Below are 56431 nucleotides of genomic sequence, written 5' to 3'. Positions count from 1 at the left end.
CCATCACTTGATTCTCGAGGGTTAAGGCCAGTCATGGGATTTACCTGTGCTAAATATGAGGTTGAATGGGGGGTGGTTACCAATCTGCCATGAGCCAGATGGGTAGTAGTTGTTTAACGAATCAATCGTAAGTTTAGACTTTGGCGTGATATGGAGGGGTGGCGATTGTGATTTCCATAGATGATTTTTAAATCCTATAAGGGTATCTTGTTTTTTAATTTCGGCCGTGAACAATTTAGCCTTTGATCTGGCTGCTTTTTTACGAATGCCTGAAGAGTCATGATCGCGTACGGTGAAGTAGCTTGCACCAAGTGATAATTTATTTGTTTGTTGGTTAGTCTTTGGAAAAGTGATGTCAGGACTTGGGATTCCCTTGTTGTCATAGAAGTTGTTATCTCTTGCTGTTTCAGTTCGGAGGCTGTTCAATTAAAGTATCAACGTACTGCCTGGGGTGGTGGCTGCACCATATCCCCTTGGTTGATAGATAAGCACGCTGCCAAAGCGGTTTTCGTTTTTCGCGTTAGTAACTTCGGAACGAAATAAAGCCGAGTTTTCGGACATTGATTTAGAGTCTTCAGGAAGTTTGGTGGTGCTTTACCTCGCCAGTAGCGTGGAGTGCGACCGAAAGACTATCAATGAAACTTATTACTCACCAGTTCATCGACGCCACCAAAACCTGCGGGAAATATCCTAGGAGGATGTCCCGAAACATCGTCCTGTATTACAGAATCGTCGAGCGCAAGCCGTGTTCCTACAGGTCCATTACTCTTTTGTGTAGGATTTCTCCTCGGCCCACTCGCCCGCTTATTCCCATAAGCCATAAGCACCGCACTTTGCGTGATATGGCCTGCGCACGTTTGCCGGTATGATAGGCGCCCCCGCAGTCTGGATTGCGAATACGCCATGACCTTGCAGTACCCAACCATCGCCGATTGCGTCGGCAACACTCCGCTGGTCCGTTTGCAGCGCCTGCCTGGCGCCACCAGCAACACCCTTTTGCTCAAGCTCGAAGGGAATAACCCGGCGGGTTCGGTCAAGGACCGTCCGGCGCTGTCGATGATCACCCGCGCTGAACTGCGCGGGCAGATTCATGTCGGCGATACGCTGATCGAAGCGACCTCGGGCAACACCGGGATCGCCCTGGCGATGGCCGCGGCGATCAAGGGTTACAAGATGATCCTGATCATGCCGGACAACTCCAGCGCCGAGCGCAAGGCCGCGATGACGGCGTATGGCGCCGAGCTGATCCTGGTCACCCAGGAAGAAGGCATGGAAGGCGCTCGCGATCTTGCCCAGCGCATGGAGGCCGAAGGCCGGGGCAAGGTGCTGGACCAGTTCGCCAACGGCGATAACCCCGAGGCGCATTACACCACCACCGGCCCGGAAATCTGGCGTCAGACCGAGGGCACCATCACGCATTTCGTCAGCTCGATGGGCACCACTGGCACCATCATGGGCGTCTCGCGCTACTTGAAAGAGCAGAACGAGAACGTACAGATCATCGGCCTGCAACCGATGGAAGGCTCGGCGATTCCGGGCATCCGTCGCTGGCCGCAAGAATACCTGCCGAAGATTTACCAGGCTGATCGCGTTGACCGGATCGTCGACATGGCGCAAAGCGAGGCCGAAGACGTAACCCGTCGTCTGGCCCGCGAAGAAGGCATCTTCTGCGGCGTTTCTTCGGGCGGCGCGGTGGCCGCGATGCTGCGTCTTTCCAAAGAAGTTGAAAACGCGGTGATCGTCGCGATCATCTGCGACCGAGGCGACCGTTACTTGTCGACCGGCATTTTCGACGCGCCCAACTGATGGCCAAGCAAGAGAGAGGCCTGCGCTTCCAGCCCACCGGCGGTAGCAAGGCCCCGCAAATCCCGACCGGCAAAAAGCAGCGCTTGAGCATCGAGCGCCTCGCCAATGACGGTCGTGGCATCGCGTTTTTCGAAGGTCGCACCTGGTTCGTCATCGGCGCATTGGCGGGTGAAGAGGTTGAGGTGCGCGTGTTGGGTGCCCGCGGCAAAGTCGTCGAGGCACGCACCGAGCGTGTATTCCAGGCCAGCGAATTGCGTCGTCCGGCGCCGTGTCCGCATGCCGGTCGCTGTGGCGGTTGCAGCGTGCAACACCTGCCGCACAACGAACAACTCGCCCTCAAGCAGAGCATGCTCGCCGAGCAACTGTCGAAGGTCGCCGGCGTTGAACCCCAAGAGTGGGCGGCACCGTTGAGCGGACCGGAATTCGGTTACCGTCGTCGCGCCCGCGTGGCGGTGCGCTGGGACATGAAAGCGAAAAAACTCGAAGTCGGTTTCCGTGCGGCGGGCAGTCAGGACATCGTTGCAATCAATGAATGCCCGGTGCTGGTTCAGCCCTTGCAGCCCATCATGACCGGCTTGCCGGAAATGTTGCGGCGCTTGAGCAAACCGCAAGCGCTGGGCCATGTGGAGTTGTTCAGCGGCTCGTCATTGGCGGTGTTGCTGCGGCACATGGCGCCGTTGTCCGATGCCGACCTGACCATTCTCAAGGAATTCTGCGCCGCCCATGAAGCCCAGCTGTGGTTGCACGGGGAAGGTGAACCGCAACCGGTCGAGGCGGGGCAATCCCTGGGTTATCGCCTTGAGCAGTGGGACTTGAACCTGGCGTACCGGCCCGGAGATTTCATTCAGGTCAACGCCGGTGTCAACGAAGCGATGATTGCCCAGGCACTGGACTGGTTGAAGCCGACAGCGCAGGAACGGGTTCTCGATCTATTCTGTGGGTTAGGCAACTTCGCCTTGCCGCTGGCCAAAGCCGTTCGCGAAGTGGTGGCGGTCGAAGGCGTGCAAGCGATGGTCGAGCGGGCGGCCGAAAATGCGGCTAGCAATAATCTTCATAATGCGCATTTTTTTCAGGCCGATTTATCCCAGCCTTTGACCGATGCCGAGTGGGCGCGCGAAGGCTTTTGTGCGGTACTCTTGGACCCACCGCGTGACGGTGCTTTCGAGGTCGTGCGCACGCTGGCATCGCTGGGTGCCAAGCGGTTGGTGTATGTGTCGTGCAACCCGGCAACGCTGGCGCGCGACACGGTTGAATTGATCAAGCAGGGCTACCGGTTAAAACGTGCCGGGATTCTCGATATGTTTCCTCAGACGGCACATGTCGAGGCCATGGCGTTATTTGAAGCGAGCTAGGACGGCTCGTCTGGTCCGACTGGCCGCCCGTGCAGCTCTCGCATTAGCCCCGTGAGGGCAATCGGGCAATGAAGGTCAGCGAATTGACGCATTGAATCTGCGTCGTAGGGAAGGTAAGCAAGATGGTACAGGTGAGAGCACACCAGCCGATCAACACCGACGGCAGTATCAATCTCGAGGCTTGGCTCGATCATGCGGTCAGTGTCGATCTGGCACTGGATCGCGAAGCCTTGAAGGAAGCGTGCGAGTTCGCTCGTACGTCTGAACAACAAGCCAATGCGGCGAAAAACCTGTGGTCCGAAGGGACCTCCAGTTTCCGCACGGGCCTTGAGATCGCCGAGATTCTCGCCGACCTCAAACTTGATCAGGATTCGTTGGTCGCGGCGGTCTTGTACCGCGGCGTGCGCGAAGGCCAGATCGAACTGCCGGCCGTGAGCCAGCGCTTCGGTCCGGTGGTCGCCAAACTTATCGACGGCGTGTTGCGCATGGCGGCGATCAGCGCCAGCCTGAGCCCCCGTCAATCGCTGGTGCTGGGCACTCAGGGCCAGGTCGAAAACCTGCGCAAGATGCTCGTGGCGATGGTCGACGACGTTCGCGTCGCGCTGATCAAGCTGGCCGAACGCACCTGTGCGATCCGTGCGGTGAAAACCGCCGACGATGAAAAGCGCAATCGCGTGGCCCGTGAAGTCTTCGACATCTACGCACCGCTGGCTCACCGTCTCGGTATCGGTCATATCAAGTGGGAGCTGGAGGACTTGTCCTTCCGTTACCTCGAGCCCGATCAGTACAAGCAGATCGCCAAGTTGCTCCACGAGCGGCGGCTGGATCGCGAGCGCTTCATCGCCGATGTGATGAGTCAGCTGAAGAATGAGCTGACCGCTACCGGCGTCGACGCCGACATCAGTGGCCGGGCCAAACACATCTATTCGATCTGGCGCAAAATGCAGCGCAAGGGTCTGGAGTTCAGCCAGATCTACGACGTGCGTGCCGTGCGCGTGCTGGTGCCGGAAATGCGCGATTGCTACACCGCGCTCGGCATCGTCCACACCTTGTGGCGGCACATCCCGAAAGAATTCGACGACTACATCGCCAACCCGAAAGAGAACGGCTACCGCTCGCTGCACACCGCAGTGATTGGCCCCGAAGGCAAAGTGCTGGAGGTGCAGATCCGCACCCACGCCATGCACGAGGAAGCCGAGCTGGGCGTTTGCGCGCACTGGCGCTACAAGGGCACCGACGTCAAATCCGGCTCCAATCACTACGAAGAGAAAATCTCCTGGCTACGTCAGGTGCTCGAGTGGCATGAAGAGCTGGGCGATATCGGTGGTCTGGCCGAGCAGCTGCGTGTCGATATCGAACCGGACCGGGTCTACATCTTCACCCCGGACGGCCACGCCATCGACTTGCCCAAGGGCGCGACGCCGCTGGACTTCGCCTACCGTGTGCACACCGAAATCGGTCACAACTGCCGTGGCGCGAAGATCAACGGGCGCATCGTTCCGCTCAACTACAGCCTGCAAACCGGTGAACAGGTCGAGATCATCACCAGCAAGCACGGCACGCCGAGCCGAGACTGGCTGAACCCGAACCTGGGTTACATCACCACGTCGCGGGCGCGGGCGAAGATCGTTCACTGGTTCAAGTTGCAGGCTCGCGATCAGAACGTCGCAGCCGGCAAAACCTTGCTCGAGCGTGAGCTGAGTCGCCTCGGTCTGCCAGCGGTGGACTTCGACAAGCTGGCCGACAAGGCCAACATGAAAACCGCCGAGGACATGTACGCGGCGTTGGGCGCCGGCGATTTGCGCCTGGCGCAACTGGTGAACCTGGCGCAGCAACTGGTCGAGCCGGAACGCGGCAACGAACAGCTGGAACTGATCCCGCGCAAAGCCACCGGCTACAAACCGGGCAAGCGTGGCGACATTCAGATCCAGGGCGTCGGCAATCTGATGACGCAAATGGCCGGCTGCTGCCAGCCGTTGCCGGGCGATGCGATCGTCGGTTACATCACCCAGGGACGCGGCGTGAGCATTCACCGTCAGGACTGCGCCTCGGTGCTGCAACTGGGCGGGCGCGAGCCGGAGCGGATCATTCAGGTCAGCTGGGGCCCGGTGCCGGTGCTCACCTACCCGGTGGACATCATCATCCGCGCTTACGACCGTTCCGGTTTGCTGCGTGACGTGTCGCAGGTGCTGCTTAACGAGCGGATCAACGTGCTGGCGGTCAACACCCGCTCGAATAAAGAGGACAACACCGCGTTGATGTCCCTGACCATCGAGATTCCCGGACTGGATGCACTGGGGCGGTTGCTGGGACGGATTTCCCAGTTGCCGAACATCATCGAAACCCGGCGTAACCGGACACCTTGAAGATGTACCCGTGTGGGAGCTGGCCTGCCAGCGATGCAGGCACCTCGGTCTTTCAGTAGCGTCGAGGTGATGCCATCGCTGGCAGGCCAGCTCCCACAGGTTTTTTGTAGAGACTGATTGATGTATTCACTCGAAGACTTATTGCACTTGATGAACCGTCTGCGCGACCCGCAATTCGGTTGCCCGTGGGACATCAAGCAAACCTACGCCACCATCGTCCCGCATACCCTTGAGGAGGCCTACGAGGTCGCCGATGCCATCGAGCGCGGTGACTTCGATCACTTGCAGGGTGAGCTTGGTGATTTGCTGTTCCAGGTGGTTTATTACAGCCAGCTGGCCCGGGAAGAAGGGCGCTTCGAATTCGCCGGGGTGATCGACAGCATTACGCGCAAGCTGATCCGTCGTCATCCGCACGTGTTTCCGACCGGCGATCTGTACGCGCCACTGGATGTCCCGCGCCTGAGTGAAGAACAGGTCAAGCAGCGCTGGGAAGAGATCAAGGCTGAGGAGCGCGCCGAGAAATCTGTCACGCCGCAGCAGCTGTCATTGCTCGACGACGTACCCGCCGCGTTGCCGGCGTTGTCTCGTTCGGCCAAATTGCAAAAGCGCGCAGGGCAGGTCGGTTTCGACTGGCCGCACGCCTTGCCGGTGCTGGACAAGGTGCGCGAAGAGCTCGATGAAATACTCGAAGCCATGGCCGATAACGATCCGGTAGCGATTGCCGATGAAGTCGGCGACTTGTTGTTTTCCGTGGTCAATTTGGCGCGTCATCTGAAGGTCGATCCGGAAACTGCATTGCGTGGCGCCAACAGCAAGTTCGAAAGACGCTTCCGTTTTATCGAACAGGCATTGCGCGACACCCATCGTCCCATGGAAGATTGCACCCTCGAAGAGTTGGACGCCTTGTGGGGCGAAGCCAAACGTCAGGAAAAGAATGTGTCCAGCTGCGGTTGAGCAGTGGCCTAAGTGAGAAATAAGCACCATGAGCATTTCCCTTCGCGACCAGTTGCTCAAAGCAGGGCTGGTCAACCAGAAGCAGGCGAAACAGGTCGGCAAAGAGAAGCAGAAGCAGCAGCGCCTGGCCCATAAAGGTCAGATCGAACTCGATGACTCGCAGCAGCGTGCGGCCCAGGAAGCGATGGCCGAGAAGGTCAAGCGTGACCAGGAGCTGAACCGTCAGCAACAGGAGAAAGCCGAGGCGAAGGCCCGTGCGGCCCAGGTCAAGCAATTGATCGAAGTCTCGCGCCTGCCGAAGCTGACCACCGAGGACTACTACAACTTCGTCGATGACAAGAAGGTCAAGCGCATCTGCGTCAACACCCTGATGCGCAACAAGCTCAGCAACGGTTCGCTGGCGATCGTGCACCATGCCGGCGGCTATGAAGTGATCCCGCGTGAAGCCGCTCTGAAGATTCAGGAGCGCGATCCGCAGCGTATCGTGCAGATGAACGTGAAGACCGAAGACGTCATCGCCGAGGACGATCCGTACGCGGCCTATCAGATTCCTGATGATCTGATGTGGTAAGGCTGTAGAGACCGCAATCGCAATAAAGACAAACCCCGCTCATGGCGGGGTTTGTCGTTTTCAATGCTGTCATTGCTTATGCGGATCGGAGCTCTCGTTGTTGCTCCAGTTTTTCCAGTTCGGCCTTGTAGCTGTGGGCATCGGTCTCGGAGTGGAACATCCCCACCAGCATGTCTTGTTGATGTACGTCCCAGATGCGGATACCGGCGGCTACGCCTTCATGGGATTTATGTGAATCGTCGCGTTCAGTTACTTTTACAGTCATCTGCTAGCTCCAATCTCTGTTATCTGCAGCAAGGCATGTGCAGGACTCCGTTATAAGTTTTGTTAGCCTGCTAAGTAAATAACCGGATTTTGTAATGGACAATTGCCAATTCTGCAAAAGTCCTGCAGCCCTTCAAGCCCGCGGCATTCGGTCGCAGGGCGTTGAGTTTCCTGACAAAAGCTTCATGTTTTCATTGAAGAAAACCCGGCTCGAAGGCGACCAAAATCCCCTGTGGGAGCGAGCTTGCTCGCGATGGCGGTGTATCAGGCAACAATGATGTCGACTGACACTCCCTCATCGCGAGCAAGCTCGCTCCCACAGGTTTTTGTGTTTTCCTTGCGAAAAAAAAACGCCCCGAACCAGTCGGGGCGTTTTTTGTGCTGCGAGACGGCGGAGTATTACTTGCCGGTCCAGCGCTTCAGTACCAGCGTGGCATTGGTGCCACCGAAGCCGAAGCTGTTGCTCATCACGGTGTTGATAGTGGCGTCTTCGCGCGTCTTGGTCAGGATCGGCATGTCTGCCACTTCCGGGTCCAGTTCGTCGATGTTGGCGGAACCCGCCATGAAGTTGCCTTCCATCATCAGCATGCAGTAGATCGCTTCGTGAACGCCGGCGGCGCCCAGGGAGTGACCCGACAGGCTCTTGGTGGAGCTGATGGCCGGAGCCTTGTCGCCGAACACTTCACGCACACCTTTCATTTCCATGACGTCGCCGACCGGAGTCGAGGTGCCGTGGGTGTTCAGGTAGTCGATCGGAGCATCGACGGTGGACATGGCCATCTGCATGCAGCGGATGGCGCCTTCGCCGCTTGGAGCGACCATGTCGTAGCCGTCGGAGGTCGCGCCGTAGCCAACGATTTCCGCGTAGATCTTCGCGCCGCGAGCCAGAGCGTGTTCCAGCTCCTCGACCACGACCATGCCGCCACCGCCGGCGATGACGAAACCGTCACGCTTGGCGTCGTAGGCACGGGAAGCTTTTTCCGGGGTTTCGTTGTACTGGCTGGACAGTGCGCCCATGGCGTCGAACAGGAACGACTGGCTCCAATGTTCTTCTTCACCGCCGCCAGCGAACACGATGTCCTGCTTGCCCATCTGGATCTGTTCCATGGCGGTACCGATGCAGTGAGCACTGGTGGCGCAGGCAGAAGCGATGGAGTAGTTCAGGCCCTTGATCTTGAACGGGGTGGCCAGGCAAGCGGAAACAGTGCTGCTCATGGTCCGCGTGACGCGGTATGGGCCAACGCGCTTCACGCCTTTCTCGCGCAGGATGTCCAGCGCTTCCATCTGGTTCAGCGTGGAGGCACCACCGGAACCGGCGATCAGGCCGGTACGCGGGTTGGAGACTTGCTCTTCGGTCAGACCGGAGTCGGCGATAGCGTCTTTCATGGCCAGGTAGGCGTAAGCCGCCGCGTGGCCGACGAAGCGATAGATCTTGCGATCGATCAGCTCTTCGAGTGGAAGGTCGATGGAGCCGGAAACCTGGCTACGCAGACCCATTTCAGCATATTCCGGGTTGAACCGGATGCCAGGGCGGCTTGCACGCAGGTTAGCGGAGACGGTCTCTTTGTCATTGCCCAGGCACGAAACGATGCCCAGACCAGTGATAACGACGCGGCGCATGCGGATAACCCTTAGAAGTTGTCAGTGGAGGTGAAAACGCCGACCCGAAGGCCTTCGGCGGTGTAGATCTCGCGGCCGTCGACACTGACCGAACCATCGGCGATGGCCAGGTTCAGCTTGCCCTTGAGCACGCGCTTGATCTGAATGTTATAGGTGACTTTCTTGGCGGTCGGCAGGACCTGGCCGAAGAATTTCACTTCGCCCGAACCCAGCGCACGACCACGGCCCGGCAGACCCTGCCAGCCGAGGAAGAAGCCGACCAGTTGCCACATGGCGTCGAGGCCCAGGCAGCCTGGCATTACCGGATCACCTTCGAAGTGGCAGGCGAAAAACCACAGGTCCGGAGTGATATCCAGCTCGGCGACCAATTCACCTTTGCCGTACTTGCCACCCTCGGCACTGATATGGGTGATGCGATCCACCATCAGCATGTTCGGGGCGGGCAGTTGTGCGTTACCTGGGCCGAACAGCTCACCGCGACTGCAGCGCAGCAGGTCTTCCCGAGTAAAGGCGTTTTGTTGGGTCATGCGAGCTCCTCAATAGTCCCATGCGGCAGGGTGGGGCAAATCTTCCCGGCCGATCGAGGCGTTCATGCCTCGAGTCAGCAGCCTACTCATAGACTATTGCGTTGTGGTGAAAGTCACAGCACCAAGGACATGAATGTACACTTGTGCACTGAAATTATTATTCAAGCCCCTTTTCGGGCTTGTTCGGGTGCCTAAGACTGCCGCACTTTCGACTTTCACGCCAGTCGCAGATGGTCGAAAGGCCTGCACTACTGCACCCAGCGCTGCAGAATTTGCTGCAGATCCGTGCGTTTGAACGGCTTGGCCAGGTAATCGTTCATTCCTGCCGATAAACATGCTTCCCGGTCGCCCTGCAAGGCGTTGGCGGTCAGGGCGATGATCGGCAGGTCCACGCAGCCCGGCAACTGGCGAATCTGGCGAGTGGCTTCATAGCCATCAATGATCGGCAGCCGGCAGTCCATCAGAATCGCTTCGAAAATCAGGCTTTCGGCACTGAGCACCGCTTGCGCGCCATCGGTGGCGACGCTGACAGTAAAGCCCAGGCTGCGCAACATTGCTTCAATGACGGTCTGGTTGACCGGGTTGTCTTCCACCAGCAGCACATTGCGCCCTTCGCCATGGCTGTCTCCGGTCAGGGCGCGCGGCAACCGCTCCGGCAACGACTGCTTATAAAGCGCCAGCGGAATTTCCAGGGTAAACACCGACCCCACGCCTTCCTGGCTCTGCGCACGCAAGGTGCCGCCCATGCGTTCGGCCAGGGTGCGGGCAATCGGCAGGCCCAGCCCGGTGCCGCCGTAACGCCTTGAAATAGAGCTGTCGGCCTGCTGGAACGCGTTGAACATCAATTCCAGGCTTTCGGCCGAGATGCCGATCCCGCTGTCGCGCACGGTGCAGGTAAACCACAGCAATTCATGGTCCAGCGACTGCCACTGCGGCTCGATGCTGACTCGGCCGTGCTCGGTGAATTTCAGCGCATTGCCCACCAGGTTGACCAGAATCTGCCTGATTCGTGTGGGATCGCCCTGGACCTGCAACGCGCGCATGTCCTCGGGAATCGTCAACGCCAGGTCGAGCCCGCGTTGCGCCGCGCCATGCGAAAAGGACTGAGCGCAGCTGCTGATCAGGTCCGCGAGGTTGAACGGGATGTGTTCCAGCTCCAGTTCCGAGCGCTCGATGCGCGAGAAGTCGAGAATGTCATTGATCACTTTGAGCAAGTGTTCGGTGGACTCCGAAGCCAGCGCCGCATATTCCACCTGCTCCTCGGTCATGTCGGTGGTTTCCAGCAGTTGCAGCATTCCGAGCACGCCGTTCATCGGAGTGCGCAGTTCGTGGCTCATCATCGCCAGGAAGTCAGACTTGGCGTTGTTGGCTTTTTCCGCTTCTTCACGCGTCTTGATCAACTGTGCCATGGCCTGATGCTGTTCGCGGCTGGCTTGTTCGAGGCCGTGGGCAAGATTATTGATGTGTTGCGACAGCGCGCCCAGTTCGGTGTCGTCGACTATCGGTAGGGGCTTCTTGTAGTCGCCCTGCTGAATCGCTTTCACGGCGTGGCCAATGTCGCGAATCGGCTGCGACAAGCTGCCGGCCAGGCGTCGGGCCACCAGAAAGGTAAACAGCAGGGCGAACAAGGCGAGGATCCCGGCCTTGAACAGGATTTCCTGCTGGCGCTGGCTGAACGCATCATTGGACAAGCCGACAATCACCCGGCCCAGATAGTCCTCGGGCGGCGCGGTGTTGGCCGCTTTGTTGCCCTGGAAAAAATCAGTGTTCAGGGCGATCCGTTGCAACCGTACCGGTGCCTGGAACACTTCGACCTGGTGTGAACGCGTGTGGGTTTCCGACGGTTGCTCGACATACACCAGAATCCGGTTGGCGCTGTCCTGGACTTCCAGAAAGCGCACGTTGGGCGTGGCCAGCGTCGCCTTGAGCAAGCTTTCGAGGACGTCGTTGTTGCCTGAAATCACCCCGTATTCCGTGGCCGGTGCCAGCTGGTTGGCGATCATCTGACCGGTGTGATTGAGTTCCTGACGCAGGTCCTGAAGGCGCACGAAGGTGAAGAAGCTGATCAGCAGCAGCGTCAGCAACAGGGCAGGGCCGAGGCTGATCATCTGCGTGCGGGTGTTGATGTCCCAACGGCGTCGGAAGGTCATGGACGGTTTTCTCCTTCAGCCAACTGGGTGGCGACAGACGCTTCATTCATCGGCTCAATACCTAATGAACGAGCCACCTGCGGGTTGCTTAAAACTTTGAAGTGTTGCGGATAGAGCATGCGTGGCCAACTGCTGGGTGAACGGTCGAGCAATTCGTTGAGCACCGCCAGCCAGTCATGTTGATCGCTGTAGGTGCTGGCCAGGCTGCCGGCCTTGACGAATGCGGCGTTGGGGCCGATCAGCGCCAGTTGCCGCGTATAGCTGCTCAGCAGTAGGTTTTTCGCGGTTTTGGGGTTGTACACATTGGGATCGTCGAGCCCCAGCAGCACGTCGCTGCTTTTCAACAGGGCCTGCAAGGGGCGACTGTCGCTGGTGTTATCCCAGCGCTCGGTGACCAGTTCAAGTCCCAAAGTCTGAGCGGCCAGATGCAGTTCTTGCAAAAGGAATTCACTGTGACTGTCGTACAGCACGCCGACCCGATGGGCCTGGGGCAGGATGAGCCGGATCAGGCGCAATTGACGATCCAGTGGCGGATCACTCCAGAGCAGACTCAAGTGCGGCGGCAGGTGAGTGCCGAAGCGTTGGTGGGCCTGCAAGCGGCTGATGCGCAGGACCAGCGTCGCCGGGCCTTGGGCGTCTTGCAGGCGCCAGTCGAGACTCGGCAGATCGAGCAGGATCAGCCGGGTGCTGACTGGCAGCTTGCCGGGGACCGGAAGACTCGCCAAGGTCTGGAAACGCACGGTGTCGGCAGGGCGCAGTTCACTCAGTGCGTGGGCGAAAGATTGCACGCCGGGGCTGTCTTCGGCGCCGGTTAGCAGAATGTCGGCAGCCTGTGTTGGCAGGCAGCCAAGCAGGCCAGCCAGGAGCAGGCACAACCCTGCCAGCAGACGGCCAAGGCTTGGCGACTTCCGTGACAGGCGACGCGGCATTTAAAACGTCAGCTCCGCGCTGAAGTAGAGCACCCGGCGCTTGTCATAGTTGTTCTCGAACATGTCCGGCGAGCGGACGGCTTGCGAATACACGGCGCCCAAGCCGTGGTGCGGGGTGATCAGATAATAGTTGACGGCGACCCGTGGGGTCAGCGAGCTGCCAGTCAATTGCGTGTCTTCGAACATTGCTCCGCCCTGCAGCAACCAGTGTTCGGTGGCCCGCCACTCGAGTTGGCCAAATGTCCGCCAGGTGGTGTCGTCGAGCGTGCCGTTAAAGCAGGTCTCGGATTCTGCCCGGTCGTAACGATAGTTCATGCCGCTGACCAGTCGCAGGCTGTCGGACAGGCTGAGAGTGTCCTGCAATTCGAGGTCGTAGCGCGACTCCCGGGTGCTCTGGTCTTGTCGAGGAACAAGTCACCGGGCAGCGCTGGCGAGCTGAAAATCAGTGCCAGGACCAGCGGCGAGCGAGGTGAAGGAGTGCCTAACGACACGAAACATCCCTGATAGCGATTAGTTGGCGCGCATGTTAACCGAGCGCTACTACTTTTCCAGTCACGATGAAGGCATTTTCCTCGTGTTTGTTGGTCTTCTTCCTACAAATACCGGTAATTGATGCGGGGACTGGCCGCCACTGGGCCGCTCCGTATAATGCCGACATCGCCACTGGTATGGATTAACGGATTACATATGACTGAACAGCGCCCAATTGCGGTCCTGGGAGGCGGAAGTTTTGGTACCGCCGTGGCCAATCTACTGGCCGAGAACGGGCATCAGGTCCGGCAGTGGATGCGTGACCCTGAACAGGCCGAGTCCATTCGGGTCAATCGCGAGAACCCGCGTTACCTCAAAGGCATCAAGATTCTGCCGGCCGTGGAGCCGGTGACCGACTTGCAGGCAACCCTGCAAGCCTGCGACTTGTGTTTTGTCGCACTGCCGTCCAGCGCGCTGCGCTCGGTGCTGGCCCCGCATGCCGAGCTGTTGAGCGGCAAATTGCTGGTGAGCCTGACCAAAGGCATCGAAGCCCACACGTTCAAGCTCATGAGCCAGATCCTCGAAGAAATCGCACCGCAAGCGCGCATCGGCGTGTTGTCCGGGCCGAACCTGGCCCGTGAAATCGCCGAACACGCGCTGACCGCCACGGTGGTGGCCAGCGAAGACGAAGAACTGTGCCAACGGGTCCAGGAAGCGCTGCACGGCCGCACCTTTCGTGTCTACGCCAGTGCGGACCGCTTTGGCGTGGAGTTGGGCGGGGCGTTGAAGAATGTGTACGCGATCATCGCCGGCATGGCGGTGGCGCTGGGCATGGGTGAAAACACCAAGAGCATGCTGATCACCCGCGCACTGGCGGAAATGACCCGATTTGCGGTCAATCAGGGCGCCAACCCGATGACGTTCCTGGGGCTCGCCGGTGTCGGCGACCTGATTGTGACTTGCTCCTCACCCAAAAGCCGTAACTATCAGGTCGGTTTTGCCCTCGGTCAGGGCTTGAGCCTTGAGGAGGCGGTGACCCGCCTGGGCGAAGTGGCCGAAGGCGTGAATACACTGAAAGTGCTCAAGGCCAAGGCTCAGGAGGTCGGCGTCTATATGCCGCTGGTCGCCGGATTGCACGCGATCCTGTTCGAAGGGCGCACGCTTGATCAAGTGATTGGGCTGTTGATGCGCGGCGAACCGAAAACCGACGTCGACTTTATTTCGACCAGCGGTTTCAACTGAGTACGCATTCCAAAAGGAGCAGGAGATAGCTATGAACGATCCGAAAACAGAATCCGGTTACGAATCCATCTTGCTGCGCGTGCTGTGGATGATTGTCTTCTTGCTGGTCTGGCAAGTGGCGCAGTTCATCCTTGGCGCGGTGGTGCTGGTGCAACTGATCTATCGTTTGATTTATGGCGCCCCGAGCGCCAGCCTGATGAACTTCGGCGACAGCCTGAGCCAGTTCCTGGCGCAGATCGGTCGTTTCGGCAGCTTTCACAGCGACCAGAAGCCCTGGCCGTTCGCCGACTGGCCGACGCCGCGTACTCCGGAAGGTGAAGCGCCGCACGTCGTGGCGCCTGCGCCACATCCGGCCCGAGATGAGGAGCCCAAGCTATGAAACTCTGGGTATTGCGTCATGGTGAAGCCGAGCCACACGGTTCCAAGAACCACGATTCGGAACGGGCATTGACGGACAATGGTCGTGAAGAAGTGCTGCGCAGCGCTGCCGAGCTAATTGGCAAACCGCTTACCGCGATCTATGCCAGCCCGTATCGCAGAGCGCAGGAAACCGCTCAACTGGTGCGAGAAGCACTGGGTTTCGAACCGGAGATCCGCACTGTCGAGTGGCTCACCCCGGAAATCGACCCGGACAAGGTGGCCGAGCAGTTGGTGTCAGTGAGTAACGTTCTTTTGGTCAGCCACAATCCGCTGGTGGGTCACTTGCTCAGCTATCTGCAACATGGCGCTGGATATCCTCCGGAGAAGGTCGGTACTGCCGGACTGGCCGAGCTTGAGGGCAATGAACTGTTGATTGGATCGATGAAGCTCAACGGCATCAAGCACCCTTAAAGGCAAAAAGATCGCAGCCTCGTTGCACTCGACAGCTCCTACAAGGAACACAAAACCGTGTAGGAGCTGTCGAGTGCAACGAGGCTGCGATCTTTCAATCTTGTTTTTGCAATAAATAGTCAACCAAGCAACCGCTTGGTTGACTACGCTTGCTCCAGACCAAAAAAAGGAGCGAGTCGCATGCCTGCTGCTGTTCGTTTGCCGCTGGACGTCTTCTACGAGCGCGAAGCCCGTCATCCCCGCCAGCGTTTTCTGGTCCAGCCCACGGGCGGCGGACACGTCGAGACCCTGACCTGGGCCGACGTCGGCCATCAGGCCCGCTGCGCTGCGCACTGGCTGCGAGCCCGCGAACTGCCCCAAGGCAGCCACATCGCCCTGATCTCGAAAAACTGCGCCCACTGGATCATCGCTGACCTGGCGATCTGGATGGCTGGCCACGTGTCGGTGCCGCTGTACCCCAACCTCACAGCCGAGTCCGTGGCGCAAGTGCTCGACCACTCCGAAGCGGCGCTGGCGTTCATCGGCAAGCTCGATGACTGGCCGAGTATGTCCCGCGGTGTCAGCCCTGATCTGCCGACCATCAGCCTGCCGTTGCACCCGCCCGGGCGCTTCGATTTCAGCTGGGACGATCTGCAAAAAAGCTCGCCGATCCAGGACGACCCCAAACCGGCGGCCGATCAGTTGGCAACCATCATCTACACCTCCGGCACCACCGGCCTGCCCAAGGGAGTGATGCACAGTTTCGGCAACCTGGGATTCGCCACCACGCATGGCACCCAGTTGTTTGGCCTCAATGAATCGGACCGTTTGTTGTCCTATCTGCCGCTGTGCCATGTTGCGGAGCGCATGTTCGTCGAACTGGCGTCGATCTACACCGGCCAAACCGTGTTCTTTGCCGAGAGCCTCGACACCTTCCTGGCAGACTTGCAGCGCGCGCGCCCGACCGCGCTGTTCGGTGTGCCGCGCATCTGGACCAAGTTCCAGATGGGCGTGTACAGCAAGATCCCGGCGAAACGCCTCGACTTCCTGCTCGGCCTGCCCTTCATTGGCAAGCGGGTCGGGCACAAAGTGCTCGCGGGGTTGGGGCTGGATGCGTTGCGCATCGCCTTGTCCGGCGCCGCGCCCGTACCGCAGACCTTGTTGCTGTGGTACCGCAAGCTGGGGCTGGATGTGCTGGAGGTCTACGGCATGACCGAGAGCTGCGGGTATTCCCATATCTGCCACCCTGGCGAGAACAAACCCGGCTGGATCGGCAAACCCTGCCCGGAGGTCGAAGTGCGGATCGCCGAATCAGGCGAGGTCATGGTGCGCAGTGGCGCGACCATGCTTGGCTATTTCAAGGAACCCGGGAAAACCGCTGAAACCATCACCGAGGATGGCTTCCTGCGCACCGGCGACAAAGGCGAGCAAGATGCCGAGGGCAACCTGCGCCTGACCGGGCGACTGAAGGAAATCTTCAAGACCAGCAAAGGCAAATACGTTGCCCCGGCGCCGATCGAAAACCGTCTGGCGGTGCATTCGCGGATCGAACAGGTGTGCGTGGTGGGCGATGGCTTGAGTGCGCCTCTGGGGTTGTGTGTGCTGTCGGCGGTCGGCCAGCAGGACGCCAGCGGAACGGCGCGGGCCGGGCTGCATTCGAGCCTGGAAAAACTGCTGGAGGAGGTCAACGCTGCGCTCGACAAGCACGAACGCCTGCGCCGGTTGGTGGTGGTCAAGGACAGCTGGGCGGTGGAAAACGGCTTTCTGACGCCGACGCTGAAGATCAAGCGCAACGTGATCGAGGCGGCTTATGGCGCGCGCTTCGAAGAATGGAGCGAGCGCAGCGAGGCGGTGCTGTGGCAGGATTGAGCCACGAACAAAATCCAATAAAGGAAAGCAACGATGAGTCTGTGGCGTACTACTCCCAACATCGAGCAGTTGAACGCAATCCAGAAAAACACCATCGGCGAAGTGCTGGATATTCGCTTCGAAGCCTTCGACGAAGAGTCCCTGACCGCCAGCATGGTCATCGACCACCGCACTCACCAGCCTTACGGGTTGTTGCACGGCGGCGCGTCGGTGGTGCTGGCAGAATCGGTCGGTTCAATGGCCAGCTACCTGTGCATCGATGCGAGCAAGTTCTATTGCGTGGGCCTGGAAATCAACGCCAACCATTTGCGCGGACTGCGCAGCGGGCGGGTGACCGCTGTGGCCAAGGCGATTCACATCGGGCGCACGACGCATGTCTGGGATATTCGCCTGACCAGCGATGAGGGCAAGGCCAGTTGCGTGTCCCGGCTGACGATGGCGGTGGTGCCGCTGGGTGAGAATCCGCCGGCGCGTTGATGTTTATTAATTAAAAGATCTGCGCGATATCTCCTACCACCATTCCTGGCAGTTATGGTCATTGCCGTAGGGCGTGGTCTTACGGACAATCAGCCTTTGTTTTCGTTGATGGATCGACCGGTATGTCGCAACAGATCTTTTTCGCCCACGCCAATGGCTTTCCTTCGGGGACCTACGGCAAGTTGTTCGCGGCGCTGGCGCCCGAGTACCAGGTGACGCATCTGGAACAGCACGCCCACGACCCGCGTTTCCCGGCGGACGATAACTGGCACAACCTGGTGGACGAACTGATCCATCACCTCAAGCAACAACCGGAACCGGTGTGGGGCGTCGGCCATTCCTTCGGTGGCGTGTTGCACCTGCACGCAGCGCTGCGTTGCCCAGAGTTGTACCGCGGTGTGGTGATGCTCGATTCGCCAGTGCTGACCCGCGCCGATCAATGGGTGATTCGCGCCGCCAAGCGCTTCGGGTTTATTGATCGCCTGACGCCCGCTGGCCGTACGCTGGGGCGGCGGGAAGAGTTCGCTGACCTGGAAGCGGCGCGACTCTATTTCGCCGGCAAAACCCTGTTCCGTGGCTTTGATCCCGAGTGCTTTGACGCCTACCTGCAACACGGTTTGCAAAAGGTCGGCGACAAGCTGCGTCTGCGCTTCGACCCGGCCACGGAAATCAGCATCTATCGCGGCGTGCCGCACACCAGTCCCGGCCGTGCCCGGCAGTTGAAAGTGCCGCTGGCGGTGGTTCGCGGGCACAAGAGCCGCGTGGTCATGCGTCATCATGCAAGCTCGGTTGGGCGCATGCCGCTGGGTGAGTCCCTGACGATGCCCGGTGGTCACATGTTTCCCCTCGAACGTCCACAGGACACCGCCACGCTGCTGAAAAACCTGTTCAGCCGCTGGGAAGGTCGTCGTCAACAGGATTGCGCATGAATCACGTCGTCGAAGAAGTTCGCCTGAGCCTGCCGCACATCGAACTGGCGGCGCACTTGTTCGGCCCCGAAGACGGTTTGCCGGTGATTGCCTTGCACGGCTGGCTGGACAACGCCAACAGCTTCGCCCGGTTGGCGCCGAAGCTCAAAGGCCTGCGCATCATTGCGCTGGACATGGCCGGCCACGGTCATTCCGGGCATCGACCGCCTGGTGCCAGTTACGCGATGTGGGACTACGCCCATGACGTGCTGCAAGTCGCCGAACAGCTTGGACTGAAGCGATTTGCCCTGATGGGGCATTCCATGGGGGCGATCGCTTCGTTGATCATCGCCGGCTCAATGCCCGAGCGCGTCACGCACCTGGCGTTGATCGACGGAGTCATTCCTCCTACAGACAAAGGCGAAAATGCCGCCGAACGCATGGGCATGGCCCTACAGGCGCAACTGGATCTCCAGGAGAAGCGCAAACCGGTCTACACCACGCTGGACCGTGCCATCGAGGCACGCATGAAAGGCCTGGTGGCGGTCAGTCGCGAGGCTGCCGAACTGTTGGCCCAACGTGGACTGATGCCCGTGCCGGGCGGTTACACCTGGCGCACCGACAACCGCCTTACGCTGCCATCGCCGCTGCGTCTGACAACCGAACAGGCAATGGCCTTCGTCCAGCGGGTCAGTTGTCCTGCGCTGTTGGTGGTTGCAGCCGACGGCATGCTCGCCAAACATCCCGAATTGCTGGAGCGTCTACCCTTTAGCCGTGAACAGCTGCCTGGCGGCCATCATTTGCACCTCAATGATGAACCCGGCGCCGACCTTGTCGCAGACTGTTTCAATCGGTTCTTCGCCGTTCCTTGACTTGCGCCGGGCAACTGTCGAGGCTGGGCGGGTTGAAATGGGAGACAACCATGATAGATCTCTACACCGCTGCGACCCCGAATGGCCACAAGGTCTCTATCGTGCTCGAGGAACTCGGCCTGCCCTACACGGTGCATGCCTTGAGTTTCGACAAAAAGGAACAGAAGTCCGAGGACTTCCTCAAGATCAATCCCAATGGCCGGATTCCGGCGATTGTCGACCGCGCCAACGGTGATTTCGCCGTATTTGAATCTGGCGCGATCCTGATTTACCTCGCAGAACTCAGCGGCAAGCTGATGCCCCAGGACCCTAAAGGGCGCTCGGTGGTGTTTCAGTGGCTGATGTTCCAGATGGGCGGAATCGGTCCGATGCAGGGCCAGGCCAATGTGTTTTTCCGCTATTTCCCGGAAAAGCTTCAGGGCGCCATCGATCGTTATCAACATGAAACCCGTCGCCTCTATGAAGTGCTCGACACGCGCTTGCAAGCCGTGGAGTTTCTGGCCGGCGAGTACAGCATTGCCGACATCGCCACCTTCCCGTGGGTCCGCGGCCATGAGTGGTCCGGTGTCTCGGTGGAGGGCCTGACGGCCTTGCAGCGCTGGATGGCGACCCTGGAGGCGCGTCCGGCGGTGCAGCGTGGTTTGCTGGTGCCGGAGCGTACGGATGAAGCCAGTATCATCAAGGGTGCCCAGGCCATGCTGATCCGATGAGTCTATTCATGCGTTCATTCAGTGTGCTGGCGCTGTGTTGTTTCAGTCCCTTGTTGTTTGCCGCCGATGTCCCGGGCAGTCAGGACTTGCCGATCGTGCCGCGTCTGGCCGATGCACAGATCGTTGACTATCGCCCGGCGGTGGAACTCGAGCGGATCTATCCGCTGGGCTCGATCCGCAAGATCAGCGGCCAGCTACGTTTCGACGGCCAGGTCAGCGCCCGCGGCCAAACCACATCGGTGACCTACGAACTGCCGGCGGAACACACCTCCACGGAAGCCTTTACGGCCGCCCGCGAAGCCTTGCAAAAGCAGGGCGCCGAGCTGCTGTTCTGGTGCCAGGCGCGCGATTGCGGCGAAAGCAGCCTGTGGGCCAATGAAGTGTTCACCAACGCCAAACTCTACGGGGCCGACGACCAGCAGGCGTACTTGCTGCTGCGACTGGCCGCGCCACGGGACAACACGCTCGTCGCGCTTTACGGGATCACGCGCGGCAATCGCAAAGCGTATCTGCATGTCGAACAATTCGACGCCGCAGCCCCGCTGGGCGATTTGCAGCCGACGTCGGCGACCCTGCTGCGACAACTCAAAAGCACGGGTGAACTCGATTTTCCCAAACTGAGCGCCGATCCTGATGAGACCTGGTTGCGTTTGATTTCCCGTGGGTTGAATCTGGACACCACGTTGCGCATCAGTGTTTCAGGGGCCAAGGCCGAAGCCTGGCGTCAGGCGCTGATCGGGCAGGGCGTGCGTGCGGCGCGGATGGAAACCGGCACAGCCGAAGGCTCTGGCCTGCGCATCGAACTGTTGCGATAAGCTTCACAGGCGAACGCGCACCTGGCGTTCGCCTACTTTTGATTGACTGACTTTTCTCGAGACTCTAAATGCCCAATAACGATCGGCTGTTGGTGCAGATTCTGCTCCTGGTGCTGTTTGGCGCGAGCTTCTGGGTGATGGCGCCGTTCTGGTCGGCGCTGTTCTGGGGCGCGGTGCTGGCGTTTGCCAGTTGGCCGTTGATGCGTTTGCTGACCCGCTGGCTCAACGGTCGTGAATCCCTTGCCGCGGCGCTGCTGACCCTCGGCTGGATGTTGCTGGTGGCGGTGCCGCTGGTATGGCTGGGCTTCAACCTGGCAGATCATGTGCGCGATGCCACGGCATTCATCAAGGATGTACAGGTCGACGGTCTGCCTGAAGCACCGGTCTGGCTGGGCAGCGTTCCCCTGGTTGGCGCGCGGCTGGTGGTGATCTGGAACAGTATCGACCAGCAGGGGGCGGCGGCGATGGTGGCCGTCAAACCTTATCTGGGGCAGGTCGGCAACTGGTTGCTGGCGCGCAGTGCCCAGATCGGTGGCGGGATTCTGGAGCTGACGCTGAGCATTGTCTTCGTGTTCTTTTTCTACCGGGACGGGCCGCGATTGGCGGTATTTGTTCATGGCTTGCTGGAGCGGCTGATCGGTGATCGCGCCGGTTATTACATCGAGTTGGTGGCGGGGACGGTGCAGCGGGTGGTGAATGGGGTGATAGGAACCGCGGCGGCGCAGGCAGTGCTCGCGTTGATCGGCTTCCTGATTGCCGGTGTGCCCGGGGCGTTGGTGCTAGGCATCGTGACGTTCCTGCTGAGCCTGATTCCGATGGGGCCACCCTTGGTCTGGATTCCGGCCACCGCGTGGCTGGCCTGGAAGGGCGAATACGGAATGGCGGTGTTCCTCGGGATTTGGGGGACATTCATCATCAGCGGCGTCGACAACGTGCTGAAGCCGTACCTGATCAGCCGCGGCGGAAATTTGCCGCTGGTGATCGTGTTGCTCGGCGTGTTTGGCGGGTTGATTGCTTTCGGCTTTATCGGATTGTTCATCGGGCCGACGTTGCTGGCGGTCGCGTACAGTCTGTTGACTGACTGGAGCAAGAGTCAGGCGCGGGTAGAAGATCGCCGGCCTTAAGGTTTTTCGTTGAGGTTCCGGGCCTCATCGCGGGCAAGCCCGCTCCCACAGTGTTGCGCGGTGTTCACACGTTATGTGTTTTCATCCGGATTCCTGTGGGAGCGGGCTTGCCCGCGATGCTTTTGACTCAGGTCGACACGTTCAGGTACTTGCCCACACTCGCCACGTTATCGAGCGAATACTGCTTGCTCAGGTTGGCGATCATCTTGTTCAGCGCGTCATTGACGTTGAACTGATCGGTGGAACTGTCGCTGGTTTTCTCGCGACCGGCTTGCAACGCAGCCTTGAGTTCATCGCTACTGACGCCACCGCTGCTGTCGCTGTCCAGCGCTTTGAGTAGCGCAGCGCTGGTGTCTGTGCTGGTCGATGACGTGCCGTTGCTTGCCTGCAGCGCGCTGCTCAGTTCAGTGGCGGTCACGCTGCCATCGCTGTCGGTATCGAGCTGGCTGAACAGCGCGTCGCCGGACACCTGTTGGGGCGGTGGTGGAGGCGGCGTCAGGCTGGCGGCCAGTTCATCCTTGCTGACGGTGCCGTCTTCGTTCTTGTCCAGTGCCGAGAAGATCTGTTTGCTGTCGGCACTGCTTCCGGCGTTGCTCAGGCCGCTGCTCAGTTCATCGCTGCTGAGGGTGCCGTCACCGTTGGCGTCCAGGGCGCTGATCAGTGCGTCGGCCAGTTCGGTGCTCGGAGGCTGGTCATGCTGTGATGGCGGCGGCGGAGCCATTGCGGCCATTTCTTCGCTGCTCAGGTTGCCGCTGCTGTCGCTGTCGAGGTTGGCGAAGTTTTTGCTCAGGCTGACCAACAGGCCATCGTCGGCTTTCTGCGACAGCGCGCTTTTCAATTCGTCCTGATCCACCGCCCCGTCGCTGTTGCTGTCGAGCTTGGCGAACAGTTCTTTCTGGAATTGCTGGCTGCGGGCGCTGTTGGTTGTGGCGGTGCTGGCGCTGGTGGCGCTGGTATAGGCGGTGTAGTTGCTGACGCTACCGATCATTGGACTCACTCCCTGGAATGGAAAGCCGGTGGGTACACCGGCTTATGCAGCGTCAGGGGGCAAGTTGTCGTCGGTATGTGGAATTTGTACCGAGTGGTACACAGATCTCAGGTCATTCAGGTGCGGGGCAGGCGGATGACGGCGGTCAGGCCGCCACCGGGGGTTTCTTCCAGACTTAATTGCCCTCCCAGCCGTTCCGCCGCTTCGCGGGCGATGGTCATGCCCAGGCCGACACCACCGGAGTTGCGGTTACGCGATCCCTCAAGGCGAAAGAACGGTTCGAACACCGCCTCACGTTTATCCGCGGCAATACCCGGGCCGTGATCGATGACCCGGATCACCAGAAGGTCGCGATTGTCTTCAAGTGTGATCAGCGCCTGTCCGGCATAGCGCAAGGCGTTGTCCAACAGATTATTGATGCATGAGCGCAAGGCCATCGGCTGCACTTGCAGCGGCGAGCAGTGGCCGCTGGCCTGGACGTCGGCGCCCTGGTCCTGGGCGTTTTCGCTCAAGGATTCCACCAGCGCTTGCACATCCATCCACTGCCGCGCCTCACTGGTGCGCTGCTCGTGCAGATAAGTGAGAGTGGCATCGAGCATGCCGATCATGTCGTCCAGGTCCTGGCGCATCTGGCCCTGCAACTTGACGTCGTCGATTTTCTCCAGCCGCAGCTTGAGGCGAGACAGCGGCGTACGCAGGTCATGGGACACCGCGCCGAGCATCCGCGAGCGCTGCTGCACTTGTTCGATGATGCGTTTTTGCATCAAGTTAAAGGTGTAGGCCGCTTGCCGGGCTTCTCGTGGCCCGGACTCCTCGAGCGGTGCGCTGTCGAGGTTTTCACTCAGGCGCTCGGCGGCGTCGCTTAAACGCTGGATCGGCCGACTGAGCAACTTGGCGCCGTACCAGGCGGCAATGATCAACGAGACACACTGGAAGGTCAGCGGCACCAACGGGCCGCCGAACCACGGTCGCGGTGGCCGGTTTTCGAAGCGCGGGCCCATCGGTGGACGCTGCCCCTCGATGCCTTGGGAAAACCCGGGCGGCGGTGGGGGCGGGGGAGGCCCGTAATGGTGAAACCAGGCAAACGCCAACAAGTGCGCCAGGATGATCGCCAGCAGCAGCACGCCAAACAGACGGCCGAACAGCGTATCGAAGCGCGCCCGCATCAGCCGATGTCTCGTGCGTCGAACAGATAACCTTCACCGCGAACGGTTTTGATCAATTGTGGGGCTTTGGGGTCATCGCCCAGCTTCTGGCGCAAGCGCGAGACCAGCAAGTCGATGCTGCGATCAAAGGCTTCGATCGAGCGACCGCGGGCGGCGTCGAGCAGTTGCTCGCGGCTGAGTACCCGGCGCGGACGTTCGATGAACACCCAGAGCAAACGAAATTCGGCGTTGGACAGCGGCACGACAAGGCCATCGGCCGCGATCAGTTGGCGCAGCACGCTATTGAGGCGCCAGTTGTCGAAGCGAATGTTCGCACGCTGTTCAGTGCGATCGTCACGCACCCGACGCAGAATGGTCTGAATCCGCGCGACCAGTTCACGCGGTTCGAACGGCTTGGCCATGTAGTCGTCGGCGCCCAGCTCCAGGCCGATGATCCGGTCGGTGGGTTCGCAGCGTGCGGTGAGCATCAGGATCGGAATGTCCGATTCGGCGCGCAGCCAGCGGCACAGCGACAATCCGTCTTCGCCAGGCAGCATCAGGTCGAGCACCACCACGTCGAAATGCTCGGCTTGCAGTGCCAGGCGCATCGCGGCACCGTCGGTGACGCCGCTGGCGTGAATGTTGAACCGGGCGAGATAGTCGATCATCAGCTCGCGGATCGGGACGTCATCGTCGACGATCAGGGCGCGAATGCTCCAGCGCTTGTCGTCGCCGGGCGCTTTTTGATCGTCGTTCAAGGGTGCTGGGGTGCTGTGCATGCGTGCGTTCATCTGCCAGGTAGGCTGCCAACCACAAAGATAGGCTGCGAGGTTGTGGCTTCAGCATAGGCGTCCGGCCCGGAGGCGGGAAGTGCTGTAAGGACGTGTTGCGGCTGCCGAAGGTAATGATGAAGGGTGTTGTGGGCGTGTCGGGTGTGTATCAGGCTCGACACAATCGGCGCAGCAGCTAGTCTTGCCTGAGTCTTCGGGACGATTTACCGATCATCGGGTCCCGCAGCCGCGTTGGTTCCGCTACAATGCGCGCCGATTTCGTCCTGCCTGAGAGCCCGCACATGTCCGTCTGCCAGACTCCTATCATCGTCGCCCTGGATTTCCCCACCCGTGACGCCGCACTGAAGCTGGCCGACCAGTTGGACCCGAAACTGTGCCGGGTAAAAGTCGGCAAGGAACTGTTCACCAGCTGCGCCTCGGAAATCGTCGGCACCTTGCGCGACAAGGGCTTCGAAGTGTTCCTGGACCTCAAGTTCCACGACATTCCGAACACCACCGCCATGGCGGTGAAGGCTGCAGCGGAAATGGGCGTGTGGATGGTCAATGTGCACTGCTCCGGCGGCCTGCGCATGATGGCGGCCTGCCGTGAAGTGCTCGACCAGCGCACCGGCCCCAAGCCGCTGTTGATCGGCGTGACCGTGCTGACCAGCATGGAGCGTGAAGACCTGGCGGGTATCGGCCTGGATATCGAACCGCAGGAGCAGGTGCTGCGCCTGGCGGCACTGGCAGAAAAAGCCGGAATGGACGGTCTGGTGTGCTCGGCTCTGGAAGCTCAGGCCTTGAAATCGGCTCACCCTTCGCTGCAACTGGTGACCCCGGGGATTCGCCCGGCGGGCAGTGCGCAGGACGATCAACGCCGTATCCTGACGCCGCGTCAGGCGCTGGCTGCCGGTTCCGATTATCTGGTGATCGGCCGTCCGATCAGCCAGGCGGCCGATCCGGCCAAGGCGTTGGCCGACGTTGTGGCTGAAATCGCCTGATCTAACACCGAAGATCGAGTGTGGGAGCGGGCTTGCTCGCGAAGGCGGCGTGTCAGGCAACATTGATGTCAACTGACACTCCGTCTTCGCGAGCAAGCCCGCTCCCACATTGGTTTTGTGGCTACCTCGAACGCCGGGTTAGACCTTCAGTACGAGCTTCCCGAAATTCTCGCCGCTGAACAATTTCATCAGCGTCTCCGGGAACGTCTCCAGTCCTTCAACGATATCTTCCTTGCTCTTGAGCTGCCCCTTGGCCATCCAGCCGGCCATTTCCTGTCCGGCGGCGGCGAACTGCGCCGCATAGTCCATCACCACAAAACCTTCCATCCGCGCGCGATTGACCAGCAACGCCAGGTAGTTGGCCGGTCCCTTGACCGCTTCCTTGTTGTTGTACTGGCTGATGGCGCCGCAGATCACTACTCGCGCCTTCAAATTGATGCGGCTCAGCACCGCGTCGAGAATATCGCCGCCAACGTTATCGAAGTACACGTCGACGCCTTTCGGGCATTCACGCTTGAGTCCGGCGTGGACGTCTTCGTTTTTGTAGTCGATGGCGCCGTCGAACCCCAGTTCGTCGATCAGGAACTTGCACTTGTCCGCGCCGCCTGCGATGCCGATCACGCGACAGCCTTTGATCTTGGCAATCTGCCCGGCAATGCTGCCCACTGCACCGGCCGCGCCTGACAGCACCACGGTGTCACCTTCTTTGGGGGCGCCGACATCGAGCAGGGCGAAGTACGCGGTCATGCCGGTCATGCCCAGGGCGGACAGGTAACGCGGCAGCGGTGCCAGTTTCGGATCGACCTTGTAGAAACCCCGTGGCTCGCCAAGGAAATAATCCTGCACGCCCACGGCGCCGTTGACGTAGTCCCCGACTGCAAAGCCGGGATTGTTCGAGGCAACGACTTTGCCTACGCCCAATGCGCGCATGACTTCACCGATACCGACCGGTGGAATGTAGGACTTGCCTTCGTTCATCCAGCCACGCATGGCCGGGTCCAGGGACAGGTATTCGTTTTTGACCAGGATCTGACCCGCGGCCGGTTCGCCGACCGGTACTTCCTGATAGGTAAAGGTCTCGCGGGTCGCCGCGCCCACCGGTCGTTTGGCGAGCAGGAATTGGCGATTGGTCTGGGTAGTCATGACAGGCACTCAAGATGAATGAAGCCTTGTTGATAGACCTTCATGATCGAAGCCGCAAGTTTGGCTGATGCGGCGAATGCACATCAATCCAGTGCAGTGATAGTCAGTGCGGCAGTTCTATCACTGCAACTCATGGTCACCCAACCGGGCCTCTGATAGTGCTGCCGTGCCGAAAGCCCTGTGCCTAGACTGGGAACACGCGATCCCCCGCATTCTTCTTCCAGAGGACATAACAATGAGCATGACGTTTTCCGGCCAGGTCGCTGTTGTGACAGGCGCTGCCAATGGTATTGGCCGCGCGACCGCCCAGGCATTCGCCGCTGAAGGCTTGAAAGTGGTGGTGGCCGACCTCGACACGGCCGGAGGCGAAGGCACCGTAGCGTTGATTCGTGCGGCGGGCGGCGAAGCGACCTTCGTGCGCTGCAACGTCACGGTGGAAAGCGAAGTCAAACATCTGATGGACGAAGTGGTGAAAACTTACGGCCGTCTGGACTATGCCTTCAACAACGCGGGCATCGAGATCGAGAAAGGTAAATTGGCCGACGGTACCCTCGACGAGTTCGACGCGATCATGGGCGTCAACGTCAAAGGCGTCTGGTTGTGCATGAAGTACCAGTTGCCCTTGCTGCTGGCCCAAGGCGGCGGTGCGATCGTCAACACGGCTTCGGTAGCAGGTCTTGGCGCTGCGCCGAAGATGAGCATCTATGCGGCATCGAAACATGCGGTGATCGGCCTGACCAAGTCAGCGGCCATTGAGTACGCCAAGAAAAAGATCCGCGTGAATGCGGTCTGCCCGGCGGTGATCGACACCGACATGTTCCGTCGAGCCTACGAAGCGGACCCGAAGAAGGGCGAGTTTGCCAACGCGATGCACCCGGTCGGGCGCATCGGCAAGGTCGAGGAAATTGCCAGCGCCGTGCTCTACCTGTGCAGCGACGGCGCGGCGTTCACCACCGGTCACTCGCTGGCGGTGGATGGTGGCGTCACGGCGTTCTAAAAACCAGGACTTGCCGAGTAGGAAAAAGCCCGCCTCCGTGCGGGCTTTTTCATGGTCGCGGGAAAGGGCCCGGCAATGTGTTTCAAATGGTTAGAACCGAGGGTTTTGGCGGCGTTGTCGCACAGCCGATCCGGCATACCTGTGATTAACTGTTTCCCGCAAATGGACAGGAGTTTGCTTGCTCATGGAATTGAGAATTGATCGACAGGCATTGGTGCCGGTCGTACAGCAAATCGTCGACGCGTTGGCCGGCTGGGTGCGTCATAACGAGTTGATGCCGGGAGCGCGTCTGCCTTCGGCGCGGCACATCGCAAGGGTCAATCTGCTCAGTCAGTCTTGCGTCGTCGAAGCCTGCGAACGCCTGGTGGCTGAAGGCGTCCTGGCATCGCGTCATCGCGCCGGTTTCATTGTTGCCGTTCCTGCGCCGGTCGTTCAGGAGCAACAGGATTGCCCGTGGTTCGAGGGGGCAGAGGTGAAGCGCGGCTTTACTACGGGCGAACTCAAACTGGGTTGCGGCGGATTGCCCGAGAGCTGGCGTGAAACGGACGACCTGAGCTACGCGATCCGTCAAGTCAGCCGTACCGACATGGCCGGATTGTTCAGCTACAGCACCTCCCTGGGGTTGCCGGCGTTGCGCCAACAGATTCGCAAACGCCTCGAGCTGCTCAGCATCGAAGTCGACGAGAGCCGCATCCTGACCACCGCTGGAGCCAGTCACGGCCTGGACTTGATCGTGCGCACCTTGCTCAATCCCGGGGATTGCGTGGTGGTGGAACGTCCGGGGTATTCGCTGTTGTTCGATCTGCTCAGGCTGCACGGCGTGCAGATGATCGAGGTGCCGCGAACCCCACTAGGGCCCGATGTGGAGGTGCTTCAAGCGCTGTTGGCGAAGTACAGGCCTCGTGCGTTATTCATCAACAGCTTCCACCACAACCCGACAGGCAGCAGCCTGACACCCGTTGTGGCGCGGCAGATTGTGCAACTGACCAAGACCCATGGCGTGCTGGTGATCGAAGATGACGTCTACGCGGACTTGCACAGTGGTCCCGGCACACGCCTCGCCGCGTTGGGTATCGATGATCACGTGATTTACGTCGGCAGCTATTCCAAAACCCTCAGCAGTTCGTTGCGACTCGGCTTTGTAGTGGCCGGTGCCGGGGTTATTTCGAAGCTGGCCGAGGTCAAGATGATCAGCAGCATGGGGGCCTCAAGGTTCGGCGAGTCGGTGCTGGCCTGTCTGTTGGCCAGTGGCGCCTATCGCAAACTGGTTCAACGCTTGCGCCTGCGTTTGAACACTGACAGGCAGGCTGCCCTGCAAGTGCTCGAGGACGCCGAATGGGAGGTCTTCGGCAAGCCGGATGCAGGCTTGTTCATCTGGGCGCGATCACGGATGTCCGACTATGCTCAGGTGCGCACGCTAGCCCGGCGTTTTGGTGTGTTGCTGTCTTCTGCCAGCGCATTCAACCCCGGCGGCGACGCTGGTGACTGGCAACGTATCAACGTGGCATATGCCTGTGATCCTCGTGCCCGGGCATTTTTTCAGGCCACCGCTCTGAATCGACCTTAAACGTTCTGAAAACGACGTGGGCGTAGCTTTTTGCCATTATTCCGACGCCAGAGACTTGTGTTGGCGTATGCCCATTGCGAATCTGCGACAACAGACTATGTCAGGGGACTAAGCGCAATGATTTCGGCCGTGCAAGGACGTTTTGCCAACCTCGGTATGGCGAAAAAAATGGGTGTCGGGTTTGTATTGGTGCTGCTGCTGACAGCACTGGTGGCAGCCATCGGCGTATGGTCCCTGCAAACCATCAGTCATCGCTTCGACGGGCTCAAGCAGATGTCCTCGCTCAACAGCGGCTTGCTCAAGGTGCGACTGCTGGAGCAGGAGTACGCCTTGCACGGCAATCCGAAAACCGCAGATGCGCTGCGCGAAGGTGTAGACGCCCTGATCGCCCTGGCGAATCAACTCAAGGCTCAAACGGCCGCCAATGTGCCGGTGATGAACGACGTCGAGCAGTCTCTGGGCGCTTATCGCAAGGCGTTCGACGAGTTCGTCTCGCTGAGCCAGGCCAAGGACCTGGCGCTGGAAATGGCCAGTTGGTCGGTGTCCAGCGTGGCCAATAACCTTGATGTGCTGCAGTCCGGGCTGGCTGATGACGGCGCCTATACCTTGAAACAGTCCGAGGGCAAGGACGGCGGGCAGTTTATCGAACAGGCCAGTCAGGTCAGCCAGGTGTCGCGGTTGATGCTACAGGCCATGAACGAAGCGCGTGTGCGTCTGGACCAGAGCCGCAAGGGTGACGACAGCGCAGGCCAGGGCAAGATCGAGCAGGCCGATCAGGCGCTGGCTCAGGCCGAGCAGTTGAAAAGCACGGTCAAGGATGAGGGCTATCTGACGGTCCTTAATGAAGTGTCTGGCCACATCGGCGGTTTCAGCGAAAAACTGGCTGAGTACACCGGCTTGTTGGCCCAGGAAAAAACCGTCTATGAGCAATTGCACCAGCGCGCCGAGCAGGTGATGGCGCGGGTGGATCAGGCCTATGTCGCCGAAGACCAGTCGATGCAGACCGAACTGAAAAAGAATTCAATGCTGATCATCGGGTCCTCTGCACTGGCGTTGCTGGTGGGGTTGATTGCGGCCTGGGTGATTACCCGTTTGATCGTGGCGCCGCTGCGCAGTGTGATCCGTGTTGCTCAGCAGATCGCCGCCGGCGACTTGAGTGCAACGGTTGAAGTGACTCGCCGCGACGAAATCGGCCAGTTGATGCAGGCGATGCAGCAGATGGGGGCGGGCCTGAGCACCATTGTCAGTGGCTTGCAGGCTGGCATCGAGCAGTTGGCGAACTCGGCACAGTCGCTGTCGGCGGTGACCGAGCAGACCAACCTTGAGGTCAGTAGCCAGAAGGAAGAAACCGAGCAGGTCGCCACGGCGATGAATCAGATGACGGCGACGGTGCACGATGTTGCGCGTAATGCCGAGGAAGCTGCGCAAGCTGCACAGACGGCCGATGGCAAGGTTGAAAGCGGCCAGCAGGTGGTGCGTCAGAGCATGGCGCGGATCGAGCAGTTGGCGGATTCGGCGACGTCGGCCAGTTCAAGTATCGAAAGTTTAAGTGCGGAAATTCAGAACATTGGCACGGTGCTCAGTGTGATCAAAAGTGTTGCCGAGCAAACCAATCTGTTGGCGCTCAATGCGGCTATCGAGGCGGCACGGGCCGGTGAGCAGGGCAGGGGGTTCGCGGTGGTGGCTGATGAGGTTCGGGCGTTGGCCAAGCGGACTCAGCAATCGACTGAGGAAATCGAGCGTCTGGTAAGTGCCTTGCGTTCGGCGGCGCAGTCGTCGGTGCAGCAGATTCAGAACAGTGGTGAGTTGGTGAAGCTGGCGGTGAGTGACGCTTTGCAGACTGAGAGTGCGTTGGGGAGTATTGCGGCGGCGGTGTCGTTGATTCAGCAGATGAACCAGCAGATTGCGGCGGCAGCCGAGGAGCAGAGTTCGGTGGCTGAGGAGATTAATCGCAGTGTGACGAGTATTCGGGCGAGTGCGGATCAGTCTTCGTTGGCGATGCAGGAGAATGCGGCGTCGAGTATTGAGCTGGCGCAGTTGGGGGTTGAGTTGAAGGGGATGGTGGGGCACTTTCGGCTCTGACCATTTGCGCGGTGTAGTGGCGGCCTTTGGGCCGACCATATTCTCTTGGATGTACCAGGCCCAACTGTGGGAGCGAGCTTGCTCGCGATGGCGGCTTGGCAGCCGACCATTCTCTTTCAGTTGTACATATCCATTTCTGCGGTAACGGCTGCTTATGGTTTCGCTCTTACAGCGACTCACTTTTCCAAACGCCGAAAAGTAAGCAAAAGGCTTCGCCCCAGCGTTCGGCCCCTCGCTTAGGCTCGGTGTTCCTTCGCTCCGGCATTCATCTGGGGGCATCGCCTCCGGTCTGCTTCGCGACGACCTCCTCTCGATGTGTGCGGCTTCGCCGCACGGCGCTGCGCGCCAGCCCCCCAGATAAACGCCTCCACTCAGCCTGCCGAAGGGGCGGATGGATCAAGATCAAAAGCAGGCGAGCTACCGCTCGGCCTATTGAGTGGTGAAGAGCGGGCGGGGTAGACACCGGTCCATTGTGGCAGCTGGCCTGCCGGCGATGGCGGCCTGCCATCCAACCAATCTCTTGCAGGTGTACACCAAACCCTGTGGGAGCTGGCCTGCCAGCGATGGCGGCCTGACAGCCGACCAATCTCCTGCAGGTGTACACCGAACCCTGTGGGAGCTGGCCTGGCAGCGATGGCGGTCTGCCAGCCAACCAATCTCTTGCAGGTGTACACCGAACCCTGTGGGAGCTGGCCTGCCGGCGATGGCGGCCTGACAGCCGACCAATCTCCTGCACTCGATGTGTTCGACTTCGTCGAACGGCGCTAAGCGCCTGCCCCCCCGAGAAACGCCTCCACTCAGCCTGCCGAAGGGGCGGGTGGATCAAGATCAAAAGCAGGCGAGCTACCGCTCGGCCTATTGAGTGGTGTAGAGCGAAGCGTGTACGCCGATCTATTGTGGGAGCTGGCCTGGCAGCGATGGCGGCCTGACAGCCGACCAATCTCTTGCAGGTGTACATATCCATTTCTGCGGTAACGGCTGCTTATGGTTTCGCTCTTACAGCGACTCCCTTTTGCAAACGCCGGAGTGCCGGCCCAGCCCAAAGGAAGCAAAGGTCTTTGCCCCGGCGTCCGGCCCCTCGCTGGGGCTCGGTGTTCCTTCGCTCCGGCATTCATCTGGGGGCATCGCCTCCGGTCTGCTTCGCGACGACCTCCTCTCGATGTGTGCGACTTCGCCGCACGGCGCTACGCGTCTGCCCCCCAGATAAACGCCTCCACTCAGCCTCCCGAAGGGGCGGGTAGATCAAGATCAAAAGCTGCAGGCGAGCTACCGCTCGGCCTGTTGAGTGGTGAAGAGCGGGGGTACACCTCGATTTACTGTGGGAGCTGGCCTGCCGGCGATGGCGGCCTGCCAGCCAACCAATCTCCTGCAGGTGTACACCGAACCCTGTGGGAGCTGGCCTGCCGGCGATGGCGGCCTGACAGCCGACCAATCTCTTGCAGGTGTACACCAAACCCTGTGGGAGCTGGCTTGCCAGCGAAGACGGCATGCCAGCCGACCAATCTCCTGCAGGTGTACTCCGAACCCTGTGGGAGCGAGCTTGCTCGCGATGGCGGTCTGCCAGCCAACCCAGTCTCTTCGGATGTATTTCCCATTCAAATCCAACCCAAAAAAAAGCCACCTTTCGGTGGCTCGATTAATTCTTCCGATCAGTCGTAGATCACTTTCTTCTTCCAGTCTGCGTCCGCCTCGACTTCTTTGAGGCCTTCGTTCAATTGGTTTGTTTCGCTTTCAACCGCTGCGATGTTGTCCATCACCATGGCGTTGGCGCGGGCCAGGAGTTTTTCCAGGTATTCGAGTTGTTCGGCGTAGGCCTGGGGTTCCTGTTGTTTGCGCAGGTATTGCACGCCGCGTTCGAAAGCAAGACGGGCCTGGCCTGGCTGGTTCTGTTGCAGGCATTGCTGGCCAAGGTTGTTGAAGAACTCGATGTGCAGCAGCACCAGTATGTGGCGCACTTCGCGGATCCAGCGCTTGGCTTCGTTGGTCGGCAGGAAGCCGTCCTGGGCGGCGCGGGTGATTTGGCCATGCAGGGCTTCGAGCAGGAAGCGCACGTCTTTGGCTTTGGCTTCGGTCTGGATCGGGGCCGGGGGGTTGTTGACCGGGATTGAGTCGCCTTGGGCGACAAGGGCTTGCAGTTCGCTGACGCGGGCCTTGAGGTTGCTGCTGGTTTTTTCCAGGTTTAGCAGGCGCTGGCAGACGTTCAGTTCCAGGCGAGTCAGCAGCAGCTTGAGCCCCGGCGTCATCAACTGGCCAGGGAAGGTCTCGGTGATTTCACCGCAGCGACGCAGGCGGTCGTTGAGTTCAACCTTGGTACGGGCCTTTTCCAGCTTGTTGTTTTCCACCACATGGTTCATGTAGCCAATGGCGATCAATAGTGCGATCCCGGCTACGACTAGCAGGGTGATCATGAGTGGTGTCACCGGTAAGACCTCTTTATAGGGTTCGCGATCGAGTGTAGTAGCTTGGCATTTGGACGCATAGGACCGCTCGACGAGTTGGATCGGTCGTGGCTCTATCTGTATCGGCCGCGATTGCGCTTATATAAGTGGTGGCAAATATGAAGCAGATTGCCATTACTCCGTTGCCGTCGACTATAACGTCTTGCCGGGTATCGGAATATAGCCACCCAAGGCCGTCAGACGGAAAAGCCCGAATCGCCTCGCAAAGCAGGGCGAAGTCATTGATTTAAATAAATTTATATCAGGGGGTTGACGACCCCTCAATCCATCCATAGAATGCGCGCCACTTACAGCGTAAAGCACACAGCGAAACGCGGTAGGGAGTGAATGTTGTACGTGTGTCCCCTTCGTCTAGTGGCCTAGGACACCGCCCTTTCACGGCGGTAACAGGGGTTCGAGTCCCCTAGGGGACGCCAATGCGGGAATAGCTCAGTTGGTAGAGCACGACCTTGCCAAGGTCGGGGTCGCGAGTTCGAGTCTCGTTTCCCGCTCCAATTTTAAGCAGCGTTGCTTTCGGGCAGGGCTGAGTGAAGCCAGAGCCGACATCTTCGGATGCGGATTTGGGCACTGAAATACACACCATGTGTTTCAGTTAGCGTGTCCCCTTCGTCTAGTGGCCTAGGACACCGCCCTTTCACGGCGGTAACAGGGGTTCGAGTCCCCTAGGGGACGCCATTTGCGGGAATAGCTCAGTTGGTAGAGCACGACCTTGCCAAGGTCGGGGTCGCGAGTTCGAGTCTCGTTTCCCGCTCCATATTTAACGAAAACGCCGCTCAGCAATGAGCGGCGTTTTTGTTTGTGCGTTTTTTACCTTTTGCTGATCGACGCTCTGTCGCAATCAGGTCGATCAAATCGTTGGGCCCACCAGAACAGTGGGCTCAACAAGGCGATCAGAGCGTCGGCAACTGCCCGATACGGCCCATCATTTCGGTCACGATCTGCAGGTCCAGCAGGAACTGGTCGACGGTCTTGAACTCATTGTCGGTGTGCCCCGTGTATTTATTCTCGGGTCTGGCCAAACCAAATTGCACGCCATTGGGCAATTCATGGACCGAAGTGGCGCCCGCGGAAGTACCGAACTTGTGCTCCATGCCCAGGTTTTCGCTGGACACGGCCAGCAAGGCCTTGACCCATTCGCCCTCAGGATTGCGGTACATCGGCTCGGCGATCGAGTAGTCGATTGCAGGAGTGATGTGGGTCTTGTTGCTCCAGGCACTCAGTTTGTTGGCGATTTCGGTCTTGAGCGTTTCCGGGGATTTGCCCTTCGGCACCCGCAGATTAACTGCAAGCTTGAAGACGTTTTCATCCATGGCCACGTAGGTCAGGGAAGCGGTCAGTGGTCCCATGAACGCATCGGAGAAGCCGACGCCCAGATTTGCGCCCAGGTAGTCCAGTCCCCAGTTGTCGGCGGCATAGCGGGCAGCGTCGGTGATGTGGTTGTGCTTGAGCGCGACTTTGCCGTCAAGGCTGTTGATGAAGCCCAGCATCCTGGCCACCGGGTTAACGCCTGACTCGGGCTCGGAGGAGTGGGCTGAAACGCCGGTGATCGTCAGCTTGACGTCTTTGCCGACGACTTTGGCGCTGACCTCGAAGTTGCCGCCATTTTGCTTGGCATACGCAGCGCCAGCCTTGTTCAAGCTGGCAGCCAGGTCGGCAGGTTTCTCGCTCAAAAGGGTGGCCACCGATGTCGATGGAATCTGGTTGGTGGCCATGCCGCCGGTCATCGATATGATTTCAGCGCCTTTGCCATCCGCCTTGCGTTTGGTGAAGTTCGCCATGACGGTGCCGTAGCCTTTCTCGGCAATTACCACCGGATAGCCGCCATCCAGCGCCAGGTTGTAGTTGGGCGTCGGGTTATGTTCGAAGTAATAGGGAATGGCGTCGCCGGTGGTTTCTTCGGTGGTGTCGACCAGCAGCTTGAAATTCCTGGCCAGTGGCAGCTTCTCTTCCTTGATGACTTTCATGGCGTACAGCGCCACCACGATACCGTTTTTGTCATCCTCGGTGCCTCGGCCGTACATGCGGTCGCCGATCAGCGTGACTTTGAACGGATCGAGTTTGGTGCCGTCTTTCAAGACCCAGTTCTCCGGCGTCACGGGGACTACGTCGGCATGGGCGTGAATGCCCACGACTTCGTCACCACTGCCTTCGAGGGAAATTTCATAGACGCGGTTGTCGATGTTGCGGAAGTTCAGGTTGAACGCCTGGGCCAGGCCCTTGATCTTGTCGGCGATCTTGATGAATTCCGGATTGTCGTGCTGGGCAACGCCGTTCACTTGGAAGGTCGGAATGGCCACCAGCTCGCGCAGGGTCTCGGTGGCAGCCTTGCCGTATTTCACTCGCGTATACAGGCCCAGCAGGCGATGGATCTCGTTCTGCTGTTCAGCCGAGAGGGTCTTGTTGTCGAGGAAGGCACTGATGGCTGGATTGAGGTCACTGGTGTTGGCCAGGTCGCTTTTGGCCTCCGGGGCCGGTTTCTTTTTGGTCGGCATACATGCTCCTTTTCAACATGTTATGCCCGAACACAAAAATTCTGACAGTCTCCCCTGAAGGCGCGATAGGGGAGCCTTCAAGCGGGATCTGTCGCACAAAAATGCAAAAGCGACGCACAAACGAAAAAGGCCCGCCAGTCAGACTGAGCGGGCCTTTTGCGTGGGCGCAGGTCTTACATCGACAGCATCAGGCGCCCGGCGAACAGGATCAGAATCACGCCCATGGTCCGTTCAAACCAATGCCCCATGCGCATGAACAGCAAGCGCACCCGGGCACTGGAAAAGAACAATGCGACGATCACAAACCACAACGCATTGACCAAACACATCCATACGCCGTAAAGCGCCTGGATCTTCAGTGGCGTTGTGGCACTGATGATGGTGGTGAAAATCGCCAGGAAAAACAGGGTCGCCTTGGGGTTGGTCGCGTTGGTGAGAAACCCGGTGGTGAACGCCTTCAGCAACGTTTGCTCAATGACCGGTTCGTCGGCGACCTTGTCACCTTCAAGTGCTGACTTGGGTTTGCTGCGCAACAGGCTGACACCTAGGTACAAGATATAGGCGCCACCGATGACCTTGGCCACGGTCAGCAGCCAGGGCGTCGAGTGCATCAGCGCGCCGACCCCGAGCAGGGTGTAAAGCACGTGCACGGAAATGCCCGCGCCAATGCCCAACGCCGTACAGATACCGACAAGCCGACCGAAACGTACACTCTGACGGATGGTGACGGCGAAGTCGGGTCCGGGTGCGACGACTGCCAGAAAGTGAATAGTCGCCAGCGCCAGGAACTCGCCCAGGTAATTCGAAAGCATCTCAACTCCAAAAAGTAAGGGGTGATGCATTGCCGCGATAGCCGACAAAGAACGAAAGGCTCAAGCGCGGCTCTTCCAGCCCCGGCGTCACGGAGTGCATGCGGCGCGAATTGAACATGATGAAATCACCCGGCTCGGGACGAATCTCCAGGGTCGGAGTGCCGAGCAGGTCGGGATCGATGCCGTAACTGTCGCCGCGCATTTCGTCGAACTGGTCCGCAGAAATGTCGTGGTCCCACATCTGCAATGCACCGCCCTCGGTCGGCATGCTCAGGTAGACGTTGCAGGCGAACTGCGCTTCCAGGCTCCTGGCCTGAAAACTGTCCGGGGCGTCTTTGGCGAATATGTCGTGATGGGCAAGGAAGCAGACCCCGGGTTTTACCACCCGGGACAGCCCGACATACATTTTGCGACCGTAGAGATTTTCCAGATGCGCACCCGCAGGCCAGGTCTCATCGAGCATGCAGCGCAGGGTGTCGACCGGGGACGAGTAAGGCGCGCAACGGTTGCGCAGTTCGGCGATGTTGCGCGAGGCGCGCTCGAAGTAATCTTCGATCAGCAGTGGCTGGTTTTCCGCTTCATAGAACGCCATGCCGATGCGGCCAATGCTGGGCGCGTTGATATAGCCTTCGAAGCCTGGCGCAAGGATTTTTTCGCCAATCTGCTTCGCCAGCGGCCGGGGCAATAAGCCTTTGACGCGGATCGCGAGGACTTCTTCGTTGGCCAGTTTTTTTATGCACGTCTCATCGAGACGCTCGACGTCAAGCATCATGTTTTAGGTCCATCTATCAGATAGTCAACAGAGCCTGCGAACCCAGGCTCCCCCGGCGTCAGGCGATGACGGGGACGGCATCGCCCAAAAGCTCAATCCACGCTGTAGTGGACTGACAGCGTTCCCTTCTTCAGTGAAAGGGACGTGATCGTGACCGTGCCCAAATCCTTCAGGCTACGTACATGGGTGCCGCCGCAGCCGTAGGCGGGCAGTTCACCGAATCCAATTTCCCGGGAGCCTTCGCGCAAAGACGTCAGGCGTGGCAGGTCATTAGCCACCCATTGCGCGATGCCCTGTTGAATCATCCCGGCATCAACTTCTTTTGCTGACTCGGCCGGTTTGAACTGCACGCGTCCTTCGCCCGGCCAGTGATGAGCCTTGATCGGCATCCAGCCCAGGGCCTGGACAAAATGGCCGATCAGATGCCCGGCCGAATGCATGCGCGAATTGAACTGGCGACGTTGTTCATCAATCCGGATCTGGGTCATGCCCGGTTTAACCGGGCGGTCGACGAAATGAATGATGCGGTCCGCGTCCTGCACCACGCGCAGAACCTGGCTTTCGCCAATCCATCCGGTGTCGTATGGCTGACCGCCTCCTTGGGGGTGAAACAACGTGGCGCGCAGCACCACCGCGAATTCGTTCTCCTGGGGGGTGCAGTCCAGGACTTCCACATTGGCCTTGAGGTCATCACTATGGAAAAAGAGGCGAAGCGTCATATTCCATGTCCTCATTAGAGTTTCTTTTTTTATTATATGAAGCGTGGAATTGCGTGATAATCCGTTCAAACATCAAAGGACTGTTGCGCTGTGAGCATAAATCTTCCACTGCCTCTGCTAGGTGAAATGGCGATTTTCGTCAAGGTTGTCGAGACCGGCAGCTTTTCCGAAGCAGCGCGTCAATTGGGGTCGTCACCCTCGGCGGTCAGTCGCAGCATTTCACGACTGGAAAAGGCGTTGGCCACACGTCTGCTGCAGCGAACCACGCGAAAATTGCGGTTGAGCGATGGCGGCGAGGAAGTGTTCAAGCGTTGCCAGGAGATGGTCAGCGCGGCCAAGTCGGTGATGGAAATCAGCGGGCAGTTCACCCATGAGGCGCAAGGGCTGGTGCGAGTCAGCGTGCCCAAGGCTGTCGGCCGATTTGTGATTCATCCGCACATGCCAGAGTTTTTGCGGCGTTATCCCAAAGTGGACGTGGAGTTGTTGCTGGATGATCGGCAGGTGGACCTGATCGACGACAACGTCGATCTGGCCATTCGCATTACCGATCGACCACCCGCTGGCCTGGTAGGTCGGCAGTTGCTGACCATCGACCATCTACTTTGCGCGACACCGCAATATCTGGCCGAACACGGCACGCCCACCCATCCCCACGACTTGCTCAACCATAGCTGCATCTATTTGGGTGAAACCCCAAGCGATGCGCGCTGGAAGTTCAAGAAGGGCACCAAGGCCGTCACTGTCGGTGTGCGCGGACGCTATGCGGCGAATCACACCGGCGTGCGATTAGGCGCGGTGTTGCAGCACATCGGGATTGGCAGCCTGCCGTACTTCACCGCGCGCTATGCGCTGGAACAGGGCTTGATTGTGCAGGTCTTGCCGGACTGGACCTTTCTGGCGTCTTACCATGGCGGCGCGTGGTTGCTGCATTCGCCAACGCGTTATCTACCGCCGAAGTTGCGGGTGTTTATCGATTATCTGGTGGAATGCCTGGAGAAGGAGCCGACGCTGAGCAAGCCGGGGAAACCGGGAAAGGTTGCGGCGGAGTATGAATTGCCTGAGAGTGACGGGTTGCTCTGAAGACCGCCATCGCGAGCAGGCTCGCTCCCACAAGTGATCAGTGGTGAACACAAGATTTGTAAGCGACCGCAGTCACTGTGGGAGCGAGCCTGCTCGCGATGGGGCCGCCCAGACACCACATCACTCGCAAATGCCACAAAAAAAGGCCCGCATGATCACCATGCGGGCCTTTTGCGTTTCCAGCCTGGAATCAGTGCTTCGGCTCGTCGTTCGACATCGCCAGCAGCTGTTTTTCCTGGTTCCAGTCGAACGGTTCGTCGTTCTGCTCGGCTTCGAAACGACGTTCTTCCAGCGCCTGGTACAAGTCGATTTCATCATCGGGCATGTAATGCAGGCAGTCCCCGGCGAAGTACCACAGCAGGTCGCGAGGGACCAGATGGGCGATTTGCGGGTAACGGGTGATCACCTGGCACAGAATGTCCTGGCCCAGGTATTGGCTTTCGATTGGGTCGACCGGCAGTAATGCACGCAGTTCGTCGAAGCGCTCCAGGAACAAGGCATGGCTTTCTTCGGGAACCTGTTCGGCCTCACCCACGGCGACCAGGATGCTACGCAAGTGGTCAAGCAAGACGAGATGATCGGCAACGACGTTGGACACGAGATAAGTCCTCAAGAGCAAAACGGGCGCGGGAGTATAAAGCCCCCGCGCCCATTTTTACATGATAGTCGACTTGATCAGCGGACCTTTCCGTCGGCCCGCGCCAGCTCTTCCTTGGCGAAATCATCGACGTCGATCACCTTGCGCCGCGCTGCTTCGGCCTCACGCAGGGAATGCGCCTCACCCGCCTGCAATACTCCGGCTTCCAGCGCCGCATCGATCGCGTGTTCCCCGGCAGCCGGTTTGACCTGGCCACTTTTGAGCGCCACGTGCAGCTTTTTCTGCAACGGTTGAGCGGCGTTCAACAGGTTGCATGCGTGTTGGAGCGCTCCGACGGCGTCATCGGCCGATTGCGGACGGTAGCAACCGGCCAGCAACTCTTCGAGCGTCGGATCGCCCTTGGCCCGGCCAATCACTGCGGCCACTTCGGCAGCGAGTTTGTCTGACGGACCTTTGTGGCGACGACCCAGCGGGAACACGATAACGCGCAACAGGCAGCCCAGTACCTTGTTCGGGAAGTTGCTCAGCAACTCATCCAGCGCTCGTTCCGACTGGCCAAGACTCTCTTCCATGGCCCAGGTAAACAGCGGCGCCATATGCTCCGGCGAGTCGAGGTCGTGGTAACGCTTGAGCGCGGCGGAGGCGAGGTACATGTTGCTGAGCACATCCCCAAGCCGTGCCGACAGGCGTTCGCGACGTTTCAGCTCACCGCCCAGCAGCATCATGCTCAAGTCCGCGAGCATGGCGAACGCGGCGGCCTGACGATTGAGGGCACGGAAGTAACCCTGGCTGAGCTTGTTGCCTGGCGCGTGTTCGAAGTGTCCGAAGCCGAGGTTCAGCACCAGGGTGCTGGCGGCGTTGCTCACGGCGAAACCGATGTGCTTGAGCAGCAGGCCATCGAATTCGGTGAGGGCCTGGTCCTTGTCTTCACGACCGGCGAGGGCCATTTCCTTGAGCACGAACGGATGGCAGCGAATGGCGCCCTGGCCGAAGATCATCAGGTTGCGCGAGAGAATGTTGGCGCCTTCCACGGTGATGAAAATCGGTGCGCCATTCCAGCTGCGACCCAGGTAGTTGTTCGGGCCCATGATGATCGCCTTGCCGCCATGAACATCCATGGCGTGGCTGATGCATTCGCGGCCGCGTTCGGTGAGGTGGTATTTGAGAATCGCTGACAGCACCGACGGCTTCTCGCCGAGGTCGACTGCGTTGGCGGTCAGCATCCGCGCTGCGTCCATCATCCAGGCGTTGCCACCGATACGCGCCATGGCTTCCTGAATGCCTTCGAATGCGGACAGCGGCACGTTGAATTGTTCGCGAACCTGCGCATATTGGCCGGTCACCAGGCTGGTGAATTTGGCGGCGCCGGTGCCGACCGCCGGCAGGGAAATCGAACGCCCGACCGACAGGCAGTTCATCAGCATCATCCAGCCCTTGCCGAGCATTTCCTGGCCGCCGATGAGGAAGTCCAGCGGCACGAATACGTCCTTGCCGGAGTTCGGACCGTTCATGAACGCTGCACCTAACGGCAGGTGGCGGCGGCCGATTTCAACACCGGCGGTGTCCGTCGGGATCAGCGCCAGGCTGATGCCCAGGTCTTCCTTGTCACCGAGCAAATGATCCGGGTCATAAGCCTTGAAGGCCAGGCCAAGCAGGGTCGCCACTGGACCCAGGGTGATGTAACGCTTTTCCCAGTTAAGGCGCAGGCCGAGGGTTTCCTTGCCTTCCCATTCACCTTTGCAGATCACCCCGGTGTCGGGCATGGCTCCGGCGTCGGAACCCGCCAGTGGCCCCGTCAATGCGAAGCAGGGAATGTCGTCGCCGCGGGCCAATCGTGGCAGGTAATGGTTGCGCTGTTCCTCGGTGCCGTAATGCAGCAGCAGTTCGGCCGGGCCGAGGGAGTTGGGGACCATCACGGTGGACGCAAGATCGCCGCTGCGAGTCGCCAGTTTCATCGCCACCTGGGAGTGGGCATAGGCCGAGAAGCCCTTGCCACCAAACTCCTTGGGGATGATCAGCGCAAAAAAACCGTTTTCCTTGATGTGAGCCCAGGCCTCGGCGGGCAAGTCCATGTCTTGCCCGATCTGCCAGTCGGTGACCATTGCGCAGAGCTCTTCGGTCGGACCGTCGATAAAGGCCTGTTCTTCTTCACTCAACTGCACCTTTGGATAAGACAGCAGCTTGTCCCAGTCCGGGCGACCGCTGAACAGTTCGCCGTCCCACCACACCGTGCCGGCGTCTATTGCATCGCGTTCAGTCTGTGACATGGGCGGCAGGGTTTTCTGAAACCAGTTGAACAGCGGCGCGCTGAAGTATTTGCGACGCAGGTCGGGCAGCAACAACGGCGCCGCGACGGCAGCGATCAACACCCAGAGAACCAGCAGCAGCCAGCCAGGCGCGCGGCTGAAGGCGCCCATCGCGACGACAAAGACCGCGACGATGCACAGGGCGGGCAGGGGGGCGATGCGGCGGTGCGCCAAATAGGCTATCCCGACAACCAGAACCAGTATCCACAACAGCAGCATATTTAATCCTCCGTGAACCAAGGCAAAACCAACCTTCAGAGCTTAGACGGCATCCGCAAAACAGGGTGGTCGGAGCGAGGTGATTGAATTCGTGGGAAATCATGGGTGAGTTTTGTAGGTTGGGTTGGAAACACGCCCGTTAAATCGTTCGTTTCCTACGCGGCTATACGCCCATGTTTGGCTGAAACGTCGTTATCTCTGTGCTGATGGTCTCGCTAGACTCGTGGCTTCCCCCAGGAGATTGTTCTCATGCACGAGTACCTGACACCCGGTCGCTTCATCGATAGTGACCACCCGTCGGTGGTGGAGTTCGCCGAAAAACATCGCGGTGCCAGTCGCGACCCGCTCGAGCAGGCGATCAATCTCTATTACGCAGTACGCGAAGCCGTGCGCTACAACCCCTACACCTTCAGTCGCGACCCGCAGACCTTGCGCGGCAGTCATGCGTTGGCGACCGGGGAGAGCTATTGCGTGCCCAAAGCCACGCTGCTCGCAGGCGCCGCGCGCCATTGCGGCATCCCGGCGCGTATTGGCCTGGCGGATGTGCGCAACCACTTGTCGACGCCGCGTTTGCTCGAGCTGCTCAGAAGCGATGTGTTCGCCATGCACGGTTATACCGAGCTGTACCTGAACGAACGCTGGGTCAAAGCCACACCGGCCTTCAACCAGAAACTCTGTGAATTGTTCAATGTGGCGCCGCTGGAGTTTGACGGGATCAACGACAGTGTTTTCCATCCCTTCAATCGCGATGGCGAACAACTGATGGAGTACCTGATCGACCACGGCCAGTTCACCGATGTGCCCGAAGCATTTTTTTTCGAGCACCTGGAAAAGTGCTATCCGCACCTGTTCAGCGACACACTGCCCGTGCTCTTGGGTGATATGCAGAGCGATTTGAGCCGCGCCTGATCCGGCGTATGCTGCCTGCGCATTCATCCATAAAGAGGCAGTCATGCTGAAGATCTGGGGTCGGAAAAACTCGTCGAATGTCAGAAAACCATTGTGGGCCGCCGAAGAGCTGGGCCTGGCTTACGAGGCCATCGATGCGGGCGGGGCCTTTGGCGTGGTGGATACGCCTGAGTATCGCGCGATGAATCCCAACGGCCGCGTGCCGGTGATCGAGGACGACGGCTTTGTGCTGTGGGAATCCAACGCCATCGTGCGCTACCTGATGGCTCGTCACGCCAGCGACACGGCCTGGTATCCAGCGGATTTGAAAGCTCGTGCCTCGGCCGACAAGTGGATGGACTGGACCACTTCGAGTTTCGCCGGCCCGTTTCGCACGGTGTTCTGGGGTGTGTTGCGCACGCCCAAGGATCAACAGGATTGGACCGCGATCAACGCCGCAATAAAAGAATGCGATGGCCTGCTGTCGATGGCCGACCAGATGCTGGCGACCCAACCGTACTTGTCGGGTGACGCCATTGGCATGGGCGATATCCCGCTCGGCAGTTTCATTTATGCCTGGTTCGAGATGCCGATCGAGCGTGCGCCGCAACCCAATCTTGAAGCCTGGTACGCCCGACTTAAGCAGCGGCCGGCGTATCAGAAAGCGGTCATGACCGCGTTGACTTAATACTCACTATCGACACACTTGACTGTACTTGTGTGGCGGCGACACGCACCATTGCGCTCAAGTGCCGTGGTTGTATTAGTCGCCGCCCGCCCTTATTTATCCCTTTCTTCCCTTCTTGGTGCGTAATCAGATATGAGTTCCGCTCTGTCCATCCGGCAGCTAACCAAAACCTACGGCAACGGTTTCCAGGCCTTGAGTGGTATCGATCTGGACGTCGCCGAAGGTGACTTTTTCGCGTTGCTCGGCCCCAACGGCGCGGGCAAATCCACGACCATCGGCATTCTCTCGACCCTGGTGAACAAGACCAGCGGCACGGTGAATATCTTCGGTCACGACCTGGACAAGAATCCTGCGCAGCTCAAGCGCTGCATCGGCGTGGTGCCCCAGGAATTCAACTTCAACCAGTTTGAAAAGACCTTCGACATTGTCGTGACCCAGGCCGGTTACTACGGCATCCCGCCGAAAATCGCCAAGGAACGCGCCGAGCAATACCTGACCCAACTCGGTCTGTGGGACAAGCGCGATGTGCCGTCGCGTTCACTGTCCGGCGGTATGAAGCGTCGATTGATGATCGCTCGCGCACTGGTTCACGAACCGCGCCTGCTGATCCTCGACGAACCGACGGCGGGGGTGGACATCGAACTGCGTCGCTCGATGTGGACGTTCCTCACCGAGCTGAACCAGAAAGGCATCACCATCATCCTTACCACGCATTACCTGGAAGAGGCTGAGCAGTTGTGCCGCAACATCGGCATCATCGACCACGGCACCATCGTCGAGAACACCAGCATGAAACAGTTGCTGGGCCAGTTGCATGTGGAGACCTTCTTGCTGGATTTGAAGAACGGCTTGGGCGTTGCACCGCAGTTGATCGGTTACCCGACGCGGTTGCTCGACGGTCACACGCTGGAAGTCCAGGTGGACAAGGCCATGGGCATCACGTCGCTGTTTACCCAATTGGCGCAGCAGAACATCGAAGTGCTGAGCTTGCGTAACAAAACCAATCGCCTTGAGGAGTTGTTCGTGTCCCTGGTGGAGAAAAATCTGTCGAAGGTGGCGGTATGAGTTCCGAGCTGCAACCCAACCTCGTCGCCCTCAATACCATCGTTTACCGTGAGGTTCGCCGCTTCACTCGGATCTGGCCGCAGACCTTGCTGCCCCCGGCCATCACCATGGTTTTGTACTTCGTGATCTTCGGCAATCTGATCGGCAAGCAGATTGGCGGCATGGGTGGTTTCACCTACATGGAGTACATCGTTCCGGGGTTGATCATGATGTCGGTGATCACCAACTCCTACGGCAACGTGGTGTCGAGTTTCTTCGGTAGCAAGTTCCAGCGTTCCATCGAGGAATTGATGGTGTCGCCGGTGTCGCCGCACACCATTCTGATCGGCTACACCCTCGGCGGCGTCCTGCGTGGCTTGATGGTCGGGGTCATCGTGACGATGCTGTCGCTGTTCTTCACCGATTTGCAGGTCCATCACCTGGGCGTGACCATTCTGGTCGTGGTGCTGACGGCAACGATCTTCTCGCTGCTGGGTTTCATCAACGCCGTGTTTGCGCGCAACTTCGATGATATTTCGATCATCCCGACCTTCGTGCTGACACCGCTGACGTACCTGGGCGGGGTGTTTTACTCGATCAGCTTGCTGCCGCCGTTCTGGCAGACCGTGTCCCTGGCCAACCCGGTACTGCACATGGTCAACGCCTTCCGTTACGGTATTCTTGGCGTATCTGATATCAAGATCAGCGTGGCGATTACCTTCATGCTGGTGGCGACCGTTGCGTTGTATATCGGTTGTGCGCGGTTGCTGGTCAGTGGGCGCGGCATGCGTACCTGATCAAGACCGAGTCGCCCCTTTCGCGGGCAAGCCCGCTCCCACAAGACCTCTGGTGTCAGTGCGATTTGTGCTACTCAGCAGATCCCTGTGGGAGCGGGCTTGCCCGCGATGGCGTCAGCCCAGACATTGCAAAAAAAACGGCCTCCAACACTGGAGGCCGTTTTGCATTTCTACATCCGGTTTTTCTTGCGCCGCGTCCATTGCCGCGCAACCCACCAACGCCAATACAGCATGGTCAGGCAATAGGCGAGGGCACCCAGCACCAGCCCTGTCACCACCGATCCCAGCAGGAACGGTTGCCACAGCGTCGACAGCTCGCCGCTGATCCATTCCCAGGTCAACTCGTCCGGCAAATGCCTGGCGGGAACGTCCATCAACCACGCCCCGGTCTGATAGGTGCAGAAAAACACAGCCGGCATGGTGATCGGGTTGGTCAGCCAGACCAGGCTCACGGCAATCGGCATGTTGCCGCGCACCATGATGGCGAGGATGGCGGCCACCAGCATCTGCAACGGAATCGGCAGAAACGCCGCAAACAAACCCACCGCCATGGCACGAGCGACCGAGTGACGGTTGAGGTGCCAGAGGTTCGGGTCATGCAGCAGGGTGCCGAGAAAGCGTAAGGATTTGTGTTCCCTGATGCTGGTCGGGTCTGGCATGTAACGTTTGAATAAGCGCCGGGGCATAAGGCTTCTCGGTCGGTTAAGGCGGCAAGTATGTCTGGATTCCATGAACGGCCCATTCAGACTTTGTGACAATTAATAACCGTGCCTGTGCGATCCGCCCGCTATGACTAGGGAGGGGACTCTCAAGGACGGGCTTATGCGCACAGGGATGATGGCGCTGGCGACGGGTTTGCTGGCGTTGCGTTTTTTACCGGAATTACCGCCGGTCTGGGTTTGGATGTTGCTGCCTGTGGTGGGGCTGATGCTGCTGCCGTTTCGCACGTACGCGCTGGCATTCTTTGTGTTCGGCTTCAGTTGGGCGTGCGCGAATGCACAGTGGGCGCTGGATGATCGTCTGCCGCTGAAGCTTGATGGTGAGACTCGCTGGGTCGAAGGGCGGGTGACAGGGTTGCCGCAGAATGCCGACGGTGTGGTGCGTTTTGAACTGACCGACAGTCAGTCGCGACGCACCCGCCTGCCCAGGCATTTACGCCTGGCCTGGTACGACGGCCCCGCCGTCAACGCCGGCGAACGGTGGCGGCTGGCAGTCAAGTTGAAGCGTCCCGCCGGGCTGCTCAATCCGCATGCGTTCGACTACGACGCCTGGTTGCTGGCGCAACGCATCGGTGCCACCGGGACGGTCAAGGCCGGGCAAAAGCTTGGCGATGCTCAATGGGCCTGGCGCGACAACATTCGTCAACGCCTGCAGGCCGTGGATGCACAAGGTCGAACGGGGGCGCTGACGGCCTTGGTGCTGGGGGATGGCGCCGGGCTGAGTCGCGAGGATTGGCAAGTCCTGCAAGACACCGGCACCGTACATCTGTTGGTGATTTCCGGGCAACACATCGGGTTGCTGGCGGGATTGGTGTATCTGCTGATCGCCGGGCTGGCTCGTTATGGCCTGTGGCCGAATCGTTTGCCCTGGCTGCCGTGGGCGTGTGCGCTGGCGTTCGCCGCCGCGCTCGGTTACGGGCTGCTGGCCGGTTTCGAGGTGCCGGTGCGGCGCGCGTGCGTGATGATCGGCCTGATACTGTTATGGCGGCTGCGGTTTCGTCATCTCGGTGCGTGGTGGCCGCTATTGCTGGCGCTTGACGCGGTGTTGCTGCTGGACCCGCTGGCCAGCCTGCAACCGGGTTTCTGGTTGTCTTTCGCCGCAGTGGCCGTGCTGATCTTCACTTTTGGTGGACGGCTCGGGCCTTGGCGATGGTGGCAAACCTGGACCCGTGCGCAATGGCTGATCGCGATCGGTTTATGTCCGTTGCTGCTGGTGCTCGGCTTACCGATCAGCATCAGTGGCCCGCTGGTCAACTTGCTGGCGGTGCCCTGGATCAGTCTGGTTGTGCTGCCACCGGCCTTGCTGGGCACGCTGCTGTTGCCAGTGCCTTATGTGGGCGAGGGGCTGTTGTGGCTGGCGGGCGGTCTGATTGACTGGCTGTTCAAGGGACTGGCGTTGATGGCGGGCCGGTTGCCTGCGTGGGTGCCAGCAGCGATCCCGCTGTGGAGTTGGGCGCTTGGCACGCTGGGGGCCATTGTTCTCTTGCTGCCCAAAGGTGTGCCGATGCGGCCGCTGGGTTGGCCGTTGCTGTTGCTGCTGGTTTTTCCACCTCGAGAACTGGTGCCTGCCGGCTTGGCCGAAATCTGGCAACTGGATGTCGGCCAAGGGTTGGCCATTCTCGTGCGCACGCGTCATCACACCTTGTTGTACGACACCGGCCCGCGTTTCGGCGATTTCGACCTGGGGGAGCGGGTGGTGCTGCCGTCGTTGCGCAAACTGGGCGTGGACGGGCTCGATATGATGCTCATCAGTCACCCCGACGCGGATCACGCCGGCGGCGCGCGAGCGGTGGCCAACGGATTGCCGGTGACCCGGGTCCTCGGCGGCGATCATCAGGCGCTGCCGGCCGAGCTACAGGCCGAAGCCTGTGAAAGTGGTCGGCGATGGACCTGGGACGGCGTGAACTTCCAGCTCTGGCAATGGGCTGCCGCCAGCGACAGCAATCAGAATTCCTGCGTCTTGCAGATCGAAGCCAACGGTGAGCGATTGCTGTTGACCGGCGATATAGATGTCGCCGCCGAACGGGCGTTGCTCGACAGTCCACTCGCGGTGCCCACCGATTGGCTGCAATCACCGCACCACGGCAGCCGCAGTTCGTCGTCAATGGCGCTATTGACCGTGCTTGAGCCCCATGCAGTGCTGATCTCCCGTGGCCAGGGCAATTCCTTTGGCCATCCGCATCCCACGGTCATGGCGCGCTATCAAAAGCGTGGCATGGCGATCTATGACAGCGCCGACCACGGCGCCATTCGTCTGCAACTCGGACGCTTCAAACCGCCCTGGTCGATGCGTCTGCAACGGCGTTTCTGGCGCGATTCGCCGCCGCTCAGCCAATAACCCGCAGTTATTACAGACCGACCGGATGCGACATCACGGTCTTCGGTGCATCCACCCCCTATGTTAGAGTGGCGCACTTTTTCGAGGGGACTGTCACTGTGTGGGAATTGGTCAAATCCGGCGGCTGGATGATGCTGCCGATCATTCTGAGTTCCATCGCGGCCATGGCAATCGTCGCCGAGCGTCTCTGGACCCTGCGTGCCAGCCGTGTAACCCCGGAGCATCTGCTCGGGCAGGTCTGGGTATGGATCAAGGACAAGCAACTCAACAAAGAAAAACTCAAGGAACTGCGCGCCCACTCACCGTTGGGCGAGATCCTGGCAGCCGGCCTCGCCAACTCCAAACATGGTCGAGAGATCATGAAAGAGTGCATCGAAGAAGCCGCTGCGCGGGTGATTCATGAGCTTGAACGCTACATCAATGCGCTGGGCACCATCGCCGCCATGGCCCCTTTATTGGGGTTGCTGGGTACGGTGCTGGGCATGATCGATATTTTCAGTTCGTTCATGGGCACGGGCATGACCACCAATGCCGCAGTGCTGGCCGGCGGTATTTCCAAAGCCCTGATCACCACGGCTTCGGGCCTGATCGTCGGTATCCCGTCGGTCTTCTTCCACCGGTTCCTGCAACGGCGCATCGATGAGCTGGTGGTGGGGATGGAGCAGGAAGCGATCAAACTGGTCGAGGTCGTGCAGGGTGACCGTGACGTGGACCTGTCCGAGGGCAAAAAAGCGTGAAATTCCGCCGCAAGCAACGGGAGAACGTGGACATAAATCTCGTGTCGCTTATCGACGTGGTGTTTGTCCTGCTGCTGTTTTTCGTCGTGACCACTACGTTTACCCGTGAAACCCAGCTACGTGTCGAACTGCCGGAAGCGGTCAGCGGTTCGCCGGCAGAAGATCAGCAGATCAAGCAACTGGATATCGCCATCAATGCCGAAGGCGCGATCTCGGTGAACAATCAGGTGTTGCAGAAAAACGATCTGGCGACCCTGATGGACGCGTTGCAAAAAGAATCCAATGGCGACACCAACCTGCCGCTGTCCATCAGCGCTGACGGCAAGACCCAGCATCAATCCGTCATCACCGCCATGGACGCTGCGGGCAAGCTTGGTTTCAGCCATTTGCGCATGACCACGGTCGAGGCGGCGCCCGCGCCCTGATGGCCATGTCCGATCGTTTGCTCGCCGCGTGGTACGAAGGTCATCCGGCCCTGAAACTGTTACAGCCACTGGAGTGGCTGTATCGGCGCGTGGTCATGAACAAGCGCAAACGCTTTCTGGCGGGCGAGGGCGAGATCTATCAGCCTCCCGTGCCTTTGATCGTGGTCGGTAACATCACGGTCGGCGGCACCGGCAAGACCCCGTTGATTTTGTGGATGATCGAGCATTGCCAGCGCAGTGGCCTGCGGGTCGGCGTGGTCAGCCGGGGTTACGGTGCGAAGCCGCCGCAGCTGCCGTGGCGCGTCGAGGCGGATCAAGGCGCCGAAATGGCCGGCGACGAGCCGCTGTTGATCGTCCAGCGCACCGGCGTGCCATTGATGATCGACCCGGACCGTAGCCGCGCCGTCAAGGCTCTGCTGGCGAGCGAACCGCTGGACCTGATTCTCTCCGATGACGGTATGCAGCATTACCGCTTGGCTCGTGATCTTGAGCTGGTGCTGATCGACGCCGCGCGTGGCCTGGGCAATCGCCGTTGCCTGCCCGCCGGGCCGTTGCGCGAGCCGGTCGAGCGTCTGCAAAGCGTCGACGCGGTGCTGTACAACGGCGCGGCCAATGATCGCGAAGACGGTTTTGCCTTCCAGTTGCAGCCCACCGAATTGATCAATCTGCACAGCGGCGAACGGCGTCCTCTGGACCATTTCCCCCTTGGCCAGGCGCTGCACGCCGTGGCCGGGATCGGCAATCCCCAGCGTTTCTTCAAAACCCTCGAAACGCTACACTGGCAGCCAGTCCCGCATGCGTTTGCCGACCACGCCGAATACAGCGTGCAGGCCTTGAATTTCACGCCGTCGTTGCCGTTGGTGATGACTGAGAAAGACGCGGTCAAGTGCCGTGCTTTCGCCGGGACCGACTGGTGGTACCTGGCGGTCGACGCTGCGCCATCGCAGGCCTTCGTGGCCTGGTTCGATACACAATTGATGCGCCTGTTGCCAGATCGTCTTCTGCCTTAACCGTTTTTATCCAGGGAATGTACATGGACACCAAATTGCTCGATATCCTCGCTTGCCCGGTCTGCAAAGGTCCTCTCAAGCTCAGCGCCGACAAAACCGAGCTGATCAGCAAAGGCGCAGGTCTGGCCTACCCGATTCGTGACGGGATTCCGGTCATGCTCGAAACCGAAGCCCGCACCCTGACCACCGAAGAGCGCCTGGATAAATGACCACAGCCTTTACTGTTGTCATTCCATCGCGTTATGCCTCGACCCGCCTGCCGGGCAAGCCGCTGCTGTTGATCGCCGGCAAGCCGATGATCCAGCACGTCTGGGAACAGGCTAGCAAAAGCAGTGCCCAGCGGGTCGTGGTCGCCACGGATGATGCGCGCATCGTCGAGGCCTGCAACGCCTTTGGCGCAGAAGTGGTGCTGACCCGTGAAGATCATAATTCCGGCACCGACCGTCTGGCCGAAGTGGCGGCGAAACTGGGGCTGGCGCCTGACGCCATCGTGGTTAACGTCCAGGGTGACGAGCCGTTGATCCCGCCGAGCGTGATCGATCAGGTCGCAGCCAACCTGGCCGCGCACACCGAAGCGCGCATGGCCACGTTGGCGGAGCCGATCGAAGACATTGAAACCCTGTTCAATCCCAATGTGGTCAAGGTCGTCAGCGACCTCAATGGCCTCGCACTGACCTTCAGTCGCGCCACGTTGCCGTGGGCCCGGGATGCATTCGCCAAGAACCGTGAGCAATTGCCAGAAGGCGTGCCGTATCGCCGCCACATCGGCATCTATGCCTACCGCGCCGGTTTCCTGCATGACTTCGTCAGCTGGGGCCCATGCTGGCTGGAAAACACCGAATCCCTGGAACAGCTGCGTGCGCTGTGGCATGGCGTGCGAATTCACGTCGCCGATGCGCTGATCGCACCGCCGACCGGTGTCGACACGGTCGAAGACCTTGAGCGCGTTCGTCGCCTGCTGGAGGCCTGATGCGCGTTTTGTTCGTATGCCTGGGCAACATCTGCCGGTCTCCCACGGCCGAAGGTGTGCTGCGCCATAAACTGCGTGAAGCAGGGCTGGCCGATCAGATCGAAGTCGCTTCCGCCGGCACCGGCGACTGGCATGTCGGCAAGGCGCCGGACAAACGCAGCCAGGCGGCCGCAAAGCTGCGTGGTTACGATCTGTCCGCCCAGCGCGCCCAGCAAGTGACCCGCGCTGATTTCGCCGCGTACGACCTGATCCTGGCAATGGACAACAGCAACCTGCGCCACCTCAAGGCCCTGCAACCGGCCAAGGGCAAGGCGGAACTGGACCTGTTCCTTCGGCGTTATCAATCGGAACTCGATGAAGTGCCGGATCCCTATTACGACGGCGACCAGGGTTTCGAACAGGTGCTGGACCTGATCGAGCGCGCCAGTGATTTGCTGGTGATTGAATTGAAGGGGCGGTTATGAGTTTGCAGGTTCAACCTCAGGTTTCGCTCAAGCCGTTCAATAGCTTTGGTGTCGACGTCAAGGCGCGGTTGTTTGCCGAGGCACACAGTGATGCCGATGTGCGCGAAGCCCTGGCCTATGCGACAGCGCATGAGGTGCCGCTATTGGTAATCGGCGGTGGCAGCAACCTGCTGCTGACGGCCGATATCCCGGCGCTGGTGCTGCGCATGGCCACGCGCGGGATTCGGATCCTGAGCGATGACGGCAATAAAGTCGTCATCGAAGCCGAGGCCGGCGAACCTTGGCACCCGTTTGTGCAACACACCCTGGCGCAGGGTTTGGCGGGGCTTGAAAACCTCAGCCTGATCCCCGGCACCGTGGGCGCGGCGCCGATGCAGAACATCGGCGCCTATGGTGTCGAGATCAAGGACGTTTTCGCCGGCCTGACCGCGCTGGATCGCCAGAGCGGCGAGCTGCGGGACTTCACCTTGGCGCAGTGCAACTTCGCCTATCGCGACAGCGTGTTCAAACAGGAGCCGGGACGCTGGTTGATCCTGCGCGTGCGTTTCACCCTGGACCGCGCCGCACACCTGCACTTGGAATACGGCCCGGTGCGCCAGCGCCTGACCGAGCAAGGCATCGATCATCCGACCCCTACCGATGTCAGCCAGGCGATTTGCAGCATTCGCAACGAAAAGCTCCCGGACCCGGCTGTGCTGGGCAATGCCGGCAGCTTCTTCAAAAACCCACTGGTGCCGGCCGCGTTGGTCGCTCAGCTCAAAATCGAATACCCGGACCTGGTGGCCTACGCGCAGCCCGACGGGCAGATGAAACTGGCGGCGGGCTGGTTGATCGAGCGAGCGGGCTGGAAAGGCTTTCGAGACGGGGATGCCGGCGTGCATAAATTGCAAGCGCTGGTGCTGGTCAACTACGGCACTGCCACCGGCCTGCAATTGCTGAGTCTGGCGCAGCACATTCAGAAAGACATTTCAGAACGATTCAAGGTCAATCTGGAAATGGAGCCGAACCAGTATTGAAGCTACGCTTCAATGACTGATTTCAGAGCCCTACACACCTTCAAATGTGCAGGGCTTTTTTGTTAATGCTGAGTTAACTTAGCCACCTAACGATGCAAGCATTTGCTCCACCAAAGGCCCGATGCAGACCTTCCTGTCCGCATAAGAGAGCCTCATTAGCCTGAGTCGATCTGCGTAATGCCAACCGCCAACCCCAGGCGGCAGATTGCTCGACCCCATAACCTCAATAAATATGCGGGCGTGCCCATGATTACCCTGAAACTCAATGGTCAAGACCATCAACTCGATGTCACCGAGGACATGCCGCTGCTCTGGGCTATCCGCGACGTAGCCGGCTACAACGGCACCAAGTTTGGCTGCGGCATGGGCCTGTGCGGTGCCTGCACCATTCATATCGACGGCGCCCCGGCGCGCAGTTGCATCACGCCGATCGGTTCGGTGGTCGGCCAGAACGTCACCACCATCGATAATTTGCACGTCGACCCGGTCGGGCAAGTCGTGCAACAGGCCTGGCTTGAAACCGCTGTGGCTCAATGCGGTTTCTGCCAGGGTGGGCAAATCATGTCGGCCACCGCGTTGCTCAAGACCCATCCGAACCCCAGCGACGAACAGATTGAAGAGGCGATGGTCGGCAATATTTGCCGCTGCGGCACCTACAACCGGATCAAGACCGCCATCCGCCAAGCCTCCACTCACCTGAAGGAGGCCAAGGCATGAGCCAGTTGCCGAATGATTTTGCGCTGAGCAACCTCAGTCGCCGTGGTTTCCTTAAAGGTGTCGGTGCGACCGGTGCGTTGGTGCTGGTGGCAAGCTGGGGCTGGCAAGACGCTTTCGCTGAAGAAAAAGAGAAAAAGTTCGGCGCCGACGGCATGCCCAATGGCTGGGTCGATGATCCCAAGGTTTACGTCAGCATCGCCGCTGACGGCATGGTGACAGTCGTCTGCAACCGTTCGGAAATGGGCCAGGGCGTGCGCACCAGCCTGACCATGGTAGTAGCCGATGAACTGGACGCTGACTGGGCGATGATGAAGGTGCAGCAGGCACCGGGCGACGAAGTGCGCTTCGGCAACCAGGACACCGACGGCTCGCGCAGCATGCGTCACTGGTACGAACCGATGCGCCGCTGCGGTGCTGCCGCGCGGACCATGCTGGAACAGGCTGCGGCCGATCAGTGGAAAGTCCCGGTCAGCGAGTGCCATGCGCAACTGCACAAAGTGATTCACCAACCCACCGGCCGTGAACTGGGCTATGGCGCCTTGGCCGCTACTGCCGGAGCGCTGGCCGTGCCGGCTCGCGACAGTCTGCGACTCAAGCAACCATCGGAATTTCGCTACATCGGCAAAGAGGGCACCAAGGCCATCGACGGTGCCGACATCGTCATTGGCCGCGCCGTTTACGGTGCCGATGTGCATTTCGACGGCATGCTATACGCCACGATTGCCCGTCCGGCGGTCTATGGCGGCAAGGTTAAATCCGTCGATTCCAGCGCCGCGCTGAAAGTCCCGGGGGTGATAAAGGTCATTCAGATCGAAGGCCGTCCGCTGCCGTCCGAATTCCAGCCATTGGGCGGCGTTGCCGTCGTGGCCAGCAACACCTGGGCCGCAATCAAGGGCCGCGAGGCGTTGAAAATCGAGTGGGATGACGGTCCCAACGCCAGTTATGACTCGATTGCCTACCGCAAGGAGCTGGAAGCTGCGTCCCTGCAACCCGGCAAAGTGGTGCGCAATACCGGCAACATCGACGAGGCCATGAAAGGCGCCAGCAGCACTGTCGAAGCCTCCTACTACCTGCCACACCTGGCACAGGCGCCAATGGAACCGATGGTCGCCATCGCCCGCTTCAAGGATGGCGTGTGCGAAGCCTGGGGCCCGAGCCAGGCGCCGCAAGTTACCCGCGAGCGCATCGGCGAACGCCTGGGCATTCCCTTCGATAACGTCACGTTTAACGTGACCTTGCTGGGTGGCGGTTTCGGTCGCAAGTCCAAACCGGATTTCATCATCGAAGCAGCCGTTCTCGCCAAGGAATTCCCGGGCAAGGCTGTACGTGTGCAATGGACCCGTGAAGACGACATCCACAACTCCTACTTCCATACGGTGTCGGCCGAATACCTGAAGGCCAGCCTGAACAAGGATGGCTTGCCTTCCGGTTGGCTGCACCGCACCGTTGCCCCGAGCATTACGGCGCTGTTCGCGCCGGGCATGAACCACGAAGCGGCGTTCGAGTTGGGCATGGGGTTCACCAACATGGCCTACGCCATTCCCAATGTGCGCCTGGAAAACCCGGAAGCCGCGATCCATACCCGGGTCGGCTGGTATCGCTCCGTATCGAACATTCCTCACGGCTTTGCG

Annotated in this window: 51 protein-coding genes, 4 tRNA genes and 3 pseudogenes (1 of these 58 running past the window's edge); 39 read left to right on the top strand and 19 right to left on the bottom strand. The window is 59.8% G+C overall.

The window, feature by feature from the left end:
* Nucleotides 1–21: 21 nt before the first annotated feature.
* Entirely contained in the window at nt 22–426 is a 405-nt protein-coding gene (locus tag HNR03_RS09190; protein WP_259152898.1) for a hypothetical protein, read from the bottom strand.
* A 477-nt stretch (nt 427–903) separates the two neighbouring features.
* Here HNR03_RS09190 and cysM point away from each other — a divergent pair, with 477 nt between their 5' ends.
* From cysM to HNR03_RS09165, 5 genes are all read left to right on the top strand, one after another.
* The gene (gene cysM / locus HNR03_RS09185; protein ID WP_084321990.1) at nt 904–1806 is read left to right on the top strand and encodes a cysteine synthase CysM; all 903 of its coding nucleotides are present in this window, start codon (nt 904–906) and stop codon (nt 1804–1806) included.
* Nucleotides 1806–3158, top strand: a complete 1353-nt coding sequence (rlmD, locus tag HNR03_RS09180) for a 23S rRNA (uracil(1939)-C(5))-methyltransferase RlmD (protein ID WP_222588034.1) — start codon at nt 1806–1808, stop codon at nt 3156–3158. The genes cysM and rlmD overlap by 1 nt, the downstream gene beginning before the upstream one ends.
* Nucleotides 3159–3280: 122 nt before the next feature.
* On the top strand, nt 3281–5524 hold the full coding sequence (gene relA / locus HNR03_RS09175) for a GTP diphosphokinase (RefSeq protein ID WP_259152896.1): 2244 nt from the start codon (nt 3281–3283) through the stop codon (nt 5522–5524).
* Between the two features lie 120 nt (nt 5525–5644).
* The gene (gene mazG, locus HNR03_RS09170; protein WP_259152886.1) at nt 5645–6478 is read left to right on the top strand and encodes a nucleoside triphosphate pyrophosphohydrolase; all 834 of its coding nucleotides are present in this window, start codon (nt 5645–5647) and stop codon (nt 6476–6478) included.
* 28 nt (nt 6479–6506) lie between these two features.
* On the top strand, nt 6507–7049 hold the full coding sequence (locus HNR03_RS09165) for a DUF2058 domain-containing protein (protein ID WP_208669451.1): 543 nt from the start codon (nt 6507–6509) through the stop codon (nt 7047–7049).
* A gap of 76 nt (nt 7050–7125) precedes the next feature.
* Here the strand turns inward: HNR03_RS09165 and HNR03_RS09160 are convergent, their stop codons facing one another.
* The 6 genes and pseudogenes from HNR03_RS09160 to HNR03_RS09130 all read right to left on the bottom strand — a co-directional run.
* Nucleotides 7126–7314: a hypothetical protein gene (locus tag HNR03_RS09160; RefSeq protein WP_090186910.1), complete on the bottom strand. Its 189-nt coding sequence runs from the start codon at nt 7312–7314 to the stop codon at nt 7126–7128.
* A gap of 398 nt (nt 7315–7712) precedes the next feature.
* Nucleotides 7713–8933: a beta-ketoacyl-ACP synthase I gene (gene fabB / locus HNR03_RS09150; RefSeq protein WP_222588033.1), complete on the bottom strand. Its 1221-nt coding sequence runs from the start codon at nt 8931–8933 to the stop codon at nt 7713–7715.
* Nucleotides 8934–8944: 11 nt separating this feature from the next.
* Nucleotides 8945–9460: a 3-hydroxyacyl-[acyl-carrier-protein] dehydratase FabA gene (gene fabA / locus HNR03_RS09145; RefSeq protein WP_008148022.1), complete on the bottom strand. Its 516-nt coding sequence runs from the start codon at nt 9458–9460 to the stop codon at nt 8945–8947.
* Nucleotides 9461–9708: 248 nt separating this feature from the next.
* Nucleotides 9709–11610 carry an ATP-binding protein gene (locus HNR03_RS09140; protein WP_222588032.1) on the bottom strand — a complete coding sequence of 634 codons (1902 nt, stop codon included), beginning with the start codon at nt 11608–11610 and terminating at the stop codon, nt 9709–9711.
* Nucleotides 11607–12539, bottom strand: coding sequence for an ABC transporter substrate-binding protein (locus HNR03_RS09135; protein ID WP_259152855.1), 933 nt, complete (start codon nt 12537–12539; stop codon nt 11607–11609). Before HNR03_RS09135 ends, HNR03_RS09140 begins: the two co-directional genes overlap by 4 nt.
* A 48-nt stretch (nt 12540–12587) precedes the next feature.
* A pseudogene (locus tag HNR03_RS09130) lies at nt 12588–12938 on the bottom strand (TonB-dependent receptor domain-containing protein); the annotation flags it as partial.
* A gap of 288 nt (nt 12939–13226) precedes the next feature.
* Between HNR03_RS09130 and HNR03_RS09125 the strand changes: the two are divergent.
* The 10 genes from HNR03_RS09125 (at nt 13227) to HNR03_RS09080 (ending at nt 21837) form a co-directional block, all read left to right on the top strand.
* Nucleotides 13227–14252, top strand: coding sequence for an NAD(P)H-dependent glycerol-3-phosphate dehydrogenase (locus HNR03_RS09125; protein WP_259152854.1), 1026 nt, complete (start codon nt 13227–13229; stop codon nt 14250–14252).
* 31 nt (nt 14253–14283) lie between these two features.
* Nucleotides 14284–14631: a DUF4389 domain-containing protein gene (locus HNR03_RS09120; protein WP_222588029.1), complete on the top strand. Its 348-nt coding sequence runs from the start codon at nt 14284–14286 to the stop codon at nt 14629–14631.
* Nucleotides 14628–15083 (top strand): phosphohistidine phosphatase SixA, encoded by a 456-nt coding sequence (gene sixA, locus HNR03_RS09115; RefSeq protein ID WP_259152842.1) that lies wholly within the window; start codon nt 14628–14630, stop codon nt 15081–15083. Before HNR03_RS09120 ends, sixA begins: the two co-directional genes overlap by 4 nt.
* A gap of 180 nt (nt 15084–15263) precedes the next feature.
* The gene (locus tag HNR03_RS09110; RefSeq protein WP_259152835.1) at nt 15264–16931 is read left to right on the top strand and encodes an AMP-binding protein; all 1668 of its coding nucleotides are present in this window, start codon (nt 15264–15266) and stop codon (nt 16929–16931) included.
* 33 nt (nt 16932–16964) lie between these two features.
* Nucleotides 16965–17408 (top strand): hotdog fold thioesterase, encoded by a 444-nt coding sequence (locus HNR03_RS09105; RefSeq protein WP_090186884.1) that lies wholly within the window; start codon nt 16965–16967, stop codon nt 17406–17408.
* 122 nt (nt 17409–17530) lie between these two features.
* A complete protein-coding gene (locus tag HNR03_RS09100; protein ID WP_090186881.1) occupies nt 17531–18337 on the top strand; it encodes an alpha/beta fold hydrolase in 807 nt (268 codons plus the stop codon).
* Nucleotides 18334–19188: an alpha/beta hydrolase gene (locus HNR03_RS09095; RefSeq protein ID WP_259152821.1), complete on the top strand. Its 855-nt coding sequence runs from the start codon at nt 18334–18336 to the stop codon at nt 19186–19188. Before HNR03_RS09100 ends, HNR03_RS09095 begins: the two co-directional genes overlap by 4 nt.
* Nucleotides 19189–19238: 50 nt before the next feature.
* Nucleotides 19239–19898 carry a glutathione S-transferase family protein gene (locus tag HNR03_RS09090; protein ID WP_259152819.1) on the top strand — a complete coding sequence of 220 codons (660 nt, stop codon included), beginning with the start codon at nt 19239–19241 and terminating at the stop codon, nt 19896–19898.
* 8 nt (nt 19899–19906) lie between these two features.
* The gene (locus HNR03_RS09085; RefSeq protein WP_259152816.1) at nt 19907–20713 is read left to right on the top strand and encodes a DUF4892 domain-containing protein; all 807 of its coding nucleotides are present in this window, start codon (nt 19907–19909) and stop codon (nt 20711–20713) included.
* Between the two features lie 68 nt (nt 20714–20781).
* Entirely contained in the window at nt 20782–21837 is a 1056-nt protein-coding gene (locus tag HNR03_RS09080) for an AI-2E family transporter (RefSeq protein ID WP_222588023.1), read from the top strand.
* Nucleotides 21838–21964: 127 nt separating this feature from the next.
* Here HNR03_RS09080 and xopAW read toward each other — a convergent pair whose 3' ends face one another.
* From xopAW to HNR03_RS09065, 3 genes are all read right to left on the bottom strand, one after another.
* On the bottom strand, nt 21965–22825 hold the full coding sequence (gene xopAW, locus HNR03_RS09075; RefSeq protein ID WP_259152807.1) for a XopAW family type III secretion system calcium-binding effector: 861 nt from the start codon (nt 22823–22825) through the stop codon (nt 21965–21967).
* Between the two features lie 116 nt (nt 22826–22941).
* Entirely contained in the window at nt 22942–23991 is a 1050-nt protein-coding gene (locus tag HNR03_RS09070) for a HAMP domain-containing sensor histidine kinase (protein WP_259152804.1), read from the bottom strand.
* Complete coding sequence (locus HNR03_RS09065; protein ID WP_090186861.1) at nt 23991–24749, bottom strand: response regulator; 759 nt, start codon at nt 24747–24749, stop codon at nt 23991–23993. The genes HNR03_RS09070 and HNR03_RS09065 overlap by 1 nt, the downstream gene beginning before the upstream one ends.
* A gap of 293 nt (nt 24750–25042) precedes the next feature.
* On the opposite strand from HNR03_RS09065, the gene pyrF reads away from it, so the two are divergent.
* Nucleotides 25043–25741 (top strand): orotidine-5'-phosphate decarboxylase, encoded by a 699-nt coding sequence (pyrF, locus tag HNR03_RS09060; protein ID WP_259152803.1) that lies wholly within the window; start codon nt 25043–25045, stop codon nt 25739–25741.
* A 138-nt stretch (nt 25742–25879) separates the two neighbouring features.
* On the opposite strand, the gene HNR03_RS09055 is transcribed toward pyrF, so the two are convergent.
* Nucleotides 25880–26884 (bottom strand): NADP-dependent oxidoreductase, encoded by a 1005-nt coding sequence (locus HNR03_RS09055; protein WP_222588020.1) that lies wholly within the window; start codon nt 26882–26884, stop codon nt 25880–25882.
* 235 nt (nt 26885–27119) lie between these two features.
* Here HNR03_RS09055 and HNR03_RS09050 point away from each other — a divergent pair, with 235 nt between their 5' ends.
* The 4 genes and pseudogenes from HNR03_RS09050 (at nt 27120) to HNR03_RS31875 (ending at nt 31530) form a co-directional block, all read left to right on the top strand.
* On the top strand, nt 27120–27881 hold the full coding sequence (locus HNR03_RS09050; protein ID WP_259152802.1) for an SDR family oxidoreductase: 762 nt from the start codon (nt 27120–27122) through the stop codon (nt 27879–27881).
* A 184-nt stretch (nt 27882–28065) separates the two neighbouring features.
* The gene (locus HNR03_RS09045; protein ID WP_259152801.1) at nt 28066–29448 is read left to right on the top strand and encodes a PLP-dependent aminotransferase family protein; all 1383 of its coding nucleotides are present in this window, start codon (nt 28066–28068) and stop codon (nt 29446–29448) included.
* A gap of 117 nt (nt 29449–29565) precedes the next feature.
* Nucleotides 29566–30669, top strand: a pseudogene (locus tag HNR03_RS31880) (HAMP domain-containing protein); the annotation flags it as partial.
* Nucleotides 30649–31530, top strand: a complete 882-nt coding sequence (locus HNR03_RS31875; protein ID WP_405046051.1) for a methyl-accepting chemotaxis protein — start codon at nt 30649–30651, stop codon at nt 31528–31530. The pseudogene HNR03_RS31880 and the gene HNR03_RS31875, both read left to right, overlap by 21 nt.
* A gap of 1649 nt (nt 31531–33179) precedes the next feature.
* Here the strand turns inward: HNR03_RS31875 and HNR03_RS09035 are convergent.
* Nucleotides 33180–33950: a hypothetical protein gene (locus HNR03_RS09035; protein WP_222588016.1), complete on the bottom strand. Its 771-nt coding sequence runs from the start codon at nt 33948–33950 to the stop codon at nt 33180–33182.
* Between the two features lie 379 nt (nt 33951–34329).
* Here HNR03_RS09035 and HNR03_RS09030 point away from each other — a divergent pair.
* The 4 genes from HNR03_RS09030 (at nt 34330) to HNR03_RS09015 (ending at nt 34743) form a co-directional block, all read left to right on the top strand.
* A tRNA-Glu gene (locus HNR03_RS09030) sits at nt 34330–34405 on the top strand.
* 2 nt (nt 34406–34407) lie between these two features.
* Nucleotides 34408–34483: transfer RNA gene (locus tag HNR03_RS09025), tRNA-Gly, on the top strand.
* A 105-nt stretch (nt 34484–34588) separates the two neighbouring features.
* A tRNA-Glu gene (locus tag HNR03_RS09020) sits at nt 34589–34664 on the top strand.
* A 3-nt stretch (nt 34665–34667) separates the two neighbouring features.
* A tRNA-Gly gene (locus HNR03_RS09015) sits at nt 34668–34743 on the top strand.
* Nucleotides 34744–34879: 136 nt separating this feature from the next.
* Here HNR03_RS09015 and HNR03_RS09010 read toward each other — a convergent pair.
* The 4 genes and pseudogenes from HNR03_RS09010 to HNR03_RS08995 all read right to left on the bottom strand — a co-directional run.
* A pseudogene (locus HNR03_RS09010) lies at nt 34880–36451 on the bottom strand (dipeptidase); the annotation flags it as partial.
* A gap of 203 nt (nt 36452–36654) precedes the next feature.
* Nucleotides 36655–37293 carry a LysE family translocator gene (locus HNR03_RS09005; RefSeq protein ID WP_222588014.1) on the bottom strand — a complete coding sequence of 213 codons (639 nt, stop codon included), beginning with the start codon at nt 37291–37293 and terminating at the stop codon, nt 36655–36657.
* 1 nt (nt 37294) lies between these two features.
* Nucleotides 37295–38065 carry a 2OG-Fe(II) oxygenase gene (locus tag HNR03_RS09000; RefSeq protein ID WP_222588013.1) on the bottom strand — a complete coding sequence of 257 codons (771 nt, stop codon included), beginning with the start codon at nt 38063–38065 and terminating at the stop codon, nt 37295–37297.
* A 92-nt stretch (nt 38066–38157) separates the two neighbouring features.
* Nucleotides 38158–38784, bottom strand: coding sequence for an alanyl-tRNA editing protein (locus HNR03_RS08995; RefSeq protein ID WP_259152784.1), 627 nt, complete (start codon nt 38782–38784; stop codon nt 38158–38160).
* A 90-nt stretch (nt 38785–38874) separates the two neighbouring features.
* Here HNR03_RS08995 and HNR03_RS08990 point away from each other — a divergent pair, with 90 nt between their 5' ends.
* Complete coding sequence (locus HNR03_RS08990) at nt 38875–39864, top strand: LysR family transcriptional regulator (RefSeq protein ID WP_259152782.1); 990 nt, start codon at nt 38875–38877, stop codon at nt 39862–39864.
* A gap of 190 nt (nt 39865–40054) precedes the next feature.
* Here the strand turns inward: HNR03_RS08990 and HNR03_RS08985 are convergent, their stop codons facing one another.
* A complete protein-coding gene (locus HNR03_RS08985) occupies nt 40055–40462 on the bottom strand; it encodes a PA2817 family protein (protein WP_010461909.1) in 408 nt (135 codons plus the stop codon).
* Between the two features lie 77 nt (nt 40463–40539).
* Complete coding sequence (locus HNR03_RS08980; RefSeq protein ID WP_259152773.1) at nt 40540–42987, bottom strand: acyl-CoA dehydrogenase; 2448 nt, start codon at nt 42985–42987, stop codon at nt 40540–40542.
* Between the two features lie 249 nt (nt 42988–43236).
* Here HNR03_RS08980 and HNR03_RS08975 point away from each other — a divergent pair, with 249 nt between their 5' ends.
* The 4 genes from HNR03_RS08975 to HNR03_RS08960 all read left to right on the top strand — a co-directional run bounded on the left by HNR03_RS08975 (nt 43237) and on the right by HNR03_RS08960 (nt 46404).
* Nucleotides 43237–43896 carry a transglutaminase family protein gene (locus HNR03_RS08975; RefSeq protein WP_259152770.1) on the top strand — a complete coding sequence of 220 codons (660 nt, stop codon included), beginning with the start codon at nt 43237–43239 and terminating at the stop codon, nt 43894–43896.
* A 43-nt stretch (nt 43897–43939) separates the two neighbouring features.
* Nucleotides 43940–44563, top strand: coding sequence for a glutathione S-transferase family protein (locus tag HNR03_RS08970; protein WP_259152768.1), 624 nt, complete (start codon nt 43940–43942; stop codon nt 44561–44563).
* Between the two features lie 132 nt (nt 44564–44695).
* Nucleotides 44696–45628 (top strand): ABC transporter ATP-binding protein, encoded by a 933-nt coding sequence (locus HNR03_RS08965; RefSeq protein WP_222588006.1) that lies wholly within the window; start codon nt 44696–44698, stop codon nt 45626–45628.
* Nucleotides 45625–46404 carry an ABC transporter permease gene (locus tag HNR03_RS08960; RefSeq protein WP_222588005.1) on the top strand — a complete coding sequence of 260 codons (780 nt, stop codon included), beginning with the start codon at nt 45625–45627 and terminating at the stop codon, nt 46402–46404. Before HNR03_RS08965 ends, HNR03_RS08960 begins: the two co-directional genes overlap by 4 nt.
* Nucleotides 46405–46574: 170 nt before the next feature.
* Here HNR03_RS08960 and HNR03_RS08955 read toward each other — a convergent pair whose 3' ends face one another.
* Nucleotides 46575–47090 (bottom strand): DUF2062 domain-containing protein, encoded by a 516-nt coding sequence (locus HNR03_RS08955; protein ID WP_208669424.1) that lies wholly within the window; start codon nt 47088–47090, stop codon nt 46575–46577.
* A gap of 136 nt (nt 47091–47226) precedes the next feature.
* On the opposite strand from HNR03_RS08955, the gene HNR03_RS08950 reads away from it, so the two are divergent.
* The 10 genes from HNR03_RS08950 to HNR03_RS08905 form a co-directional block, all read left to right on the top strand.
* Nucleotides 47227–49461: a DNA internalization-related competence protein ComEC/Rec2 gene (locus tag HNR03_RS08950; RefSeq protein WP_259152763.1), complete on the top strand. Its 2235-nt coding sequence runs from the start codon at nt 47227–47229 to the stop codon at nt 49459–49461.
* A 98-nt stretch (nt 49462–49559) separates the two neighbouring features.
* Nucleotides 49560–50198, top strand: a complete 639-nt coding sequence (locus HNR03_RS08945) for a MotA/TolQ/ExbB proton channel family protein (protein ID WP_222588002.1) — start codon at nt 49560–49562, stop codon at nt 50196–50198.
* Nucleotides 50195–50623, top strand: coding sequence for a biopolymer transporter ExbD (locus tag HNR03_RS08940; RefSeq protein WP_259152759.1), 429 nt, complete (start codon nt 50195–50197; stop codon nt 50621–50623). Before HNR03_RS08945 ends, HNR03_RS08940 begins: the two co-directional genes overlap by 4 nt.
* Nucleotides 50623–51633, top strand: coding sequence for a tetraacyldisaccharide 4'-kinase (gene lpxK, locus HNR03_RS08935; RefSeq protein WP_259152752.1), 1011 nt, complete (start codon nt 50623–50625; stop codon nt 51631–51633). The genes HNR03_RS08940 and lpxK overlap by 1 nt, the downstream gene beginning before the upstream one ends.
* Before the next feature lie 23 nt (nt 51634–51656).
* The gene (locus HNR03_RS08930) at nt 51657–51842 is read left to right on the top strand and encodes a Trm112 family protein (protein ID WP_090186803.1); all 186 of its coding nucleotides are present in this window, start codon (nt 51657–51659) and stop codon (nt 51840–51842) included.
* On the top strand, nt 51839–52603 hold the full coding sequence (kdsB, locus tag HNR03_RS08925; RefSeq protein WP_259152743.1) for a 3-deoxy-manno-octulosonate cytidylyltransferase: 765 nt from the start codon (nt 51839–51841) through the stop codon (nt 52601–52603). Before HNR03_RS08930 ends, kdsB begins: the two co-directional genes overlap by 4 nt.
* Nucleotides 52603–53067 carry a low molecular weight protein-tyrosine-phosphatase gene (locus HNR03_RS08920; protein WP_090186798.1) on the top strand — a complete coding sequence of 155 codons (465 nt, stop codon included), beginning with the start codon at nt 52603–52605 and terminating at the stop codon, nt 53065–53067. The genes kdsB and HNR03_RS08920 overlap by 1 nt, the downstream gene beginning before the upstream one ends.
* Complete coding sequence (gene murB / locus HNR03_RS08915) at nt 53064–54083, top strand: UDP-N-acetylmuramate dehydrogenase (RefSeq protein WP_259152739.1); 1020 nt, start codon at nt 53064–53066, stop codon at nt 54081–54083. The genes HNR03_RS08920 and murB overlap by 4 nt, the downstream gene beginning before the upstream one ends.
* A gap of 246 nt (nt 54084–54329) precedes the next feature.
* Nucleotides 54330–54800 (top strand): (2Fe-2S)-binding protein, encoded by a 471-nt coding sequence (locus HNR03_RS08910; RefSeq protein ID WP_259152730.1) that lies wholly within the window; start codon nt 54330–54332, stop codon nt 54798–54800.
* On the top strand, nt 54797–56431 hold the 5' portion of the coding sequence (locus HNR03_RS08905) for a xanthine dehydrogenase family protein molybdopterin-binding subunit (RefSeq protein ID WP_259152728.1). The gene runs 687 nt beyond the window's last position; the window shows 1635 of its 2322 coding nt (coding positions 1–1635); the start codon lies at nt 54797–54799; its stop codon lies beyond the right edge, outside the window. The genes HNR03_RS08910 and HNR03_RS08905 overlap by 4 nt, the downstream gene beginning before the upstream one ends.

It is taken from the genome of Pseudomonas sp. JAI111, from assembly GCF_024809425.1.
Classification (GTDB): domain Bacteria; phylum Pseudomonadota; class Gammaproteobacteria; order Pseudomonadales; family Pseudomonadaceae; genus Aquipseudomonas.
Note: the sequence above shows the minus strand (reverse complement) of the source record. Positions and strands in the feature narration are given on the sequence as shown.

What these genes read in the sequence shown, in the direction of transcription:
- HNR03_RS09080 (WP_222588023.1), top strand. Translation starts at nt 20,782, where the DNA reads ATGCCCAATAACGATCGGCTGTTGGTGCAGATTCTGCTCCTGGTGCTG.
- kdsB (WP_259152743.1), top strand. Translation starts at nt 51,839, where the DNA reads ATGACCACAGCCTTTACTGTTGTCATTCCATCGCGTTATGCCTCGACC.
- HNR03_RS09160 (WP_090186910.1), bottom strand. Translation starts at nt 7,314, where the DNA reads ATGACTGTAAAAGTAACTGAACGCGACGATTCACATAAATCCCATGAA.
- HNR03_RS09065 (WP_090186861.1), bottom strand. Translation starts at nt 24,749, where the DNA reads ATGCACAGCACCCCAGCACCCTTGAACGACGATCAAAAAGCGCCCGGC.
- HNR03_RS09005 (WP_222588014.1), bottom strand. Translation starts at nt 37,293, where the DNA reads ATGCTTTCGAATTACCTGGGCGAGTTCCTGGCGCTGGCGACTATTCAC.
- HNR03_RS09000 (WP_222588013.1), bottom strand. Translation starts at nt 38,065, where the DNA reads ATGATGCTTGACGTCGAGCGTCTCGATGAGACGTGCATAAAAAAACTG.
- HNR03_RS09100 (WP_090186881.1), top strand. Translation starts at nt 17,531, where the DNA reads ATGTCGCAACAGATCTTTTTCGCCCACGCCAATGGCTTTCCTTCGGGG.
- HNR03_RS09055 (WP_222588020.1), bottom strand. Translation starts at nt 26,884, where the DNA reads ATGACTACCCAGACCAATCGCCAATTCCTGCTCGCCAAACGACCGGTG.
- HNR03_RS08960 (WP_222588005.1), top strand. Translation starts at nt 45,625, where the DNA reads ATGAGTTCCGAGCTGCAACCCAACCTCGTCGCCCTCAATACCATCGTT.
- HNR03_RS08920 (WP_090186798.1), top strand. Translation starts at nt 52,603, where the DNA reads ATGCGCGTTTTGTTCGTATGCCTGGGCAACATCTGCCGGTCTCCCACG.
- cysM (WP_084321990.1), top strand. Translation starts at nt 904, where the DNA reads ATGACCTTGCAGTACCCAACCATCGCCGATTGCGTCGGCAACACTCCG.
- pyrF (WP_259152803.1), top strand. Translation starts at nt 25,043, where the DNA reads ATGTCCGTCTGCCAGACTCCTATCATCGTCGCCCTGGATTTCCCCACC.
- HNR03_RS09045 (WP_259152801.1), top strand. Translation starts at nt 28,066, where the DNA reads ATGGAATTGAGAATTGATCGACAGGCATTGGTGCCGGTCGTACAGCAA.
- xopAW (WP_259152807.1), bottom strand. Translation starts at nt 22,825, where the DNA reads ATGATCGGTAGCGTCAGCAACTACACCGCCTATACCAGCGCCACCAGC.
- HNR03_RS09135 (WP_259152855.1), bottom strand. Translation starts at nt 12,539, where the DNA reads ATGCCGCGTCGCCTGTCACGGAAGTCGCCAAGCCTTGGCCGTCTGCTG.
- HNR03_RS08995 (WP_259152784.1), bottom strand. Translation starts at nt 38,784, where the DNA reads ATGACGCTTCGCCTCTTTTTCCATAGTGATGACCTCAAGGCCAATGTG.
- HNR03_RS08910 (WP_259152730.1), top strand. Translation starts at nt 54,330, where the DNA reads ATGATTACCCTGAAACTCAATGGTCAAGACCATCAACTCGATGTCACC.
- HNR03_RS09095 (WP_259152821.1), top strand. Translation starts at nt 18,334, where the DNA reads ATGAATCACGTCGTCGAAGAAGTTCGCCTGAGCCTGCCGCACATCGAA.
- HNR03_RS08970 (WP_259152768.1), top strand. Translation starts at nt 43,940, where the DNA reads ATGCTGAAGATCTGGGGTCGGAAAAACTCGTCGAATGTCAGAAAACCA.
- HNR03_RS09105 (WP_090186884.1), top strand. Translation starts at nt 16,965, where the DNA reads ATGAGTCTGTGGCGTACTACTCCCAACATCGAGCAGTTGAACGCAATC.
- HNR03_RS09050 (WP_259152802.1), top strand. Translation starts at nt 27,120, where the DNA reads ATGAGCATGACGTTTTCCGGCCAGGTCGCTGTTGTGACAGGCGCTGCC.
- lpxK (WP_259152752.1), top strand. Translation starts at nt 50,623, where the DNA reads ATGGCCATGTCCGATCGTTTGCTCGCCGCGTGGTACGAAGGTCATCCG.
- HNR03_RS09120 (WP_222588029.1), top strand. Translation starts at nt 14,284, where the DNA reads ATGAACGATCCGAAAACAGAATCCGGTTACGAATCCATCTTGCTGCGC.
- HNR03_RS08950 (WP_259152763.1), top strand. Translation starts at nt 47,227, where the DNA reads ATGCGCACAGGGATGATGGCGCTGGCGACGGGTTTGCTGGCGTTGCGT.
- HNR03_RS08980 (WP_259152773.1), bottom strand. Translation starts at nt 42,987, where the DNA reads ATGCTGCTGTTGTGGATACTGGTTCTGGTTGTCGGGATAGCCTATTTG.
- HNR03_RS09110 (WP_259152835.1), top strand. Translation starts at nt 15,264, where the DNA reads ATGCCTGCTGCTGTTCGTTTGCCGCTGGACGTCTTCTACGAGCGCGAA.
- HNR03_RS09165 (WP_208669451.1), top strand. Translation starts at nt 6,507, where the DNA reads ATGAGCATTTCCCTTCGCGACCAGTTGCTCAAAGCAGGGCTGGTCAAC.
- sixA (WP_259152842.1), top strand. Translation starts at nt 14,628, where the DNA reads ATGAAACTCTGGGTATTGCGTCATGGTGAAGCCGAGCCACACGGTTCC.
- HNR03_RS09125 (WP_259152854.1), top strand. Translation starts at nt 13,227, where the DNA reads ATGACTGAACAGCGCCCAATTGCGGTCCTGGGAGGCGGAAGTTTTGGT.
- HNR03_RS08975 (WP_259152770.1), top strand. Translation starts at nt 43,237, where the DNA reads ATGCACGAGTACCTGACACCCGGTCGCTTCATCGATAGTGACCACCCG.
- HNR03_RS09090 (WP_259152819.1), top strand. Translation starts at nt 19,239, where the DNA reads ATGATAGATCTCTACACCGCTGCGACCCCGAATGGCCACAAGGTCTCT.
- HNR03_RS08955 (WP_208669424.1), bottom strand. Translation starts at nt 47,090, where the DNA reads ATGCCCCGGCGCTTATTCAAACGTTACATGCCAGACCCGACCAGCATC.
- murB (WP_259152739.1), top strand. Translation starts at nt 53,064, where the DNA reads ATGAGTTTGCAGGTTCAACCTCAGGTTTCGCTCAAGCCGTTCAATAGC.
- HNR03_RS08930 (WP_090186803.1), top strand. Translation starts at nt 51,657, where the DNA reads ATGGACACCAAATTGCTCGATATCCTCGCTTGCCCGGTCTGCAAAGGT.
- HNR03_RS08965 (WP_222588006.1), top strand. Translation starts at nt 44,696, where the DNA reads ATGAGTTCCGCTCTGTCCATCCGGCAGCTAACCAAAACCTACGGCAAC.
- fabA (WP_008148022.1), bottom strand. Translation starts at nt 9,460, where the DNA reads ATGACCCAACAAAACGCCTTTACTCGGGAAGACCTGCTGCGCTGCAGT.
- HNR03_RS09140 (WP_222588032.1), bottom strand. Translation starts at nt 11,610, where the DNA reads ATGACCTTCCGACGCCGTTGGGACATCAACACCCGCACGCAGATGATC.
- HNR03_RS09085 (WP_259152816.1), top strand. Translation starts at nt 19,907, where the DNA reads ATGCGTTCATTCAGTGTGCTGGCGCTGTGTTGTTTCAGTCCCTTGTTG.
- relA (WP_259152896.1), top strand. Translation starts at nt 3,281, where the DNA reads ATGGTACAGGTGAGAGCACACCAGCCGATCAACACCGACGGCAGTATC.
- mazG (WP_259152886.1), top strand. Translation starts at nt 5,645, where the DNA reads ATGTATTCACTCGAAGACTTATTGCACTTGATGAACCGTCTGCGCGAC.
- HNR03_RS09070 (WP_259152804.1), bottom strand. Translation starts at nt 23,991, where the DNA reads ATGCGGGCGCGCTTCGATACGCTGTTCGGCCGTCTGTTTGGCGTGCTG.
- fabB (WP_222588033.1), bottom strand. Translation starts at nt 8,933, where the DNA reads ATGCGCCGCGTCGTTATCACTGGTCTGGGCATCGTTTCGTGCCTGGGC.
- HNR03_RS31875 (WP_405046051.1), top strand. Translation starts at nt 30,649, where the DNA reads ATGCAGGCGATGCAGCAGATGGGGGCGGGCCTGAGCACCATTGTCAGT.
- rlmD (WP_222588034.1), top strand. Translation starts at nt 1,806, where the DNA reads ATGGCCAAGCAAGAGAGAGGCCTGCGCTTCCAGCCCACCGGCGGTAGC.